The sequence below is a fragment of the Paramesorhizobium endophyticum genome, assembly GCF_014640615.1.
GTDB lineage: Bacteria > Pseudomonadota > Alphaproteobacteria > Rhizobiales > Rhizobiaceae > Paramesorhizobium > Paramesorhizobium endophyticum.
The window spans coordinates 1-57,671 of the sequence record NZ_BMHH01000012.1 but is presented as its reverse complement, the minus strand read 5'-3'; the positions used below and the strand labels follow the sequence as shown (position 1 = coordinate 57,671).

The following is a 57,671-nucleotide window of genomic DNA, read 5'->3' as shown; positions in this document are numbered from 1 at the left end:
GGATAGCCACTCAGCGCGCGGCTGACCGTCGTCGTGGAAAGTCCAAGCTGCTTTGCGAATTCACGAAGTTTCATGAGGCGTCTTCTTTCTACGGTCAATGAATGAACGATGAGATGGGAATGCGCAACGGGGAGAGCACCAACTCCGATCAGAATTTTAAAACGATTACAAATTTGGCGACACGTGCGACGGAAGGCAAGTTCTATCCATCCAGAAGCACGGCGAAATGGCATTCGAAAAATCGACTTGACGATTATTTTAGCAGCTGACATGGTTTGGATAGCCAAAACGATTTCAATTCTGGGAGGAGTTTATGAAAAAGTTTGCCTTGGCTCTATCAGCAATCGGCATGAGCCTCTCGGCCATGGGTGCCCACGCCGCCGAACTCTCATTCGCCGCCAACACCACCGGCGCCAGCATGGCGTTCTTCCGCAAGCAAATCGCCATTTTCGAGGAGCGGACCGGGAACAAGGTCACGATTGTGACCATTGCCCGCGTCTAGCGGCAGCCGGAGGAGCCAAGCTTCGACCACGCCGCCAAGCTCCAATATGTTCTCGATCATGCGCTTAAGACCACGGGGGGCTTGGCTGAGCTGTAAACAGAGGGCGTGGGCCCACCAGATACCTCGGATAAATTTTACTTACTGTCGTAGGATTTTATACAGTAATAATTGTCAGTATTCTCTTCCAGATCATGAGAACAAGTAACTATTTTTGAGTAGCAACAAGGAACATCCCGTGGAAAACCTGCGAAACATTCTGGCGGCGGCTGGCGTTTTCCTTGCAGTCACATCTCCGGATGTCGGGCGAACACAGAGCTTTGCTTGCAGCAAGGCTGTATCCAGGACAGAGCTTGCCATTTGCGCATCGAGTCAATTGAGCTATTTCGACACTCTGGTGGTTCAGGCTTACCGGTTTGCCCTGAAAGACCCGAAGGGTAACGCGAAGGAGGTAAACCGGACCCAGAAGCTCTGGCTTGAGCAACGCAACAGATGCGGCGGTAATTATGCCTGTTTGCTTGCAGCCTATCAAAACCGACTGCAGAGAATCGAAACGCTCCATTTCGCGGACACGAGGGTAAAAAGCACCTCTGCGGCCCGCGCTGTCCCAGCTTGCAAGCCATCCGACGTCAGAATCGTGGGAAGCGTGGTCGGGGACGGTGGAGGCACCATATCCAATGTTTACTATTTCACCTACAGGGGCAAAGCGTGCCGCGTTGTCGGCTATCCTGCCCTTTCTGCCTATACCGAGACGGGAAAGCCCAAACCGAACGGCGTGGATTATGAAAACTCCGCCAGATACACCACTCAGCCGCCGCCTGAAATCGAACCGATCATTCTTTCCGCGAGCAATCCGTCCGCATGGTTTCTTGTCGAAGCGGCAGGCGGATGCGACACCGGCGTCAGGGTTAAGGTGGCGTTGCCCCGCTCCAGGAAGTGGCTAACCACAATGGACTTTCCTGGCGGCGGATGCACGTCGGTGGATGTCTCCCCGGTTCGGCCAATGTCCACTTTGCTGCCGCCTCCCTGACCGTGAGAAAGGCAGCCAGGCGCCCTCGATGACGTCGAGACCAAACTGCCCCTCACATCTGCCAGCGACATCGAGAAGAGCCGCTCCTGCAATGTGGTGAGGAATGCCCCCATGAACACGACCGCCACCGTCAAGACCGGGCTCGGCGCACGTGCCGGTCGCAGGACGCGGCCGACCGGCAGGGATTCAATGCCCGGCATTGGCGTAAGTCTCTTTCGCCGTGCCCAACTGCTGGCGCGAATAGGCGGCTACTTTCGCGCCATCCGTATCGATCCGGGTCTCTGCGAACATGCCGGGCCGCAACAGACTGAGATCCGCTTGTCCCGGATCAAGCTCGATACGCACCGGAATACGCTGAACCACCTTGGTGAAATTGCCGGTCGCGTTATCGGTGGGGATGAGGGAGGACTCATTGCCGCTCATCGGCGCGATCTGCTCAACGCGTCCCCGGAAATGAAACTCAGGAAGCGCATCGACCGTGACATCCACCGGCTGGCCGGCGCGCACGTTCTTGAGCTGCGTTTCCTTGTAATTGGCAATGACATAAGGGTGAGCGAGCGGCACGATCGTGACGATCTGAGTTCCCGGCGCCACGAGGCTGCCGATTTGAACGCTGCGCCGACCGAGCACGCCGTCGAAGGGAGCGACGATCCGGGTGTAGCCCAGTTCAAGCTTGGCGGACGCCAGCGAAGCCGCCGTGGCGTCGCGATCCGCCATCCGCTGGGCGCGTTCACCGGCGAGCGTATCCAGTTGCCTTTGCGCCAGTGTCACGGCGGCGGTTGCTGCTTCGCGGGAGGCTGTCGCGGCGATGAGATCGGCCTTCGCATCATCGACTGACTTCTGCGAGACGATTCCATTTTTCACCAGCTGCGCCTTGCGGTCATAGTCCTGCCGGGACTGCGCAAGCCGCGCCTCAACGCTGTGAAGCGATGCCTCCGCCTGCGCGATGGTGGCGCGCTGCTGCACTTCCTCGTTGCGCAGATTGTCGAGGACCGCCTGCGCCTTGGCAAGCGACGCTTCCGCAGCCCTTACCTTGACCGCGTAATCATCGCTCCCGATTTCCGCGATGATATCTCCAGCCTTCACAGTCTGGTAGTCGGCGACCGGAAGACCGCGAACATAGCCGCTGACGCGCGCGCTCAGCACCGCGGGCTCGGATTTGACGAAGGCGTTCTGTGTCGACTGGATGGTCCGACTGCTCGTCCATGCATCCCAGCTTGAAACCGTGTAGGCAACCGCGCCTATGGCAATGGCGCAGGCCAGCCATGGCGCCAGTTTGAGCGGCCATGCGCGGCGGCTGGATGGCAGCGGCGATTGGGGGTGTTTGCTGCGGGCCTGACATAACTCAACAACTCGGATCTATTGTTTGCTGTGGCAGGTCTTTCCACGGCAGCCACGCCCCCGCGCGCGGGAAGGACAGAAAATCGTGCAAACCGGCCAAGTTAGCCGCCCCGAAAGAAAGACGTCAGGCATCCCCTGGTCACTGAACCATGGCCAGAGGTCTTTCCGTTCCAATCGGTGTCGTGCTTTTCAGCGAGCGGAAGCTCACACGCAATGGCACCCGCTTCGCCATCTTGTGCCGTACGACAATGCCAGATGGCACGATCTCAAACCGGCATTGCAATAATTCCGGGGTTGGCAGCCATCTTCGGCTATCCGCTCAGTCAAGTGGCCCGGGCGCCCCTTGTGAGGCGCCCGGAGCCTTTTTCCCATCAGAACTTCACGGCAAACCGCGCATCGACGCCGTTCTGCTTCACATCCGAGCCGAACTGGCCGGTGTAGCTGACGCCCAGCGTGGTGCGCTCGCTGAGCTTGACGTCGAACCCGGCTTCGACAAGGCCCATGTCCTCGGCCAGCGGCACGCCCGCCACCGAGAAGCCATTGCCGCCGTCGAAGGCCAGCGTCGAGACCGGCGTGGTGTCGCCATAGGCGTGCTGCCAGCCGACCGTGCCGCGCGCTTCAGCCTCAACAGTGCCGAGCGTGAACGGTGCCGAAGCCCGAAGGCCGAGCGTGGTGAAGGTCGTGGATGTCGTCTCTTCCGCCGCCGACAGCGCCGCCGCGCCGCCCGTCTCGGTGAAGCCGTCCGTCTTCACCCGCACATGGGCGAGGTTGGCGAAAGGCTCGAAGGCGACCTGCTTCATATCGATCCGGTAGCCGAGCTCGCCGAAGGCCTGGAAGGTGCCGGCATCGTAATCGGCTTTCAGACGGTCCTCAAAGCCGGCGAAGGCCACGACGCGCGACGTCTCGACCGAATGCCTGCTATAGCCAAGGCCGGAGCGAATGGAGAGCGCACCGAAATGACCGCCGCCATAGACGCCGACATGGTAATTGTCGCTTTCGCCCGAGCCTCTCGCATCGAAACTGGTGCGGCTGTAGCCGGCAAACGCGCCGAGGCGCCAGTCGGTGGCCACCATCGTATCGAAGCCGGTGACGAAGCCGCCGGTCGACTGGTCGAGATCGGCGGCATTGCCGTCGCCATCGGTCTTGCTCCACGCGCCGAAGGCCTGGCCCCATGCCGCCATCTGAGGCGTCTCGCCCTTGGCGAGCGGCTTGGCATCGGGGCCATAGCCCAGCACCGGCACATCGGCTGCGGCCACATCGTCGAAGGCGGCGCGCAGACGGTCGTTGACTGCATTGCGGATCAAGCGGCTGTCATTGATGAGCGCAGTGGTGGCCGAAGCGTGGATTTCGCCCGAGAGCTGATCGTAGCTGTCCTGGATCAGTTCGTCATCATTCGGAAGCTGTGCAACGGCGTCATAAACCGGGCTTTCCGCGTTGAAGCCGATGCTCTCGATACCGCCCGCGACGGCCGTCTGGTTGCGCGTTCGCGCCATGGAGGCGAACGTCCGGTCGTTGCGGTTGAGTTCCAGATCGACCGTGCCCTGTCCATAGTCGTAGGAGAGCTCCGGCGTCAGGAAGGCAAAGTTGGACGTCACGCCTTCGAACGCGCCGTTGAGCGTGCCTGCCGAAAGAATCGTATAGGTCGAGCGCAGACGATAATTGCCGTTGGCGCCGATATGCGCGACCGAGCCGCCTTCCAGGTTGGCCACGCCCGTTACATCGACCAGGTCGCTGGCAGCGCCTTCCGGGTCGACATCGACATTGTAGATCGAGCCCTTCTCGAAGGTCAGATCGCCCACTATGTCAAGCGTGCCGATACCACCGCCGCCCGGTGCCAGAACGCCGCCCGCCGAAACGGTCGTCGAGCCGATGGTGCCCGTGCCGCCCAGCGTGCCGCCGGCGACGTTGATGATCCCGCCGAGGCTGGCGCCGGAGTGATCCTCATCACCCACGAGCAGCGTGCCACCGTTAATCATCGTCGTGCCGGTAAAGCCGGAGCCGTTGCCCATGTAGAGCACGCTGCCGGTGCCGCGCTTCTCGAACGTGCCGGTGCCGGTCAGGTCGTTCGACATCGTATCGTTGAACGGCGTGTTCAGAACGAGCTGCCCGTCCTTGTCGACCTGGATGGAGTTCTTGCCGAAAGCATGGCCATTGGTGCCGACCAGCATGCCGCCGGACACTTGCGTGCCGCCGCTATAGCTGTTGTTGCCGGTCAGCATCAGCGTGCCGGTCCCCAGCTTGGTGAGGCGGCCATTGCCGCTGATATTGTTGCGCCAGGCGTCGAAGGCGTTGAAGCCGTCCTTCTGCTTGTCCATATCGACCGTCACGTCGCCGTCGAACCAGCCATAGCCGTCGGCAGCCTTGAACAGGTCGAGCCGCCCATAGCCCTCCGGATCGTCCAGAACCGGTATGCCGGATGGAAGCTCGGTGCTGGCCAGTACCGTTCGGCGTTGGTCAGCGTTCAGATAGGGGAAACGGGTTTCGAGCAGAACCTCGGCGCCCTTCGGCACGACGGGAGGCTTGCCTTTCGCGTCCTCCTTGGTGAATTGCTCGAAACCATAGCTCATACGGTCAGCGACATAGCGCGCATTCGCCTCACGATCCGCGAAGCGGTCGACCGCGAGATCGGCAGCGTGGGCGGCCACAAAGAGGTCCGCCGCTGTGGTCGAATCGGTCTCCTTCTTGAGCCATTCCTGCGTCTGTTCGAAAGCGGCCTGCTTGAGGTTCTGGTTCTCAGGCAGGTTGAGATTATAGACGACCGAGGCGATACCGAGCATTCGCCCACTCATGACGTCGAGCGGAGAGTGCATGCCGGCCACGATGCGGCTGTCTCCCATGACCACTGCCCGGGTAATCATTTCCTGGAAACGCTGCGGCACCAGATAGGCCATTGCCAGCGCATCGCGCCAGCCTTCGGCGGTGTGGCCGCTGGTGAACCCGCCATCCGTTGCCGGGGTGCTGCTTTTCGCCGGTTCGAGGGCCGGAACAACCACCACCTGATCGGACCAGCGATAGGGGCGCGCATATTTGAAATAGCGTTTCGCCGGCTCGGTGGAAGCGTCCTTGCCCATCGCGGCGATCAGGTCCACAGCCAGGCCCAGATTGGGATTGCTTGCCGAGCCGATGCCGATATTGTTGCCTTTATCGTCATATTTGACGGTGGTGGCATCGGCGGGCACGTCGACGATGGTGGTGAACTGCCCGGTGCCCCTCACCCAGGCATCACGCAGCGGCCCGAGCCCGTCGATCACGCTGTATCCCTTGCCGCGGCGGTCGTCGAGATAGGCCTGCACCGCCTCAGCGTCGGTGCGGTTCTGCGTGCTCTTCACGACGTAATCGATATTGTGGTCATGGATTGCCTGGTTCAAAATCCTGCCGTCGGTGGCGCTGCCGGGAATGCCGTCCCAGTCGGATATGGGAACAGCCGGAAACCCGTCCCTTGCCGGCGCGCCCTGACCCGCATCAACGAAAGGCGACCGTGGCTCCCAGATATCGAGGAAACCGCTCAACAGCCTGACGGCGGCATTGGTTTCCTTGGTGGCATAGCGCGCGTCCCCGCGCTGGTTGGTTGCTCCGGTGTCCACATAGGCCGGAACATCCTTGTTGAGATATGCTTCCTGCGCCACGGCAATTGCCGGGCAGGCGCTGAACAACAGACAAAGCGCTGTCGATACTCGAAGTTTCGCGACTAAAAACAAGGCATCCCCCTTTGTGAAACTATTCACATTCCAACGAGGCTGCCTCTTTAGTTGTTTGATTTATATCTTATGTGACAATGATCTGAATTTCGGGGCTGCGTAGTTTTCCCCTAAAGCCTAAAGCGCGTTGCATGGGTGCGATTAAACGCAACGCGCTTTAGCGCTTATGCCTCGATATAGGCCGCAAATTCGTCCGGCGTCCCCCGTGGAAAGGCCTCTCTCAGATAATCAAGGAACGCCGACACCCGGGCGCTTAGCAGCCGACGCGTGGGGTAGAGCGCCCAAAGGGCGGTTTCCTGTCCTCCCGCATCCCCCCAGCGCACAAGCGTGCCTGCACTCAGATCAGAGCTGACGAGCGATAGCGGCAGCCGTGCCGCTCCAGCGCCCATCCGGACGGCATCTCGCACCATCAGCAGAGACGACAAGCCGAGTATGGGTTGAACAGTAACTTTCGATACGCCCGACGGGGTCGTTATTTCCCACATTTCGACTTGGTTGACCGTTCCGCGCACCACAGCCGGGATCGGCCCGTCAGCCGGCCGAGGCAGATCCGGGTTCGCCACGACGACCAGCCGGTCGTTGAGGAAGACGCGCCCGACCAGGCTCGCGTCCGGCTGTGGATTGACGCGGATCACCAAATCATACGCCTCTTCGATCATGTCGACAGCCCGATCTTCCACCGTGACCTCGAGCCGAACCTCCGGGTATCTAAGCGCAAAGCCCGCCGCCAGCTTCCCCATCGCAGTCTGCGAAAAAAGCAAGGGCGCGCTGATCCGCAATCGTCCGCGCGGCCTGTCTCCTCCCGAAGCGATCGCTGTCGCCGTCTCTTCGAGTTCGCTCAGCAATTGGCCCGTCCGCTCAAACAGGGCTCGGCCCTCTTCCGTGAGCTTCAAGGTCCGCGCGCCCCGCTCGAACAGGCGCAGATTGAGGCTTGCCTCGAGCTCGGCCACGCGTCGGGACAGGGTTGCCTTCGGGCGGCCTGCTGCGCGGGCGGCTTTGCCGAACCCGCCATGGCGGGCGACCAGATTGAAATCGGAAAGAGCAAGGAGATCCATATGTTCCACCAATGAGACGATGCGTCCAGATATAGCGCCTATCGCAATGAATGTGGATCGCTAATTTCAAGGGCGTCAACACAACCCAACCCGGAGTGATCCCATGACTATTCTCGTTACTGGCGCTACTGGCCGTGTCGGCCGCCATGTCGTCGAACAACTCGTCCAGCGTGGCGCCAAAGTCCGCGTGCTTACCCGCGATGCCTCGAAGGCCAACGTTCCTGCCGGCGTGGAAATCGCGCAGGGCGATCTGCTGGACATCGACTCGCTGCGAACAGCCTTCACCGGTGTCAGTACGCTGTTCCTGCTCAATGCGGTCACCGGCGACGAATTCACCCAGGCGATCATCGCCCTCAACATCGCTCGCGAAGCGGGCGTCGAGCGCGTCGTCTATCTCTCGGTGATCCACGCCGACCGCTTCGTGAACGTGCCCCACTTCGCGGTGAAGTTCGGCGCCGAACGGATGCTTGAGCAAATGGGCTTCAGCGCCACTATCCTGCGCCCCACCTACTTCATCGACAATGAGCTGATGATCAGGGATGTCATCCTCGATCACGGTGTCTATCCAATGCCAATCGGCAGCAAGGGTTTGGCCATGGTGGACGCGCGCGACATTGCCGAAATTGCCGCGATCGAGCTGATCCGCCGCGACACTGCGCCGGGCAAGCTGCCGCTCGAAACCATCAATCTGGTGGGCCCCGACACACTGACCGGTCCGGACGTGGCCGCGATCTGGTCCGATATCCTGGGTCGTCCGGTTGTCTATGGCGGCGATGATCCCTCCGGGTTCGAGCAAAGCATGGCCGCCTTCATGCCGAAGTGGACCGCCTATGAGATGCGCCTCATGGCGGAGCGCTACGTCAGCGACGGCATGATCCCGGAAGCGGGCGACGTCGAACGCCTGACGCGGATACTGGGCCGCCCGCTGCATTCCTACCGCGCATTTGCCGCCGAGATCGCAGCGGCGGCCTGACAACCAGCTTGTGGCGCCAACCGTCCCGACAGAGCGCCTTACAATCCGCTTAAATCTGCGGGCAGCATCCGGGCCGGTGGGAATGCCATCGGCCCGCAGTCGACAGGCCTCGCGCTGCAGAATCGGCATCGGTGCTGCGGAGCAGGCCTTCGATGCCGCTTGCGATTTCGAGCATCTCGGTCCTCCTTCGCACGCAGATCCGAATTGGCGGGCCATTCTCCTTCCCGTGGTTTCGAGAAGGTTCGGCGCGGGCGACACCAGACGTCAGCATGGCTGCGCGGCGATTTTTTCCAACGTAGCCTGCGCGGCATCCGGGAAAATATCGGCATCCTGGCCATCAAGGCGCGCCGGACATAGTTTCGCGATTTTTCTTTTCGGCTGTCCTTTAACAGCGCGCCGGGCATGCGCCCAAATCCGTTTTTCGCACAGCCTATTCGCGGTTTGCATTGCGCCGCGAGCCCTTTTATGCCTACCCCTTTCGAAGGTCCTTCTTTCCCTCTCTTCCCGGATTTTTTATCATGACCGATATCTCCCCGCTTCCCGTGTTTGATGGCCATAACGATGTTCTTCTGCGGTTGCGGCGCGGTAGCGGCGCGCCGGTGGCATCCTTCATGGAGGGCGAAACCGCCGGTCACATCGATCTTCCCCGGGCGAGGAAGGGCGGCCTCGCGGGCGGCCTTTGCGCCATCTATGTGCCCTCGCCTTCAATGCAGATGGACGCGAACGGCGACTTCTCGACGCCCGCTCAGCCGGATGCGCTCAACGAGACGCTGGCAATGGCGCGAATTCTCTTTGAAATCGAGGCGCAGTCCGGCGGGGCGGTCAAAGTCTGCCGCACGGCTGAAGATATCAGGCATTCGATCGAGGCAGGACGATTCGCCGCCGTACTCCACATCGAAGGCGCGGAGGCGATTGGGGCTGACCTCGATGCGCTCTACATCCTCCATCAGGCCGGGTTGCGGACACTCGGGCCGGTCTGGAGCAGGCCGAATGTCTTCGCTTATGGCGTGCCTTTTCGCTTTCCCTCTTCGCCGGATATCGGCGGCGGGCTCAGCGAAGCGGGCAAGGATCTGATCCGCGCCTGCAACGAGCTCGGCATCATGATCGATCTTTCGCATATGAACGAACAGGGTTTCTGGGATATCGCCAGACTGTCAAAGGCGCCGCTCGTCGCCTCTCATTCCAATGCCCACGCGCTCTGCCCGCATAGCCGTAACCTCACGGACCGGCAGCTTGATGCGATCCGTGACACGGGCGGCCTCGTCGGCATCAATTTCGGCGTGCTCTTCCTGCGCGATGACGGCGTGAAGAACCCCGATACCAGCCTAGACCTGCTCGTCCGCCATATCGCCTATGTGGCGGAGCGGATCGGCATCGACCATGTGGCGCTCGGGTCGGATTTCGACGGCACCACCGTCCCGCAGGCGCTTGGCAATGCAGCCGGCCTGCCGAAGCTGATCGATGCCCTTCGCGCCCATGGCTTCAACGAGCAGGAGATCGCCAAAATAGCACATGAGAACTGGATCAGCCTCCTGGAACGCAGCTGGACTGCTTGAAAGGCAAAGCGGGACCACGCCATAAAAATTGACGGGCGGCATCCCACCCGTCAATCCAAAGCATTTGAGCTACGAAGCAGAACGCGTCAGTAGCCGCGCGCCGCGCCCGCAGCTGCACGGCTGTCGATCGCGCCGTAATAGCGGTTGCCGCCATCCGCGTTGCCGGTTTCCTCCATGTCGGCAAGGCTTTTCCCGCCGACCAGTATCCCGGCGGCTTTCCCCCATACCGGCCAGTTCGCGTCCACGCCGACGTCATGCCCCATCTGGGTCAGCAGGCGCTGCGTATCGGGCGACAAGGCGTAAGGCTCCATATAGACCCTGTCCGGCAGCCACTGATGATGGATGCGCGGCGCGTCGATGGCTTCCTGGATATTCATGCCGTGATCGATGACGTTGATGATCGCTTCGAGCGTGATGGTGATGATGCGTGAGCCGCCCGGGCTGCCGATCACCATGAAGGGCTTGCCATCCTTCGCCACGATAGTCGGGCTCATCGATGAGAGCGGCGTTTTCTTCGGCGCTATGGCGTTTGCCTCGCCCTGCACCAGGCCGTAGAGATTGGGAACGCCCGGCTTTGCGGTGAAATCATCCATCTCATTATTGAGAAGGATTCCGGTTCCGAGCGCGACGACGCCCGCACCATAGGAGCCGTTAAGGGTATAAGTCACCGCGACGGCATTTCCGTCTTTATCGATGATGGAATAATGGGTGGTTTCCGTACTCTCGCCGAACCCCTTCGGCATCAGATCCTGCGAGACGCCCGCCTTGAACGGGCTGATCTTTGTGCGGATCTGCGCGGCATAGGCCTTGTCGACGAGCTTTGCTGTCGGGTTCTGCACGAAATCCGGATCACCCAGCGCGGTGTTGCGGTCGACATAGGCATGGCGCATCGCCTCGACCATCAGATGGACCGTGTCGGCCGAGCCATAACCGAGATAGGAGATGGGATAGCCCTCAAGAATATTGAGGATCTCGCAGATGATCACGCCGCCCGAGCTTGGCGGCGGCGAGGAAAAGATATCATAGCCGCGATAATTGCATTTCACCGGCTCCATTTCCCGCACCCGGTATTGCTCGAAATCCTCCTTGGCGAGAATGCCCTTCTTCTCCTGGCTCGCCTTGACGATCGCATCCGCAATCGGCCCCTTGTAAAAGGCATCCGGCCCCTGTTCGGAGATGAGAGAGAGCGATTGGGCGAGATCGGCCTGAACCAGTTTATCGCCCGCCGCATAGGGCTTCCCATCGGATTTGAGGAAAATGGCCGCTGCGGCAGGATCTTTCGCCAGCGTCTCGGCATTTTCAGTGAGCGAAGCGACATCGCCATCGCTGAGGACGAAGCCGTCCCTGGCGAGCTTGATCGCCGGCTCTATCAGTTCCTGCCGCGGTTTGGTGCCGTAGCGGCTACGGGCGGTCTCGAGACCAAGCACCGAGCCCGGCACGCCGACGGCGAGATAGCCATCCGTGCTCAGCCCCTTCACCGGGTTGCCCTTGTCGTCCAGATACATCGTCTTTGTCGAAGCGAGCGGCGCGCGTTCGCGAAAATCGAGGAAGGTCGTCTTCCCGTCCTTGAAGCGGATGGTCATGAAGCCGCCGCCACCGATATTGCCCGCCTCTGGGTAGACAACCGCCAGCGCATAGCCGACGGCCACGGCGGCATCCACCGCATTGCCGCCATTCTTGAGAACCTCGGCGCCGACATCCGATGCCAGGTGCTGCGCCGTCACCACCATTCCGTGCCGAGCTTCGACCGGATCGGGTGCGAAAGCCCATGCCGGCCCGGACGCGCTAAAACTCAAGGCGACAAGAACGGAAACCACTTTTCTGCAAAGATTATCCATGTTCGTTCCCCATTAAATTCTATGCGCAGTAACATCGAGACTTGCGTTTGCCACGTCAAGCCCCGCCATGGCGAACTGCTTCATGCGCAAAGGGTGTATCGGACAATCCGTTCGTTACCCGCGCTTTCGCAATACGCGGGTACCGGTATCCACGAGATTTTGCGCAGCCTCGTTGAGGTTGGTCTGGCCGAAAGCGAGCGAGTCGGCGATGGGGCGCATCACGCCGCGGTCGAACTCGTTGGCGCCAATGGGGGCCGGCTCGGGATAGCTGTCCACCTTGCCTGCGAGGCTCGTGATATAGTCGACCGTCTTGCGCTCCGTTTCGTTGAGTGTCGGCAACACGGCCTCACGCACCTTCGAGGATGGCGGCACACCCCGTTCCACACCCAGAATGCGCCCGGCCTCCGGGTCGTTGACGAAAAAGCTGATGAACCGGGCCGCCGCCTTGCCATTCTGTGAAGTCCCGGCAATCGACCATATCAGGCCGGGACGATAATAATGGCCCGTCGACCCCTGCCCGAGCCCCGGAAGCATGCCGATCGACAGCGTCTTCTTGTTCAATTGCTGATAACCGACAAGCTGGTTGGAATAGGCGAAGCCGATGGCCGAGTTTCCGAGCGTAAGAGGGTTCGACTCGATGGTGTTGTCGTCGCGCGTCTGGATATCGGCGGCCACGCAATAACCCTTGGTGCGCAAATCCTCCCAATAGGCGAACCATTCCTTGGCGTCGTCGAGGTTGAAGCCGATCGTACCGTCCTTGAACAATAATTTGCCGCGCTGGCGTAGCCAGACATCGAAAACATAATGATACCGCGCGCCATAGGGCACGGCCCAGTAATTGCGGCGTGCCGGTCCGTTTTCCTTGAAGCCGCGCGCAAGCTCGGCCAGAGCCGTCCATGTGATCTGGTCGGCAGGTATCGAAAGTCCAGCTTCCTTCAATGTCTCGGCGTCATACATCATGCAGAATGAATTGAGCCCGAGGCCCACGCCGTAAAGCTTGCCGTCTATCCGGCACAGATCGACCTCGCCCTTGCCGAAGTTCGAAAGGTCGAGATCCGATCCGACGAACTGGTCGAGCTGCATGCAGGCGCCGCGTCCCGAATAATCGGCGATGGTGGATGGCTCCAGCTGGAAAATATCGGCGACGTTGCGGCCGGCCATCGATGTGGCGAGCTTGGTCCAGTAATCGGATCCCGCTATCATCTCGCCGCTGATCGCCGTTTGCGGATTGGCCTTCTGGTAGAGCGCGATCACCTCATTGGTGCGCCTGCTGCGGTCGGCGGATCCCCACCATACGCATCGCAGCCGTGTATCCTGTGCCCGCGCACCCGTGAGATTGCCGGCGGCAAGCCCGAGACCCGTCATGGCCGCCGTCATTAAAAACCTGCGCCTGTCGATGGATAGCATGCGTTTCCCTCCCATTTTGGAAAATTCCAACGAACATATATCGGTTGCAATTTTTTCTATTAATGCAATATTTGCATAAAATTGCAAATCATGCAAACAGAAGAGCCGACATGCCCGAGTCACCTCCCATCAGCAGGCCACGCCAGGCGGACATTGCCCGCCGCGCCGGCGTTTCCATCAGCACCGTCTCGCGCGTTCTTTCGGGCGAAAAGGGGATCAGCGCCCCCATCCAGAGCAAAGTCCTGGGCGTGGCGGCGGAGCTGGGATATCCGCTGCATCCGAACCACGGCGCTATGAGTACCGTGCCCCTCGATGGAAAGAAGATCGTGGCCTTCATGTCCGCCGAGAGGGCGACCGGCGATATCGGCGCCTTCTACCATGACATTCTCGATACGCTGCGCGGCCTCGCATCGTCCGAAGGCTTCGAACTGGATATCCGGCTGCTCCATCAGAAGCAGATCGACGAAAGCACCATGCAGCTTGCCTGCGACGCGGACGGTCTCCTCGCCATCGGGCTCGATCCCGATGACCATACGATCGACCGGATCGCCCAGGGCGTGGTCCCCTCGGTTCTCGTCAATGGCGCTGACCCGGCAATGAAGCTCGACTGCGTGTCGCCCTCCAATTTCTATGGCGGGCGACTGGCCGGCCGGCGACTGGTGGAACTCGGCCACCGCAAGCTCGCCTATATCGGCCTTTCCCACCGGCACACCGTGCGGGAGCGCTTGCGCGGCTTCCGGCACGAAATCCTCGATACGGCCGGCGCCCTCCACAAGGAAGTCTTCCTGACGACGGGAGAAAGCGGCTTCACGCAGGCCGGCGACGCCGTCCGCGCGCTGCTTACCGACGATCCTGATATCACCGGCCTGTTCTGCATGAATGACGCCATCGCCCTCGGTGCCCTGGGCGCGGTGCAGGAACTGGGGCTGCGCGTGCCTGATGACATCTCCATCATCGGCTTCGACGATCTTCCCTTCGCGGAATTATCGACTCCGCGCCTCTCCACCCTTCACGTGGATCGCCGCAACATCGCCCGCGAAGCGATAGAACTGCTGCGCCGCCGGCTGACCGAGCCTTCCGCTGGCGCGCGACAGGTGCAATTGGCAGTCCATCTCATCGAAGGCGAGACGGCGGGACCGGCACGGAAGGCGGCTCACGATGAATGATCCCATGAACCGCTTCAATCCGCTTTCCGGCAATCCCCTGAAAAGCCGCGCGGACATCAAAAGGGCGGTGGCCGACAGCTTCGCACCGCTCCTGCCCTATTTCTCTCCCGGTGGCGCGCGGGTAAGGCTCGGCGCGGCGGCGGCGCATTTCGACCGTACGGCGGCCGATCTGGAAGGCTTTGCACGACCGCTATGGGGCATTGCGCCGCTGGCGCTTAGCGGGGATGCTTTCGAGCACTGGCCTCTTTTCGCCAAGGGTCTCGCCAACGGCACCGACCAGCGGCATCCGGAATATTGGGGCGATGTGCGGGACAAGGACCAGAGGCTGGTAGAGCTTGCCGCCATCGGCTTTGCCTTGCGCCTTGCGCCGCAGCACCTTTGGGAGCCGCTTGACGACGCGCAGAAGGCCAATGTCGCCCGCTACCTGCTCGACGCGCGCGAGCGGACCTATGCGGACAACAATTGGAAATTCTTCCGCATCATGGTCGACATGGCGCTCGACCATCTTGGCATTCCGTTCAACCGCGCCCTGACCGATAGCTATCAGCGCGAACTAGAAGGGTTTTATCTCGGCGACGGCTGGTATCGCGACGGCAATTATCGCCGCGTCGATCACTATATCGCCTTTGCCATGCATTTTTACGGGCTCATCTACGCCAAGCTCTGCAAGCCCGGCGACGTCTATGGCGACCGATACAGGGAGCGCGCGCGTCTCTTTGCGAAAGACTTTCGGGCCTGGTTCGATGAGGACGGCGGCGTCCTCGCCTTTGGCCGCTCGATGACATATCGCTTCGCCTGCGGCAGCTTCTGGGGCGCTTTGGCGTTCGCCGATGAGGAGGCGCTGCCCTGGGGGGAGATCAAGGGGCTCTATCTGCGGCATTTGCGCTGGTGGGCGGACAAGCCGATTGCCGACTGCGACGGCATTCTTTCCATCGGCTACGGCTATCCGCAACTCACCATGTCCGAAAGCTACAATTCGGCCGGCTCGCCCTATTGGGCCTTCAAGGCGTTTTTGCCGCTGGCTCTGCCCGAGGAGCATCCCTTCTGGCAGGCCGAGGAACAGCCGCTCGGTACGGACGACACCCCGTTGCCGCTTGCCCATGCCGGCATGGTGGTCACAAGGCGGGAGGGAAATGTGGTCGCGCTTGCCTGCGGCCAGGAAAACCTCATGATGCGCGGCGGGCCGGAGAAATATGCGAAATTCGCTTATTCCTCCCGCTACGGCTTCGGCGTGGAGGTCGATGAGCGCGGCTTCAGGACGAACGGCTTCGACAACATGCTGGCCTTCTCCGAAGACGGGCTGCACTACCGCGTCCGCGAAACCAACGAAAGCGCGGTCATGGCAGGGACAAACCTGCGCGCGACGTGGAAACCCTATCCCGATGTCGAGGTCGAAACGACGCTTGTAGCTTCGGGGGACTGGCACATAAGGCTGCACCGGATCGTCACGCCGCACCCCTTATCCACCGCTGAAGCCGGCTTTCCGATCCTCCGCAATGACGGCGACCGCGACCGGATGACGGAGGAAGCGGAGCGGGCCATCGCCGATTGCGGCTCCGATATTTCGGCCATCGTCGATCTCGGCTCCAGCGTGGCGCGGCAGGGCGTTGCGCTGAAAGCCCTGCCCAATACCAACCTGATCCACGCCAAAACCACCGTGCCGCAATTGCGGGCCGATATCCCGGCGGGCGAAAGCTTCCTCGCCTGCGCGGTGTTCGTCGGCAACGCCAATGAGACCGCCCGGCAAGCTCTGCCGAATGTGCCTGATCAGCCCGATATGGATGAGCTCGACCGGCTTTTTCATGAAAGCGGGCAAACCGTGAGTCCGATGCAGGCTCCGGGAGATCGCGCATGAACACGGCCAAGCCGCGTCTCAGCCTCGCCATGCGGCCAGAGAAAACGGAGCACGTGCTGACGGCCGCCTTGATCGAACGGCTCTCTTCGACAGTCGAAATCCTCGACAGCCGGCCCGTCACCGATTTCCATGATCCCCGCCTCGAAACCCAGCTTCGGCAAACGGAAATCCTGCTCACGGGATGGGGCTGCCCCGCCATCAGCGAAAGGGAGCTGGCGCTCATGCCGCGCTTGTGGATGATCGCGCACGCCGCCGGATCGGTCAAACATTTCATTGCGCGGGAGGTTTTCGAGCAGGATATCGTTGTGTCCAGCGCAGCCGAAGCGAATGCGCAACCCGTCGCGGAATTCACCTTGGCGATGATCCTCCTTGCCGGAAAACGCGCCTTTCGCTTCCGCCATGTCTACACCCAAGAACGAAGCCGGCAAAAGATCGAGCGCCTGCAGTCCCTTCCCATCGGTAATCTCGGCCAGACAGTCGGCATCGTCGGCGCCTCGCGCATCGGCAGGCGGGTGCTGCAGCTGCTCCAGCCCTTCGACTTCGAGTGCCTGCTGTGCGACCCTTTCGCGGACGAGGCGGAGGCTCGCCGGCTCGGCGCAAGATCCATCCGGCTCGACGAATTGATGGCGCGAAGCGATGTGATTTCCCTGCATTCGCCGTCACTTCCCGAAACCCGGCACATGATCGATGCCGCCGCCCTGGCCCTGATGAAGGACGGTGCAACGCTCATCAACACGGCGCGGGGCGCGCTTGTCGATGAGGGCGCGCTGCTCGCCGAACTGGAAAGCGGGCGCATAGACGCCATTATCGACGTGACCGATCCCGAAACGCCGCCGCGCGCCTCGCCGTTCTATACCCTGCCGAATGTTTTCCTGACGCCTCATATTGCCGGCGCCATCGGCCTCGAACGCAGCCGGCTCGGCGAAATGGCCATTGCGGAGATCGAGCGCTATTGCCGCGACGAGCCCTTGCAGCAGCAAATACGCGTCGAACATCTGGAGCTCATCGCATGAGACATTTCGAGCCCGGACTTTGCTCGGTCACCTTCCGCGGCATGACACCGGATGCGATCATCGAACTCGCGGCATCATCCGGCTTGAAAGCGATCGAATGGGGGGCGGACATTCACGTCCCGCCCGGCGACCTCCACAACGCGCGGGCAATCGGCGTCCGGACCATCGCCGCCGGATTGACGGTCTCGTCCTACGGCTCCTACATTTTCGCGCCTGACGCTACTATGCCCGAAGTCACTGCCGCGCTCGATACGGCGGAAGCGCTGGGGACGAGCCACATACGCGTCTGGGCCGGAAGCCGGAAACGGCCATCTGCCGAATATCTGCCCGCTGAGCGCATGGACGCAACGAATGCGCTGGCAAGCATTGCGTCCAGGGCGGCGGAGCGCGAGATGACCATCGGGCTGGAATATCATCCGAACTCGCTGACCGACAGCCTCCAATCCTCACTGCAACTCGCAAGGGACCTGCCATTCCCGAACCTGTTCTTCTATTGGCAACCCGCGCCAGGCCTGCCGCTTGACGAAGCGCTTGCGGAAATTGCGGCTCTGGGCGACCGCATCGGCAATCTGCATGTCTTCGCCTGGAAAGCCGATTTCAGCCGCCTTCCGCTACGCGACCGCGTCGACTATTGGCGCGCATGCATCAAGGCCCTCCCCACGGGAGAGCGGGGCGGAAAAAACTATGCGCTGCTCGAATTCGTTAGGAATGACAGCCCCGAGCAGTTTCGGGCCGACGCGGCGGCACTACGAACCATGCTCAACACCGAATGATCCACATTGAGGCGGGGGATGGCGCATATCAGGCCAACCCGCCCTCAAGCTCAAGAAACGAGACGATCCTGTCCACCCCGTCGCCGCGCTTCATGTCGGTGAAGACGAAGGGCTGGCCGGCGCGCATCCGGGTTGCGTCTCGCTCCATCACGTCGAGGTCGGCGCCGACGAAGGGGGCTAAAGCGTGTTGCATTTTATCGCATTCATGGAACACGCTTTAAGTTTTTGTTTTTGCGCATGTCTTTACCCCAAAACCGGTTCCCACTTTTGGGAGACATGCTTTAGATCTTTCTTGTTGATGATCAGCAGGTCGGAGCGGGTGATGCCGGGGCCGCCCTTGCGCGGGATTTCCTCGCCCTGGCACACTGAGATGACATAGATCGTCAGGTCGGCAAGGTCGGGCGAGAAGGTCCGATCATGTCCGGCGCGCTGGAACTGGCGCTCGGCATCCCGCTCTGGATCGGCTACATCATCAGCGCCGTGGCCGTGGTTCCGCTCGTCACCTATGGCGTGCGGATGATCTCGAAATTCCAGCTCGTCACCCAGCCCTTCTGGATCGTGCTCAACATCCTTCCCTTCCTCTTCATCGCCTTCGCCAACCGCGACAGTTTCGGCCAATGGCTCGCCTTTGCCAGTACTCATCATGCCGGCGGCGGCGCTCTCGCGCCCTTCCGGCTGGTGGAATTCGGCGCAGCCTCCGCCGTCATCTTCGCGCTGATGGCGCAGATCGGCGAGCAGGTCGATTTCCTGCGCTTCCTACCGCCGGACGGGCAGCGCAAGCTTCGCCACCGGGTCGCCGTGTTCCTGGCGGGCTCGGGCTGGGTGATCGTCGGCGCGCCGAAGCTGCTGGCGGGCTCCTTCCTCGTGGTGCTGGCGCTGAACAGCGGCGTCCCGGCAATCCGCGCCGCCGATCCGGCGCAGATGTATTTCACCGCCTTCGGCTACATGCTGCCCTCGCAGACGGCGGCGCCCATGCTGATGGCGGCTTTCGTCGTGGTGTCGCAGCTGAAGATCAATGTGATGAACGCCTATGCCGGCTCGCTCGCATGGTCGAACTTCTTCTCGCGGCTGACCCATAGCCATCCGGGCCGCGTCGTCTGGCTGGTGTTCAACGTGGCGATTGCGCTGCTCCTGATGGAACTCGGCATCTACCGGCTGCTGCAGGAGACGCTCGGCATCTTCTCCATCATCGCTATGGCCTGGCTCTGCACCATCTCGGCGGATCTGTTCGTCAACAAGCCGCTCGGCCTGTCGCCGCCGGGCATCGAGTTCAAGCGCGCCCATCTTCACGACATCAATCCGGTCGGCGTCGACGCGATGCTGTTTTTTCCGCCGGGTTCGCCCTCGTCGCGCATTTCGGCGCGTTCGGGGACTCTCCATCGCCGGCATCGGCATCATCCTCGCCATGATCGCCCATCAGGCGGGCACGGCCTCGCCGGAAACGGCTGTTGTGGTGGAGCGCACAGTGACGATCGTCTTCTTCGTCTTCGCCGTCATGGCGGGCGTCGTCTCATGGTTCTATGTGCTCGCCCATGACAGCCGCGTCGTGGCGGAGGCGGCGAACCGCGCCAAGAGCCGCTATGTCACGGGATTGAGCCACGAATTGCGCACCCCGCTCAACGCCGTGCTCGGCTATGTGCAACTGCTCGAACGGGACGAGACCATCCCCGCCCCGCGCCATCAGGCGATCAAGGCGATCCGGCGCAGCGCCGAGCATCTTTCGGGCCTCATCGACGGGCTTCTCGATATTTCCAAGATCGAGGCCGGCAAGCTGCAGGTCTATTCCAACGAGATCAACATCCATGATTTCCTCGACCAAATCGTCGACATGTTTCGTCCGCAGGCGCTGGCGAAGGGCCTTGCCTTCGAGCATAGCCGGGCGCCATCGCTGCCGCGCCATGTGCGCACCGACGAGAAGCGGCTGCGGCAGATACTCATCAATCTTATCTCGAACGCGCTGAAATTCACCGATAGCGGCCGCATCCGCTTCGATGTCGCCTATCGCAGCCAAGTGGCGACCATCACCATCGCTGATACGGGCCGCGGCATTTCGCAGAAGGACCTGCCCCGGATATTCGACCCGTTCCAGCGCGGCGAAGCGGAGCATCAGGGGCGCATGCCCGGCCTGGGGCTCGGCCTCACCATCACCCGGCTGCTGACCCAGACGCTGGGCGGCGAAATCGCCGTCGCGAGCACGAAGGGAGAAGGCACCATTTTCACCGTGCGGCTGATGCTGTCGGAAGTCAGCCGCCCGCAGGGGCCGATGGAGCCGTCCCGCCGCATCCGGGGCTATGAGGGCCCGCGCCGTCGCATCATGGTAGTTGATGACAATGAGGATCACCGCAAGCTCATGCGCGAGACGCTCGCCCCGCTCGGCTTCGACGTAATCGCCATCGAGCGTGGCGGCGAATGCCTGTCGCAGATCGAAACCGCGCGGCCGGACCTGTTCCTCGTCGATATCTCCATGCCCGGCATGAGCGGATGGGAACTGGTGGAACAGCTGCGGCAGGCCAGGCAGACGGCCCCGATCGTCATGCTCTCGGCCAATGTCGGCGACGGCTCGCGGCAGCACACCGAAAGCGGCCATGACGACACGCTCGCCAAGCCATTCGACCTCGGCCAGCTCTATGACAAGCTGGCGTTTCATCTGGGCCTGCAATGGCGCGTTGCGGGGGACGCAGGGCAAGCGGAAAAGCCGGAAGCCACTCATCGCATCGCCCTCCCCGCCTCCGCCCATGTCGCGGAGCTGATCCGGCTCGGCGAAATCGGCTATATCAGGGGGATCGAGGCGAAGCTGACGGAGATCGACGCCGCAAGCCATCCGCCTCGTCAATGCCGCGACGGGAACGGATGACGGGTTGGAAGCGATTACCGCGCATATCGGCCGGTGGATGAAGGAGCGCGACCAGCGCGGCGGAACGGACACGAGCCTCGCCATCCGCCAGGGGGGCCAGTCCAGCCTGCAACTCTCCTTCCTCGGCGCCATCGGCACGGACGAATATCTGTTTCGCCTGGCGGCGGAAAACCGGCTGAGCGACGACGCCATCCTCCGCCAGCATTTCTCCCTGACGCAGCGAGAGTCCGAAGTGCTGCTGTGGATCGCCAAGGGCAAGGCCAACCGCGACATCGGCGAGATATTGGGCCTCAGCGCGGGCGTGTGCCCGCCCGAGCGTCCTGTCGCTGGTTTACACTGCAGCGCCCGCTTTTATCCCGCCATTTGTCAGGAAATATCGCCTGTCATCCGCCTGCTATGGTAAGCGCGGGGCAAGTGGCCTATATGTTGCCAGCCTTGGCCGGGCGCGCATCCGTGCGTTCCGTTCAAATGCGCTCCCATTCCTTCCCTTCCTTTCAGCCGCGGTCTCATGCCAAACGCCATATCCATTTCCAATCTTTCGAAGACCTATGAGGGTGGTTTCACTGCGCTCCACGGGGTCGATCTCGACATACGCGACGGCGAGATTCTCGCGCTGCTGGGGCCGAACGGCGCCGGCAAGACGACGCTTATCTCCATCGTCTGCGGGATCATCAATCCGAGCACCGGCACGGTCGCCGTGCAGGGCCACGACATCATAAAGGACTACCGCGCCGCCCGGCAGCTCATCGGCCTCGTGCCGCAGGAACTGCATGTGGAGACGTTCGAGACCGTGTGGGCTACGGTCAATTACAGCCGCGGTCTCTTCGGCAAGAAGCCGGACACGGCGCTCTGCGAGCGGATCCTGAAAGACCTGTCGCTCTGGGACAAGAAGGACAACAAGATCATGCAGCTCTCGGGCGGCATGAAGCGGCGCGTCATGATCGCAAAGGCGCTGGCGCATGAGCCCAGGATCCTGTTCCTGGACGAGCCCACCGCCGGGGTGGACGTGGAACTGCGCAAGGATATGTGGCAGCTCGTCCGCCGCCTGCGCGAAAACGGCACCACCATCATCCTGACGACGCATTACATCGAGGAAGCGGAGGAAATCGCCGATCGGGTGGGCGTCATCAACAAGGGCCGGCTGATCCTCGTCGAGGAAAAAGCCGAGCTCATGCGCAAGCTCGGCAAGAAGCAGCTTACGCTGGAGCTCGTCGAGAGCCTGACGACGCTGCCCGAGACCCTCTCGCATTACGATCTCGAGGTGGAGGACAGTGGCCGCCGCCTCATCTATCGCTATGACACGCAAGCCGCGCGCACCGGCATCGGCTCGTTGCTGGCCGATTTGAACCGCGCCGGCATCTCGATCAAGGATCTCGACACCAAACAAAGCTCGCTCGAAGACATCTTCGTCAGCCTTGTGGAGGAAGCCCGATGAATTTCGAAGCCATCAAGGCGATCTATCTTTTCGAGATGGCGCGCATGCGCCGCACGCTTCTGCAGAGCGTGGTCTCGCCGGTGCTCTCCACATCGCTCTATTTCGTGGTGTTCGGCTCGGCGATCGGCGGCCGCATCCAGGAAGTCGAGGGTGTGCAGTATGGCGCATTCATCGTGCCCGGCCTGATAATGCTGACGCTGCTCCAAACCTCGATCTCCAACGCTTCCTTCGGCATCTATTTCCCGAAATTCGTCGGCACGATCTATGAAGTGCTCTCTGCCCCGATCTCCTTCGTCGAGATCGTTATCGGCTATGTCGGTGCGGCGGCGACGAAATCGCTGATCCTTGGCGTGATCATCCTCGCCACGGCATGGCTCTTCGTTCCCATAGAAATCCGCCATCCGTTCTGGATGGTGTTCTTCCTCGTCGCGACGGCGGTCACCTTCAGCCTGTTCGGCTTCATCATCGGCATCTGGGCCGACAATTTCGAGAAGCTGCAGCTGATCCCGCTGCTGATCGTCACCCCGCTCGTCTTCCTGGGCGGCTCCTTCTATTCCGTCCACATGCTGCCGCCCTTCTGGCGTGATGTGACGTTCTTCAACCCCGTTCTCTATCTCATCAGCGGTTTCCGCTGGAGCTTCTACGAGACGGCGGATGTGAGCGTAGGCGTCAGCATCGCGATGATCATTTTCTTCCTCGCGCTTTGCCTTGGCCTTGTCTGGTGGATATTCCGGACAGGCTACCGGTTGAAGTCGTAGAGAGTAGGTTGATTGATTGGAGACGCTGGCGCCCTATGGCGCCCCCCTCTGCCCTGCCGGGCATCTCCCCCGCAAGGGGGGAGATTACGCCATCATCAACGCCCGGCACCAATCGCAGACGTTCCAGAATTGGTCGGTGAAAGCCGTGTCAGCCAATCTCCCCCCTTGCGGGGGAGATGTCCGGCAGGACAGAGGGGGGCGACGTAGAGCGCCAGCGTCCCCATTTATTAACGAAAACTACTGATTAGGATAACACGCCGTGGCCTTGAGGGCCGTTCCGCCTGCAAGCGCCTCGATCAGCTTCGGCACGACGGTTTGAAACTCATATGCGAGCGCCACCGACGAAAACCCGCCGATCCCCTGGCATTCAGCATCACGATCGAGCGCGATAGATGCCGGGTCGAGCGCGATGAACCAGCCCCGCGACGTGTTTTTCGCGAATTCACTTGCCAGCGCCGCGTCATACGTGCCGTTCCGGCTGCATTCGAGCTGCGGCAGCCCCATGCACCGCGCGGTAACTGTGGCCGTTTCCTGCAGGGCATGGCTTGCCCAGAACAGCCGCCCGAACTCGATGATCCCGAACAGCAGCAAGAGAAAGACAGGCAGGACGAGCGCCGCCTCGATGGCGGCCACCCCGGCTTCCGACTTCCAGAAGTGTCTCAAGCTCCGTTTCATTCGGTTCTCACCACGGTTGCGGACGAAATGGTATCATCGCGAATGAAGCCATAGCCCGAAAAGATCGGCTGATAAGGCTGCTGCACGGAAATGGCGACGAACTTGCCCGCGCGCGTTCCATCCGGGCAGGCCGCGCCGCATTGTTTGTCAGCGCCCCAGACGAGCGATTGCGCGTTCCCCGTCGGGCAATAGCATCTGTCCGCGCCCGTCGATTGCTTGCTGGCCTTGATGACGCCGTTTTCGAAATCGGCGTTGGGGCCGTTGTTGACGGTCACGCTCGCCTTGGCATTGCTCGCCCGCGCGGCGATCAGGGCTGCGATCTTGTTGGCGAGGTCGTTGCCTTGCGCTGACGTGACCATGTCCGCATTGGTCAGCGCATAGCTTGCCCCGCTGGAGGCGGCGGAATCGAGCTTGAAGCGCGAATAGATCACCATGCCGAGATCGAGGCTCCCGGCAAGGATCAGCACGAAGACCGGCGCAATGACCGCGAACTCGATGGCCGACGCGCCATCCTTCTCGCGAATGAAGAAGCGCCGAAACAGGAAGGCCGTCTGGAAAATATGCCTCATTGGACCAGCGCCACCTTGCCTTTGCTGTCGTTGCCCGTGCATTTCGACATCATCTTCGCGCCGCCTTCGAGCTTGATGCTCGTGCCGATAAGCTGCGTGCAATCGGTGGAACTGCCGAGGGTCGCGCCTCCCCCCATGCTGATCGGCCCGTTGGGAAAATAGAACGCGCCGGAAATCTTGCCGCTGCCGCCGGCGGTGACCGTCACGCCGGCCGTGATGTTCTTATCCTGGGGGCCGACGACCGCCAGTTGGGCATACGGCCCGGACTGCGGCGCGGACAGGCTGATGCCATTGCCGCCGTCGAGGCAGAGCACCTGCCCATTGCAGCGCGCTATGGTATTCCTGCCCGAGATGAACAGCGTCACATCCTCGCCGTAGATCGCCCCCTTCCCGTCACAGCTGGCGCCACCAGTGCCGGCCGCGAAATATCCGTCGATCACATAGAGGCCCGCCCCGAGTTTGACAGCACCTGCGAAATCAACGTCTCCCAGAATATCGTGACGCGCGGCAGCGGGAAAAACGATGCAGCTTCCACCGCCCCCGCCATTGATCCTGCCATTGGCACGGAAGACGCTGCCATTAGCGGTGGCATCGGCCAGCTCGATCCTCCCGCCGCCATCGATTCTGAGCGCATCGCCCTTGCCCGAGGCGTTGATGACATAGCTGTTGCCGTTGGAACGCGGCGAGCCGAGAGTGAGCGTCGCGCCGCCGCTCGCGGAGATCCCCCCATCCAGCGTGAACTTGCTGGAAATGGAGGAGTCCGGATCGCCGAATGTGATCTTGCCGGTGGTGCAAATGCTGTCGCCCTTATCGCACACACCTTTTCCGATCCGGAAATTACCGCCCCGGAAACTTATGCCATCGCCCTTCACGCCCTCGGCGATGTTGAAATCGGCGCGCCCAAAGATCAGGGTCATGCCGTTGTTTTTGGTCACTATGCCGCCGGAAACATTGAAAACAGGGACCTCGTCGGTGTCTGGATCGTCAACGATCTTGAACTCGACCTTCTGGCTCCCAGACAACTCGATGGAACCGATATTCGTCTTTTCCGGGCAGGTGATTTCCCATTGGCTGGTGTACCACTGGCTATAATAGGCCGGATTATAAGTGCAGCCGATCGCGGCCACTTTTTGTGCGATCATGGGGGGCGTATTATCCCTATCCTCTGCCCCAAACCTGAAATCCGGCCCCGCGCCGGAAAAGGCCAGGTTCGGCCAGGACTCTTTCCGCACCGCATCGAACGTGCCGTCAAAATCCTTCACGCCTTCATTATCCTTCAGCGGATCGTCCGTCTTTTGCTTCGAGACGGGCGCAGCCGTTTTTCCGTCCTGCTGCACCATATTCGGGGTCCATTGGCAGGGCTCGGGTTCCTTGTCCCCGTAATACGTAACGTTCTCGGCTTTGATCATCGTCCCGCACGGCGCCTTGATACTCGCATTCGATGCGACCCGTTCGCACTCGACGCTCGTACCGCCCGAAAGCTCGATCCCCGCTCCACCCTCTTTAAGCGCCACGATGCAGCCGCTGCCCGGCTTGCCGATCGAAGCAAACGCCTGCGCGCCGATGCTCAACGTCCGTTCCGCGCCGAGCACCGGGGCGAGAAAAAGCGGCTTGCGGGTTGTGACCGTTGCGCGCACGGCCTTGCTCCCGGGATCCTTCGGCGAGGCGACGAGCGCCACCGCCACATCACCGGGCGCGACGCCGTTGAGCGCAGCCGCGCTCCGCGCCGCGGCGACCATATCCGGTTCCGAATTGCCAGCGTTGTAGGCGAGCGCACCGGCGTAAGCCGCGACATCGGCCACGCGCTGGTTCTCGACCTTCTTCAACAGGCCGTGGCCATATTCAACAGAGAGCGCGACGAAGCCGATCACCACCGGGAGCGCCAGCGCCGCCAGGATCGCAATCGCGCCCGACCGGTCCCGAAGGAATGCCGCGCCGAGCTTCCGCGGCCCGCCTTTTTGTTCGTTATGCCCCATGTGCCCGCATGCCCCATAGCCCTTGTCTCTCCTTACCGGAGGACGTGTAAATGGCGCGTTGACAAGCGGGAGCTGATTTTAACGGTTCGCCGGATTGGCTCCCCGGGCGACGAAGAACGGATTGGCGAAGCCGCTTTTTCCGTAAGTGAGCAGGCAGTCGTCCAGCGTCCAGGTTCCGCCGCCCGCAGCGCGCAGGATGGCGTCGCCCGCCGCCGTGTCCCACTCCATCGTGGGACCGAAGCGCGGATAGACATCGGCTTCGCCGCGCGCGAGCAGGCAGAATTTGAGCGAGGAACCGACGGAAACCCGTTCCGCGATATCGAGGCACGCCAGATAATCGTCTGTTTCCGGTGTTGAGTGCGAACGGCTGGCGACGGCAATCATCCGCGCCGGGCAATCGCGGATCCCAATCGGACGACGAGCCGTTGCCAAACGATCGGCGATTATCGCCTCCCGCGCGCCGTCCGGGCCGCCGGAAAAGAGCAGCCCTCGCGCCGGTGCGTAAACCACGCCGATGACGGGGGCGCCATGCTCAATGAGGGCGATATTGACGGTGAAATCGCCATTCCGGCTGATGAACTCCCGCGTACCATCCAATGGATCGACGAGATAAAAGCGGTGCCCGGGATGCGTAGGCGCCCTCCCCTCCGAGGACTCCTCTTCGGCAACGATAGGGATATCAGGGGTCGCCGCGCGCAGTGCTGCCAGAATGATCGCCTCCGCCGTCTTGTCGGCCTGGGTCACCGGCGAGCCATCCTCCTTGAGGCAAACATCGAAGCCGGCGTCGTAAATCTTCATGATGGCCCAGCCAGCCTCGATGGCCGCCCGCTCCATCAGGAGAAGGAGCGCATTGGGAGAGCTTGCCGCGCGCCGGTCGTCATTCTCGGGCTTGTCCCGAGAATCTGCAACAGAATGATCGTTCACGACGGCAGTCACTCCCCTGTTCCCTTGGTAGACCCTCGGGACAAGCCCGAGGATGACGATGGAGACTATATCGACCAGGAATCGGCGGAATAATTGCCGATAATGCCCTGCTCCCCGAGATATTTCTCGATTTTTCCCACCAGTCCCTCAGTTGTTTGGCCTGATGTAGAAAGGTGAAGCTCGGGATTATCAGGCCTTTCATAGGGCGAATCCACCCCGGTGAAGTTTCTGATCTCGCCGGAAAGCGCCTTGGCATAGAGCCCCTTCGGATCGCGCTTGATGCATTCCTCGAGCGGCGTGTCGACGAAAATTTCGATGAACTCGCCCTCTTCGAAAAGCTCGCGCGCCAATTGGCGCTCGGCACGGAAAGGCGAGATGAAGGAGACGAGCACGATCAGCCCCGCATCCGCCATCAGCTTCGCCACCTCGCCGACGCGGCGGATATTTTCCACCCGGTCCTCGGCGATGAAGCCCAGATCGCGGTTCAGACCGTGGCGCACATTGTCGCCGTCGAGGATGTAGGTGTGCTTGCCCAGCGCATGGAGATGCTTTTCCAACACGTTCGCGACCGTCGATTTGCCTGACCCCGACAGACCGGTGAACCACAGCACCGCCGGGCGCTGATGCTTCTGCGCCGCGCGTGCCTTTTTGTCGACGTCGAGCGCCTGCCAATGCACGTTCGAGGCGCGGCGCAACGCGAAGTCGATCATACCGGCGCCGACCGTCGCATTGGTCATGCGGTCGATAATGATGAAGGAGCCGGTCGAGCGGTTCTTCGCATAGGGGTCAAAGGCAATCGGCTCGCCGGTGGAAAAATTGCAGACGCCGACCTCGTTCAGCGCAAGGTTTTTCGCGGCTTCCTCGGCGAAGCTGTTGATGTTGATGCGGTGCTTCAGCTCGGTAATGGTAACGCTCGCCCGATCGGTCTCGGTCCTCATCAGATAGGAGCGGCCCGGCATCATCGGTTCTTCGCCGAACCAGACCAAATGGGCAGCGAACTGGTCGGCGACATCAGGGCGGGCGTCGGGAGCCACCAGCATATTCCCGCGCGAGACCTCCACCTCATCATCCAGCACGAGGGTGACCGCCTGTCCTTCGACGGCCTCCTGAAGGTCTCCATCCATCGTCACGATGCGCTTGACCCGTGAGGCCTTGCCGGACTTGGCGACGACAACCGGGCTTCCTACCGCAACAGCGCCGGAAGCGACCGTTCCGGCAAAGCCGCGGAAGTTCTGGTCGGGCCGGTTCACATATTGCACGGGAAAACGGAACGGCGCTCCGTTTTTCTCACCGTCGAGCGCGACCGTTTCGAGATGGGTGAGCAGCGCCGGGCCGTCATACCCATCGAGCTTTGACGATTTCAGCGTGACATTATCGCCATGGCGGGCGGAAATGGGGATCGGCTGGATGGTGGCGAAGCCGAGATCGCGGGCGAAGGCCAGATAATCGGCGGAGATGCGGGCGAAGACGTCTTGCGAATAATCTACAAGGTCGATCTTGTTGACCGCCAGCACGATGTGCCGGATGCCGAGCAGCGAGGCGATGAAGCTGTGCCGCCGCGTCTGGGTGAGAATACCCTGCCGCGCATCGACCAGCACAATAGCAAGATCGGCGGTCGAAGCGCCCGTCGCCATGTTGCGGGTATATTGCTCATGCCCCGGCGTATCGGCGACGATGAACTTGCGCTTCGGCGTGGCGAAGAAGCGATAGGCGACGTCGATGGTAATGCCCTGCTCCCGCTCCGCCTCCAGCCCGTCGACCAACAGCGCGAAGTCGATCTCGTCGCCATTGGTGCCGTGCTTGCGGCTGTCGTTCTGGAGCGCCGCGAGTTGGTCCTCGAAGAGCAGCTTGGTGTCGTAGAGCAGCCGTCCGATGAGGGTCGATTTGCCATCGTCCACCGAGCCGCACGTCAGGAACCGTAGCAGCGGCTTTCGCTCCTGATCGGCCATGAAGGCAAGGACATCGTCCGTTCCGGCATCGAGAACGATCTGGTTCATCAAAAATATCCCTCGCGCTTCTTCTTTTCCATGGAGCCTGCCTCGTCCTTGTCGATGAGACGCCCCTGCCGCTCGGAGGTGCGGGCGACCAGCATTTCGCCGACGATTTCGGAGAGCGTCGCCGCATTCGATTCAATCGCCCCGGTCAACGGGTAGCAGCCGAGCGTGCGGAAGCGGACCATGCGCTCTTCCACCTTTTCGCCAGGCTGCAGTTCCATCCTGATATCATCGACCATGATCAGCATCCCGTCCCGCTCCACCACGGGACGGGGGGCCGCAAAGTAAAGCGGCACGATGGGGATGTTCTCTTTCAGGATGTATTGCCAGATGTCGAGTTCGGTCCAATTGGACAAAGGGAACACGCGGATGGATTCGCCCTTGGCGATGCGTGTGTTATAGATCTTCCACATTTCCGGGCGCTGGTTCTTTGGGTCCCAGCCGTGGCTAGCGTTGCGGAAGGAAAAGATGCGCTCCTTGGCGCGGGATTTCTCCTCGTCGCGCCGCGCCCCGCCGAAGGCCGCGTCGAAACCATATTTGTCGAGCGCCTGCCTGAGCGCCACGGTCTTCATGATGTGGGTATGGGTGTTGGAGCCGTGGATGAAGGGATTGACCCCCTGCTTGACGCCATCTTCGTTGATGTGGATGAGCAGTTCGAACCCCAATTCCCGCGCTTGGCGGTCGCGGAATTGAATCATGTCGCGGAATTTCCAGGTCGTATCGACATGGAGGAACGGAAAGGGCGGCTTTGCCGGATAGAATGCCTTCATCGCCAGATGCAGCATGACGGAGGAATCCTTGCCCACCGAATAGAGCATCACGGGATTTTCAAACGTTGCCGCGACCTCGCGAAAGATATGGATCGCCTCGGCTTCAAGACGCTCGAGATGCGTCAAATGCTGGTTCATGACGGCGGGGAGCCTTTGCGGTTTTGGAATTGTTGAAGAAGACCAACTTCAAGCATTATCCACAAATTGACCAATCGAATAAAAGAATAGATTCGCTGAATACATGTGTCCAGCGTGTAAAATATGCTATTTAAAAGGAGCCAGGCGGAAGAATTTCCCGCCCGCGCCATAATGCTAATTTACTGAAAATCCCACTATTTTAATGGGTTACAGCTCAAATATTAAACGCCGCGCCGATCAGTGCCTTGGTGTAGGCCGCTTGGGGTGCCGCGAAGATGGCGTCCGTCTCGCCCTCTTCGACGATGCGCCCACCCTTCATCACCACCACATAATCCGCCATGGCCTTCACTACCGAAAGGTCGTGGCTGATGAAGATGTAGGAGAGGCCGTGCGCTTGTTGCAGTTTGCGCAGAAGGTCGATCACCTGCCCCTGCACGGAGCGGTCGAGCGCCGAGGTCGGCTCGTCGAGGATCACCACCTTCGGCTTCAGGATCATCGCGCGGGCGATGGCGATGCGCTGGCGCTGGCCGCCGGAGAACTCATGCGGATAGCGATTGCGCGTCTCCGGATCGAGGCCGACTTCCTGCAGCGCCGTGGCCGCGCGCTTGTCCCGCTCCTGCCTGCTCAGATCAGGTTCGTGCACGAACAGGCCCTCGGTGATGATTTCGCCGACCGTCCGGCGCGGTGACAGCGAGCCGTAGGGGTCTTGGAACACCAGTTGCAATTCCCGGCGCAAGGGCCGCATCGCGGAGCGGTCGAAACCGGAAATGTCGGTCTCGCCGAAGCGGTAATAGCCGCTGCCCTTGATGAGCTTGAGCAAGGCGCGCCCGAGCGTCGATTTGCCCGAGCCGGACTCGCCGACAATGCCGATGGTCTGGCCCTGGCGCAGCCGGATGCTGACGCCATCGACCGCGCGGAAGGTGACGGTGGAGCCGCCCAGCAGCCCCGCGCCGAGTGAGAAATCGACCGTGACGTTCCGCCCTTCCAGCATGATCGGCGCATCGGCGGGGGCCGGCTCCTTGCGGCCACGCGGCTCCGCATCGAGGAGCATTCTGGTGTAATCCTCCTGCGGGCGTTCGAAGATATCGGCCGTCGCGCCCTGTTCCACCACCTCGCCGCGCCGCATCACCACCACCCGCTCCGCGAAATGCCTGACGATACCGAGATCATGGGTGATCAGCACAATGGCGAGCCGCAAGCGCTGTTGCAGCGAGCGCAGCAGGTCGAGAATCTGCGCCTGGATGGTGACGTCGAGCGCCGTCGTCGGCTCGTCCGCGATGAGCAGGTCCGGCTCGTTGGCGAGCGCCATGGCGATCATGACCCGCTGCCGCTGGCCGCCGGAGAGCTCGTGCGGATAGCTGTCGATCCGCCGCTCCGGCTCAGGAATGCCGACGAGTTGCAGGAGTTCCAGCACGCGTGTCCTGGCCTGTTTGAAGCTCATTCCGCGATGATGCACGATGGGCTCGGCGATTTGCCGTCCGATGGTGTAGAGCGGATCGAGCGAGGTCATCGGCTCCTGGAATATCATAGTAATCTTCGAGCCGCGGACCTTGTTGAGCGCCTTGGGCGGAAGGCCGATCAGCTCCTTGCCGCGATAGCGGGCGGAGCCGGTCACGCTGCCATTACGCGCGAGTAGCCCCATGATGCCCATCATGGTCTGGCTCTTGCCCGACCCGGACTCGCCGACGATGGCGAGCGTCTCGCCGGCCTTCACATTGAGATCGATGCCCTTGACCGCTTCGACCGTCCCATCCGGCGTGGAGAAATTGACCTTCAGGCCGCGAACCTCGAGAATGGTTTCATGCGCTTGCGTCATGTCAGCGGTCCTTCGGGTCGAATGCATCGCGCAGGCCGTCGCCCACGAAATTGAGCGAAAACAGCGTGACGACGAAGAAGATGGCCGGGAAAATCAGCAGCCAGGGCGCCGACTGGATATTGTTGGCGCCATCCGCGATCAGCACGCCCCAGCTGGTGAGCGGCGCCTGCACGCCAAGGCCAAGGAAGGACAGGAAGCTTTCGAGCAGGATCACCTTCGGCACCACGACAGTGACGAAAACGATGACCGGCCCGATGGTGTTGGGGATAATATGGCGACGGATGATCTGCCAGTCCGTCAGCCCCAGCGCTTCCGCCGCGCCGATGAACTCACGCCTTTTCAGCGCCAGCGTCTGCCCGCGCACGATGCGCGCCATGTCGAGCCATTCGACCGCGCCGATGACGAGGAAGATCAGGATGAAACTGCGCCCGAAAAACACGACCAGGACGACGACGAGAAAGACGAAGGGCAGCGAATAGAGGATTTCGACCAGCCGCATCATGACATTGTCGACGCGCCCGCCGATATAGCCTGACGTGGCGCCATAGACGACGCCGAGCCCCAGCGAGACGAGGCTTGCGAGGAGCCCGACCGCAATCGAAACCTGCCCGCCGAGCATGACGCGGGCGAGAAGGTCACGCCCATTGCTGTCGGTGCCGAAGGGGAAATATTCGCGGTTGACCTTGCCGGTGAGCGTCATCGATTTGCCGTCGTCCGCAGTGCCGGTCACGGTCGTATCGCGGAACTCGTTGGCGCGGTCGAAATAGCGCACGGTGCGCGGGTCGATGGGCCGGTCCGAGGTGACGGTCGCGGTGAAGCTCTGCCCGTCGAGCTCGAATTTCTCAAGCTTGACGCGCGCCCGCCCGGCGACGCTCTCCATCACATCCTGAAGCGTGGACGTATCCGGCAGCGGCTCCAGGCTCGGCGGCGTCAGCACATAGGACGGGAAGACCTGATCGTAGCTATGGCTGATGAAATGCGGGCCCAGGAACGAGAACAGCGCGATCAGCGCCAGCATGACGCAGCCCGACATGGCTGCACGATTGCGCCGGAAACGCATGAACGCCAATTGGAACAGGCTGCGGCTTCTGGTTTCCGGCAGCGACGAATGAGCTATATCAGTCATGGCGCACCCGCGGATCGAGAAGGCCGTAGAGAATGTCCACGATCAGGTTGAAGACAATGACGAAGATGGCGATCAGGATCACGGTCCCCATGACCAGCGTATAGTCGCGGTTGATCGCGCCCAGCACAAAGTAGCGCCCGACGCCGGGAATCGTGAAGATCGTCTCCACCACCGCCGATCCTGTCAGCAGCGCGGCGGCGCATGGCGCGAGATAGGAGACGACCGGCAGCATCGCCCCGCGCATCGCATGGGTGATGACGACGCTTTTTGCCGGCAAGCCATAGGCCTTGGCGGTGCGGATATGATCCGTATTGAGCCCCTCGATCATCGAGCCGCGCGTGAGCCGGGCGAACACTGCCAACTGCGGCAGCGCCAGCGCGATCATCGGCAGGATCAGGAAGCGCAGCGACCCGTCGCCCCAGCCGCCGGCGGGAAGCCAGGCGAGCATGATGGCGAAGATCAGGGTGAGCACCGGGCCGACGACGAAATTCGGCACGGTGACCCCGACGGTCGAGACGGTCATGACGATGAAATCGATGGCGCTGTTCTGCCGCAAGGCCGCAACCGTACCGGCCAGTACGCCGCCGACGAGGGCGAGCAGCAGCGCATAGAAGCCGAGCTCGACGGAGTATGGCAGGCCCTTGCCGATCAGTTCTGCGACGGAATTGTCCTTGTAGATGAAGCTCGGACCGAAATCGCCGCGAACCGCATTGCCCATATAGATAAGATATTGCCGCCAGAGCGGCTCATCCATGTGATAGGTCTTGATGAGGTTTTCCATCGTCTGCGGCGGAAGGGGCCGTTCGAGGTTGAACGGGCCGCCCGGGGCAAACCGCATGAGGAAGAAGGACAAGGTGACGACGATAAACAATGTCGGCACCGCGCTCGCCAATCGGCGTAAAATAAACATCAGCATGGCATGTTCCACCAGTTTTTCCCCTCCCCCTTGCGGGGGTCCGAAGGACGGGCGAGACCCGTGGCTCGCCCCGGCAAGTGGCCCGAAGGGCCGGGTGGGGGTGGTGACGTTTGCGCGAGGGTTTTCGAAGCAAGCGTGAACGTCACCACCCCCATCCGCCCGCTGACGCGGGCACCTTCCTCGCAAGGGGGAAGGAGGGTGCTAGACCTTATTCGCTGACGCTCAGATATTTGCTCAGATGCTGGTTGGCGGCATTATCCTTCCAGCCCATCACCCTGTCCGAGACAAGCCAGAGATCGGCCTGTGTCAGAAGCGGCGCTACCGGCTGCTCCTTCATAAGAAGCGCTTCGGCCTCATGGAGGATTTTTGAGCGTGCCGCCGGATCGCGTTCTTCATAAGAACGCTTCATCAGGGCATCGAATTCAGGATTGTTGAACTTGCCGTAATTGAAGGTCTTGTTGCTGCTGACATTTAGCGCGAGGAAGTTTTCCGCATCTGCGTAATCGGCGACCCAGCCAGCGCGGGCAACATTGAACTTACCGCCCTCCTGAAGATAGGCGTAGTGTGACGAAACGTCGAGATTCACCAGGGACACCTTGGCGCCGAACGTGTTCTTCCACATATCTGCAACCGCAGTCGCAACACGCTCGTGGTTCGGATTGGTGTTGTAACGGATCTCGATGTTGAGCGGCTTGCTGCCCTCGCCATAACCCGCCTCCTTCATCAGCTTGACCGCCTCATCCTCTCGGTCGATCTGCGATTTGTCCGCGAAATCGGCCTTGGACGGTTCGCCATAGGTTTCCATTCCGGGCGGAACCATTGAATAGGCAGGAATTTGCGAGCCGCTATAAATCTCGTTGGCCAGGAAATCCCGGTCTACGGCCATGGAGAGCGCCCGGCGAACACGCATGTCGTCGTAAGGCGCGTTCCGTGAATCGAAGGCGTAATAATAGGTCGCAAGCGTCGGCGAGACATGCACCGCATCGCCATAGGTCTTCCGCAGGCGGTCGATCTGATCGGCGGAGAAATTATAGACGAGGTCCATTTCCTTCGCTTCGAACCGGCGAACCGAAGCCGCCTGATCGTCGATGGGATAGAAGATCACCTTGTCGAGCTTCACATTGGGAGCATCCCAATATTCGGGATTTTTCGCCACCGTCAGATTATCGTTAGGCACATGGCCGGTGAGCCGGAATGCCCCGTTCGACACCATCACGCCCGGCTTTACGAAGTCTGCTCCGTTCTTCTCAACGCTCGCCTTGCTGACTGGCAACGCCGTCTGGTGCGCCAAGAGCTCAAGGAAGAACGGTGTCGGCTGTTCGAGCGTGATCTCCAGCGTCTTGTCGTCGAGCGCCTTGACGCCAAGCTGGTCAACCGGCAATTCACCCTTATTTACCTTCTGGGCGTTCTTGATCGGGTAAAGAATATTGGCGTAGCCCGCCGCCGTCTTCGGATCCTCGACACGGCGGTATGAGAAAACGAAGTCCTCAGCCGTGACGGGCGAGCCGTCAGACCATTTTGCATTCGGTCGGAGCTTGAACGTATAGACCGTACCGTCGTCGGAAACCGTCCAGCTTTCGGCGGCTCCCGGCACGATCTTGCCAGCGGCATCATAGATGGTGAGGCCCTCATAGAGGTCCTTGAGAATAAACTCCTCGATATTGATCGACGTATGCGCCTGGTCGAGCGTCTGCGGCTCGCCGGCATTACCGCGGTGCAGCACGGCTTCGGCGAGGACGGGGCTGGCGCCAAGGAGGAGCGAGCCGAGCAGGACGGCAGTTCGGAGATTGAGCCTTGAGTAGATCATTGTTGTTCCCCTTCTTTTCCAGAAGTCCCATTATTGGTTGTGTGGGCCAAAGAAATGCCAAATTTCGCCGAAACGCAAGCTTATTTAAGGGCTTTCAAAAGCAAGATTATTGCGCGTATCACACGAAATTGATTTGTGCATTTTGCCTTTGTCGCAGCGCAAAAAATTGGCTAAGCCCCAGCGGCGCCCGATTTGCAGCGCCCCATTGCCTCACGCCTTTCTCCTCACCGGAACCCCGTCATGATGTACGGTATCATCCTGGCCTTTGCCTCCTACGCGGCCTTCGCGTTCTCGGACGCCTGCGTCAAGCTGATCGACGGCACGCTTTCGCCCTATGAGATCGCCTTCTTCGGTGCCGTGTTCGGGCTGGCGGCGCTGCCCTTCGTGAAGAAGGCGGATGAGGAGTGGCGCGACATCTTCATCACCCGGAACAAGCCCTTGTGGCTGTTGCGCACCGTCACATCGGCCACGGGTGTGCTTGGCAGCGTCGTCGCCTTTACGCATCTCTCCATGGCGGAAGCCTTCGCGCTCATCTTTCTTTTACCTGCCTTTGTGACAATTCTCTCCGTGATGTTCCTCAAGGAGCAGGTTGGATGGAGAAGGTGGTCTGCGGTCGTCATCGGCTTCATCGGCGTCATGATCGTGCTGCGGCCCGGCTTCCGCGAGCTCTCGATCGGCCATCTGGGCGCGCTCTTCGGCGGGTTCAGCGGCGCGGTTGGCATCGTCATCTTCCGTGTGATGGGCAAATACGAGAAGCGTATCACGCTCTATTCGAGCGGTTTGTTCGGTCCAATCGTCATTTGCGGGCTGCTAATGTCGTTGGATTATGGCAATCCCTCGGTAACACAATGGCTATATCTTGCGGGATATGGCCTTCTCGCGGCGCTGGCGAATATCCTGCTGATGTTTGCCGCGCAGCACGCGCCGGCAAGCGCCATCGCCTCCCCGCAATACAGCCAGATGATCTGGGCCATTCTCTTCGGCTATTTCGTATTCCACGACACCATCGACCTGCCGATGCTGATCGGCATCGTCCTCATCATCATTTCGGGCCTCTTCACCTTCATCCGCGAGAAAAAACGCGGCGTCGCCCAGCCGCCCTCCGTCGCCCCATCCGAACCGGCGCCTATCCTGCTGGCCGAAGAGGCGGAAACCTCGGACAAAAACTAGCCTTATCGTGGAACCAACGGCCTGGCAGGCCGTTGCCCTCCGGTTCGTGAGGTTCCCATGGCTCGCCGCACCTACTGGAAAGGCTATCTGAAACTGTCGCTGGTGACCTGCCCGGTCGCGATGAGCCCCGCTACGTCTGAAAACGAGAAAGTCCGCTTCCATACGCTGAATCGCAAGACCGGCAACCGCGTCGTCAGCCAATATGTCGATGCGGTCACTGAGAAGCCGGTCGAGGAGGACAATGAGGTCAAGGCCTACCAGACCGGCGAGGACGACTATGTCATCTTGGAGGACGACGAGCTTGAATCGGTGGCGCTCGAAAGTACCCGGACCATCGATATCGACATGTTCGTCCCGCGCGACAGCATCGACTGGGTCTGGTACGACACGCCGCATTTCCTTACGCCGGACGATCCGGTCGGCGAAGAAGCCTTTTCCGTCATCCGCGATGCCATGGCGACAACCGGCACGGTCGGCATTTCCCGCCTCGTCCTTTACCGCCGCGAGCGCGCGGTGATGCTGGAGCCGCGAGGGCGCGGAATTATCCTCTGGACGCTGCGCTATGGCGACGAGGTGCGCGAACCGGAAGTCTATTTCCAGAAGGCCGGAGACGTCCCCGCCGACAAGGAATTGATGCCACTCGTCAAGCAACTGATCGAAGAGCGCGCACGGTCGTGGAACCCTTCGCTCGTCAAGGACCCCGTGCAAGACCGCCTCCTCGACATCATCTCGGCCAAGAAAAAGGGCCGGAAAAAGCCCGCCAAGGCGAAGGAAGAGCCGGAACCGCAACGGCCGGACAATGTCATCAATATCATGGATGCGCTGCGGAAAAGCGTTTCGAAGGAAGCGAAGGGGAAGCGGTAAGAGCTTAACCGCCCTTCCCCCGCTTCTTCTTCACCTCCAGCGGCACCGCCGCATCCCGGAAACCCTCCCACGGGTCCTCGCTGAGGCCCGCGAGCCGGGTTGGCATATTGAGGACGGTGAAATAGGCGGGGCCGATATCGGGGCTGAGTTCATCCCAGCTGAGCGGGGCGGAGACTGCCGCGCCGGGGCGGGCACGGGTGGAATAGGGAGCAACGGCGGTGGAGCCGCGCTGGTTGCGTAAGTAGTCGACCAATATTTTACCGCGCCGCTTGGATTTCGTGATCGTCGAGACGTAGCGCTCGGGGCTATCCGCAGCCATGGAATCGGCGAGCGCCTTGGTAAAAGCCTTCACCGCCGTCCAGTTGGCCTTCGGCGTGAGCGGCGCCACCACATGCAGCCCCTTGCCGCCCGAGGTCTTGAGGAAAGGGGTAAGCCCTGCCTGAATGAGCCGGTCCCGCACTTCCGCGGCAGCGTCGATCACCGCTTTCCACGGCACCCCCTCGCCCGGATCGAGATCCATCACGATCATGTCCGCATGCTCCCAATCCTCGACCGTGGAGCCCCAGGGGTGGATTTCCAGCGCCGCGCCCTGCACAAGGCCGATCAGCCCGTCGAGATCGTCGATGCTGATGAGCGCCTCGCCCGCTTTGTCCTTCGGATCCTTCACCAGCACAATGTTCGGATCGAGACCCTTCCATGCGTGTTTCTGGAAGAAGGAATGGCCATCGATCCCCTCCGGGCAGCGCAAGAGCGCAAGCGGGCGCTGGACGACGAAAGGCTCCATATGCGGCCACACCTGCGCGTAATAATCGGCAAGGCCCTGCTTGGTGACACCTTCGCCCGGCCAATAAATACGGTCTGGATGGGTAAGTCTGACCTTCGCTTCTTTCACCCCTGAGCGCAATTCAGCTGCCGGCCGGGGCATGGTTCCAAATGTTTCGCGCACAACGCTCTCCGCTGGTTTGTCTTCGCGCAAGCCGCGGAAAGAGGCGTGGCGAATATTGCCGGCGCCCGTCCAGCTGCGGAATTCCACCTCCGCGACATCAACCGGCTTGACATAACGAACGCCCCTTGCCTCTTCCGCCGTCAGCTTCTCGGCAAAGGGGCTCGAGGGAATGCGTATCCGCTCCAGCCGGCGATGGAGATCCTCGGCAACCGAGGCGGTGAAGCCAGTGCCCACCCGCCCGACATGGATGAGCTTGCCGTCCTCATAATAGCCCATCACCAGCGAGCCGATAGCCTTGCGCGAGGTGGTGGACGGCACATACCCGCCGATAACGAATTCCTGCCGATGGATGCATTTGGCCTTGGTCCAGTCCCGGCCACGCCCTGAGCGATAGGGCGCATCCCGCCGTTTGGAGACTATGCCCTCCAGCCCCAGCTGGCACGCGGACTTCAGCACCACATCACCTGCTTCCGTAAAATGCGAACTGTAGCGCACCTTGCCGGATGGCCCGGGCAACGGCTCCAACATTTTTTTGCGTTCGATGAGCGGCAGCGGCCGTAGATCATAGCCGTCGAGATAGAGGAGATCGAACACATAAAAGACGAAACGGTCGGTGCGCCCCTCGCTCAAATCGGCTTGCAGCGCGGAGAAATCGGAAGCGCCCGTGTTCGTCTCCACGACGAGCTCGCCATCGATCAGCGCCGTGCCTACCGGCAAATCGCCAAGCGCCTCGATGACTTCCTTGCCGAATTTCTTCGTCCAGTCGAGACCGCCGCGCGTGATGAGCTTGACCCGCCCCGCTTCGATGCGGGCCTGCAGCCGGTAGCCGTCGAATTTGATCTCGTGGATCCACCCTTCGCCCAAAGGCGGCTTCGGGACCAGCGTGGCAAGCGCCGGCTCGATGAATTTCGGTAGCGGCGCTTTCGTCGCGCCCTTGATCTTCGCTGGATCGGGAAGCGTCTCTTCCGGCTCCTTGCGCTCGATCTTACCCGTTTTCGAGGACCAGCCCGGAGCCTCCCCCTCTACTTCTTCAACGACGCGGCCCGTCTTCACCGATTCCGGACGCTCTTCCAGAATATCCGGCGCGCTTTCAGGCCGCGCCGCCTCGTCCTCGCCCTTGATAAGCAGCCAGTTGGTGCGTTTCTCGCCACGCCGATGCGCCATGCGGATCAGATGCCACCGTCCATGCAGCTTTTCGCCTTGGAGTTCGAATTCGAGATGCCCCTTGGCAAGGCCCCTCTCCGGGTCGCCAATCGGCGTCCAGGTGCCGCGATCCCAGACGATGACCGTTCCACCGCCATATTCGCCCTTGGGAATGGTGCCTTCGAAATCGCCATACTCGAGCGGATGGTCTTCCACCTCGACCGCCAGCCGCTTCTCGCCGGGCACAAGGCTGGGCCCTCGCGTCACCGCCCAGCTTTTGAGGACACCATCCAATTCCAGCCGCAGATCGTAATGCAGACGGCGCGCGTCATGCTTCTGGATGACATAGGCGTTGCCCGTCGCCTCCGCGTGCTGCCCTTTGGGCTCCGGCGTCAGGCCGAAATTGCGCTTCGCCCGATAGGTTGCAAGACCGGCCATGGATTATCCCGCCTTGCGCTTGGCCGCAGCCGCCTGCTTTTCCGGCTTGGCGCGTCGCGTACGCTTTTTCGCGGCGGGAGCTGCTTTTTTCTTCTCGTCCACGCCGGCACTTTCGCGCAAGGCCTGCATCAGATCGACCACCTTCGCGGCCGGCCGCGCCTTTTCCACCTCGACCGGCCTGCCCTCCATCTTGGCCTTCACCAGCTCGGAAAGCGCCGCCTCGTAGCGGTCCTCATATTCGGCTGGATTGAACTTGCCCATCTTGGTCTTGATGATGTGCTTGGCGAGGTCGAGCATCTCGCCCTTGATTTTCATGTCAGGCACTTCATCGAAGGCATCCTTGGCCGAGCGCACCTCGTAGTCGAAATTGAGCGTCGTGGCGATCAGCCCGTCGCCTTCCGCCCGGATCAACAGCGAGCGGACCCGGCGAAAGAGAACGGCCTCGGCCAGCGCCGCGACATTCTGCTCCCGCATTCCCTCACGGATCAGCACGAAGGCTTCTGCGGCCCGGTTGTCGGAAGGGGCGAGATAATACGGCTTGTCGAAATAGAGATCGTCGATTTCCTTGCAGGGAATGAAATTGGAAATGGCGAGCGTCTTGTCGCTTTCCGGCACGGCGGAGGCGATTTCCTCCGGTTCCAGCATGAGGTATTCGTCCTTGGCGACCTCGTAGCCCTTGGCCTGCTCTTCCCGCTCCACAGGCTTGCCGGTCTGGCTGTCGACGAATTGCCGTCTCAGCCGGTGGTGCGTTTCGCGGTTCAGCATATGCAGGCTGATGCGTTCCGATTTCGAGGCAGCCGTATAGAGCGCGACGGGACACACCAGTTCCCCGACCTTGAGATACCCCTTCCAGTTCGCCCTCGGCATCGGCTGCATCTTGGTTCTCCGCCCGGCATTTGCGTCCATATTCCGTAACGCGCCTGGATTTCGCTGGTTCCGTATACGGCCAACACAGCACCGTCGTTAACTATATATAAAGTAAAGTAAACAAATTACTTGACCATTAAAAGTTTAAGTAAACAGAGTTGCATCAGAAAGCTCTAACCGATAGAGTTACCTAGATTGCTTTCAGTCGCTAGCTAATAATCATTGCGCAGATACGCAAGAAGAGGGGGATAGCATATGGCAGACCTGAAGAAATCAAAGAGAAAGCGGGGGTGGCTTTCCAATCGGTTTTACGGGAAATTACGGCAATCAAAACTTCAATTGATCCGTTCGCGATCTACGCGGATCAGGCAGCGCAAACGCTCCTACCGCACCGTTCTTGTCGGACACGTCCCGGCTACCGTCTACCGCACCCCTCCAATCCTTAATCTACCTGACATCGCAAGAATACCCGCGCTTTCCCATCTGGAATGGGATTAAATCTACAACACCAAAGGTAAATCCAAGACTAACGACGCCGCGCTATTATTATTGAATAATAAAAGTCTCGGCATCGATTATGGAAGTTTTCAACTTTATCGACCTAAGCTTCATGCCGCATGGGTTGAGAGTTGAAAGGAACCGGGATGGCTCAAGGTATCTTTCCCAAATGCATCCAGTATATTTTTGCCGAGGAAGGCGGATTCGCCAACAACCCTGCTGATCCCGGCGGCGCCACCAATATGGGCATTACCCAGGCGACGCTTTCGGCGTGGGAAGGGCACCCTGCCACGCTCGAAGACGTAGAGGATCTGAACCGGCAGGAAGCACAGCAGATCTATAAGGCCGAATACTGGAACAGGATCAGCGGCGACAGCCTGCCTGCGGGTCTCGATTACGCGATGTTCGACTTCGCGGTCAATTCCGGGGTGCCGCGGGCGTCGATGACCCTGCAGGAAATCGTCGGGGCCGATGCGGACGGGCTTATCGGCATTCATACGATTCAGGCCGTCAACAACCAAAGCGTGGATTATCTCATCAACACGCTCTGCGACCGGCGGCTGGCCTGGCTGCAAACGCTATCCACCTTCAGCGTCTTCGGCAATGGCTGGACGAACCGGGTCGGACGCGTCAGGACGCGCGCCCTGGCGCTTGCCACCGGCAACAGTGGAGGACCCGCCATTGTCCCGGGAGAGCCGGCGCCCGGCAAGGCATGGCAGAGCAGCGCCTCCATCGGCTCGATTGTGGCAAAACCGGAAACCCTGGGCCTGATCGGCACCGTCGCCTCGGGCATCGCCGCCATCACCACCGGCCAATATTCGTTTATAGGCGCCATGCTCCTTTCGGCAGGAGTCAGCCTCTGGCATTTCATCCAGCGCGTCCGCAGCGAGCCGTAAACTCAACCGGCGTCAGCCCATGATCGGCTGTCGCCATGCGGCCGCCCCTTCCTTAATTTTCGCCAATAAAAAAGGCCGGACTTTTCAGCCCGGCCAATGCTGAAGGTTATGACCTCCAGAGGGGAACAGTCGACGTGAAGAGTGGGAGGAGCGACCCGTCGACTGCTGTAACTTAAAGGGTGATTCTTAAAATAATTCAAGGTTATTTTTCTGTATTACTGTAAAAATGTGAGAATATTTTAGCAATCAGATAATATAATGTTGCCTATATATGGCTATATTATCCCAATTTATTGGTAGTTTTGAGTAGAAATACAAAACATATGAGAGCGAGACGAACTATAATTGGCTTTCGTCCCCCGATTGCTCGAAACGCAGGGCATAGCCGTCGCCGAGAAAAGCGCGCCGCGCTGGCTGCTGCGGATGATTGCAACCGTGGGAGACAGCGCCGCGCGGTTGACCAGGCATTATCCGAGCGGATGCCGGGCATATTTTCGTGCAAGATAAACCTTCCGAAGGCCTTTTCGCCCTACACCTCTGTACGCGCGGCGGCATAGCGTCTACTTTATGCTGGGCTATCAGCACTCCCGTGATAGCCCGGCACCTGACCGATGCGGCCTTTGGCCAATGAACATATGAGGAAAACATGCCTAGCGGCGATGGCAGTAGTCTGCCTGATATTCTTGGAATAATAGCTGTCCTTTTCCTTGTGGCTGCAAATGGATTCTTCGTCGCAGCCGAGTTTTCACTGGTCGCCGTGCGCCGCAGCCGCGTGGCGGAGCTCGTCGCGGCCAAGCGGATGAACGCAGCCGTCCTGCAACGCGCCGTCGATCGTCTCGACGCCAATCTTGCCGCGACACAGCTCGGCATCACCATCTCGTCCCTGGCGCTGGGCTGGGTCGGCGAACCGGCACTTGCGCATCTGATCGAGCCGCTGACGCGCCTCATCCTGCCCGACACGCTCGCTGTGGCAAGCTCCCACGCTATCGCCGTGGCGATTTCATTCATCATCATCACGGCGCTGCATATCGTGCTGGGTGAGCTCGCCCCGAAAAGTCTCGCCCTGCAACGCAGTGAGGAAACGGCGCTCTGGATAGCCCGGCCGCTGCAATGGTTCCTTTTCCTGCTGCGTCCCGCAATCATTGCCTTGAACGGTCTCGGCAATCTCGTGCTGCGGCTGTGCGGCCTGCAACCGGGCACCGGCGAGGGCTCGCTTCATTCCCCGGAGGAATTGAAGCTTCTGGTCGCCGCCAGCCAGGAGGCAGGGCTGCTGCACCAGGCGCAGAAGGAAGTGGTCGAGCGCGTCTTCAACATTGGCGACCGCCGGATCAGCGACATCATGACCCCGCGCATGGAGGTGGATTGGGTCGATGCCGACGACAGCCAGGAGGAAATCCTGCGCGCCATCCGCGAATGCCATCATGAGCAGTTGCTGGTGGGCCGCGGCGACATCAACGAGCCGCTGGGTATGATCCTCAAGAAGGACCTGCTCGACCTGGTGCTGGACGGCAAGCCGCTGGACCCCATGGCCGTGATGCGCGAGCCCGTGATCGTGCATGAGTCGATGTCCGTCTTCCGGGTGCTCGAGCAGTTCAAGAGCGCACCGGTGCGCCTTGCCATCGTCATCGACGAATATGGCAGCCTCGAAGGCATCGTCACCCAGACCGACCTTCTCGAAGCCATCGCCGGCGACTTGCCGGATGTGGAAGGCGAAGAGCCTGACGTCGTCGAGCGTGAGGACGGCTCGCTGCTAATTGACGGCATGATGCCCGCCTATGACGCATTCCAGCGGCTGGGCATGGTTCCGCCCGAGGATGGCGACTATCACACGCTGGCAGGGTTCGCGCTGTTCCAGCTCGGACGCCTGCCCGAGGCGGGTGATTATTTCGAATATGGTGGGTGGCGCTTCGAGATCGTCGACATGGACGGACGCCGGATCGACAAGCTCCTGACCACACGGATCACCCCTCCGCCCTCCACGGAGGCATGATTTTTCCGTCACGGGCGCATATTGCCCGTGACGCCTCCTCTACGGGGGAGAAGAATTAATATGATTAAAAATCGAATAGAAATGCTCCACGCGAACACAATTGAGTGAATTTTCGGGCCGCGTATCATTATAGTACACAATAAGGCCAAAAAACCCTGCCTTCGGCCTAATTCTTTCCAAAATTTAATTTGTCTTTAGGCGCCCCCGCAGGCGAATTGCGTCCGCATCTCTCGCGATGCGCCAGTTATCTGTCGATAGCAGAAGAGAGTTGAGTATCTTGCAAGTTCCGTCGATTGACCAAACAAAGAGCCGAGCTTCGCGCCCATCCGGGAGCGAGGCCAGCAGCCTGAAGGCATTCCATAAAAGCACCGGCACGGCGGTTCTGGGCAGGCCCGCGATCTGATGGCCCCTGATTTATCGCATTTTCTAGCGGATTATTACCGCTGGCTGGGGTTTGCCACGGTCATCGTCGCGAGCCTTCTCCTCGTGTCGGGCATAGACGATCTTTTCGTCGATGCCTGTTTCTGGATGCGGACGATAAGGGCGAGGCTCGCCGCCAAGCGCCGTTATAAGCCGCTGAAGCCTGAACAATTGCGGGACCGGCCGGAGCAGCCCATCGCCATCATGGTTCCGGCCTGGCTCGAATATGACGTGACCGCGCCCATGCTGGAAAACATGCTGAAGGCGCTCGATTACCAGAGCTACAGGATTTTTGTCGGCACCTATCGCAACGATGCCTCGACCACCGAGGAAGTCGAGCGCCTGGCGGAGCGCTACGAGCGGATCACGCGCATAGAGGTGCCCCATGACGGCCCGACCTGCAAGGCAGACTGCCTCAACTGGATAGTCCAGGCCATTTTCGATTACGAAACCCGGCATGGAATGCACTTTGCCGGCGTCGTGCTTCACGACTGCCAGGATATTCTGCATCCGCTGGAATTGCAGCTCTTCAATTATCTTTTGCCGCGCAAGGACGTCATACAGCTTCCGGTCGCCTCATTGGCGCGTGATTGGCACGAGCTGGTGGCCGGCGTCTACATGGACGAGTTCGCGGAATGGCAGGGCAAAGACCTGCTTGTGCGCGAGGGGCTTACCAGGACGGTGCCTCTTCCGGGAACCGGCACCTGCTTTTCGCGCCGTGCGCTCACGACACTTTCGAAGGAGACAGGCAACCGGCCGTTCAACACAGAGACGCTGACGGCGGATTATGACATCGGCCTGCGCCTCGCCGATCACGGTATGCGGCCTGTCCTCGCGCGGCTTCCTGTTCAATACCGTATGCGGCGCTCCACCTGGTTCGGCTACGGCAAGGAGAAGACGGCGACCGCAACCATGCCGCTTCGCGTGCGGAAATATTTTCCGAACAGTTTTCGCGCCTCGTACCGGCACAAGGCACAATGGGCGCTCGGCATTTGCTTCCAGAGCTGGGCCACTTACGGCTGGCATGGCTCTCTCACTGAGCGTTATTTTCTCTTGCGCGACCGCAAGATCGCGGTGACGGTTTTCCTGGCGATCCTCGCCTATTTCGTCGGCGCGCAATATGCGCTGTTCGATTTGGGCGAAGCGAGCGGAATGCTGACCGACAATGAGCTGCCGCTCCTGATCTCGAAAAGATGGATCGAACTTCTCCTGCTGCTGAATGCGCTTCTGTTCGCCTTACGCATCATCCAGCGCGCCTATTTCACCGGCAGCACATTCGGCTGGCAGCACGGGCTATTATCGGCGCCGCGCGCCGTCATCGGCCACTTCGTGAGAGCCATGGCTTTGGCGCGGGCCTGGAGGCAATATCTGTCGCATCTCTGCTTGGGGACCCCACTCGTCTGGGACGGGGTACTCACCGACTCGTCCTACGCGAGCAGGGTGCCTATCGAGCGCGTCAAGCTCGGCGAACTTCTCCTGTCCTGGCGCGCGATCGATGAGGAGCATCTTCAGGCCGCCCTCGAAAAGCAAAGCGCGAGGCACATTCCTTTCGGACGCATCCTCGTGCAGGAAGGGTGGCTGGCCGAAGAGGTGCTGGCCGAGGCGATCGCCTTCCAGTCCGATCTCGATCTCACCTCCGTGACCGAAGCCGACGTGCTTGCGGCGAAGGCCCTCTTCCCGACCGAGCTCAGCGTGCGCTGGCGTATCCTGGCGCTGCCGGATGGAGAAGGCAAATTGCGCCTTGCAACAGCCATCCCCCTATCCGAAACCGCGCAGGAGCAGATTCGCGATGCGCTGGGGTACATGCCCCGCCAATTCATCGCACGCGACCGGGACATCATGGCGGGCCTGCGCCTTCTTACCAATGCAAATGTGAGGCGGCAGCAATCGCTTCTGGGCACCGATACGCCCCTTCTGGGCGACCTCATCGTCGAGCAGGGGTTCATCTCCAGGCAGGCATTCGACAAGGCGATGCTGAAATACTCGCCCGAGAGAGACGGGCTGATAGGCAGCTATCTCGTAGCCAAGAACATCATCAACCGGGACATGCTGCAATGCGCCCTGGATGAGCAGAGGCGTTTGGCCGAGCAATCCGAACCGTCCGGATTCGAGAGCGGCGCCGAAGAAGATTTCTCGTTCTTTCTTCGGGGAAATGCGTGAACGAATTGTATTATTTTACGGTCACGTGAAATTTACTTCGCCTGCCAAAGACGAACACAAACGGGTCATATCCTGTCCTTGTTCTACCATAAGGAGGTACGACCTATGAATAAGCTACTTATCGCCGCAACGGTCTCTTTGTTCGCCCTGAACGGCGTGGCATTTGCCGCCACCGAAACCGTCAGCGATTTTCAGGTGCAGGCCGACACCATCAAAGTTAAAGACCAGAAGACGCATGCGGCTGGGCACGTCGTGATTACCCAGGGAAACACGACCATCAAGATGAAACGGGCGATCATCTCCAAGGATGGCGACAAGATTCTGATCGAAGCGCCCGGAAACCACGCCCTGAAGAAAAAGAGCTGATCATTCAGTTTCTTTATTCGAACGCGGCGGAGCCTTGCGCTTCGCCGCGTTCGGCGTTTTTGGAGCGTTTCAATCAACAAGTGAATACTCTGAATATAGTATTCCGGCATATGTTGCCCTTCGGCCACGCCGCCGGATGAACGAGTCTTAAGGGGGCTTGGCAAAAGCATTCTCTTTATTTATCGAGTTTATTCCCTATTCCCTGTCCTCAAGGAGGCTACGAATGCCAGCATTCGGTTCTTCTCAGCGAGGCAGCGGCTTGAGGCATACGCGCGGCTAGGTCAAATCCGACCGCTCGCCGCGCAAAAGCGTCAAGACGGCTGCCGCCCGGGCGCCTCCAGACGAGGCGAGCCCGGTATTGTTGCGCGCCGTCGAGAACGGTTCCCCCTTCGCGGCGTTATCTCCCTGATTTTCTGATTTTTGGGACCGGGTGCGGCTGCATCCGGCAAGTATCATGGCTTCTCTTCGCAATGCCCTTACGGGCAACGCCTTCCGCAGCGTATTTCGATTCCTGCGCGTTCATTGGCAGCGCCAGCCGGGACGGCTCGCCCTCATCATCGGCACCGTGCTTGTAGCCACCGTCGCGGATGTCCTGACGCCGCTTTATTCCGGGCGCCTGGTTGACGCCGTGGCGCGCGGCGCGGCCACAGACGAAACCGCGTGGAACGCGGCGATCACTGCCTTCCTGGTGCTGCTCGGGCTTTCGGCGGGCGCCACGCTCATGCGCCATTTCGCCTTCATCGGCATCATCGACCTGACGCTGAAGATGATGTCGGAGATCGCAGCCGATGCGTTCCATCGCGTGCAGCGCTTCTCGAGCGACTGGCATGCCAACAGCTTTGCCGGCTCAACCGTGCGCAAGATCACGCGCGGCATATGGGCGCTCGACCTCTTGAACGACACCCTGCTGGTGGCGCTTCTGCCTTCGGCCGTCATGCTGGCCGGCACCACATTGCTGCTCGGCTGGTATTGGCCGATGATGGGTCTCATCATCGCCCTGGGCTCGATCCTCTATATCGGCCTCACCGTCGCGCTGTCATTGGGCTACGTCGCCCCCGCCGCAAGCCTGGCCAATGCATGGGATACCCGGCTCGGCGGCGCGCTGGCCGATGCCGTTTCGTGCAATGCGGTCGTCAAGGCCTTCGGCGCGGAAAAACGGGAGGATGCGCGCCTCGCCAGGGTGATGAAGAAATGGCGCGACCGTACGCGGCGCGGCTGGATGCGCGGCACCTATAACGGCACCTCGCAGGGCCTCGTCTTGCTTATGCTGCGCGCCGCGGTCATCGGCTTTGCCATCATTCTATGGGCGGGAGGCCGGGCGAGTGCGGGCGACATCACTTTCGTGCTGACCGCCTTCTTTATCCTGCAGGGCTATCTGCGCGATATAGGAATGCATGTGCGCAACCTGCAGCGGTCTGTCAACGAAATGGAAGAGCTCGTCGATATTCATGCGGAGCCCCTTGGCATCGCGGACCGCCCGGGAGCGCTCCCGATCGCCATCGAGGAAGGGCGCATCGATTTCGAGAACGTCACCTTCCTTTATGGCGGCCATTCCGAGCCGCTCTACCGGAACTTCTCGCTGTCGATCCCGGCAGGCCAGCGCGTCGGCCTTGTCGGCCATTCCGGCTCGGGCAAGACGACCTTCGTCAAGCTGATCCAGAGGCTCCACGACGTCATGGAGGGCCGGATCCTCATCGACGGGCAGGATGTGTCGCAGGTGCAGCAGGCTTCGCTGCGCGCGCAAATCGCTATCGTGCAGCAGGAACCGATCCTGTTCCACCGCTCGCTGGCGGAGAACATTGCCTATGCGAAGCCGGGCGCGTCCATGCGGGAAATCGAGCGGGCGGCGAGGCTTGCCAGCGCGCATGATTTCATCATGGGCCTGCCCAAGGGCTATGCGACGCTGGTCGGCGAGCGCGGCGTCAAGCTTTCCGGCGGCGAGCGCCAGCGCATCGCCATTGCCCGCGCCTTCCTGGCCGACGCGCCGATCCTGATCTTCGACGAGGCGACATCGAGCCTCGATTCGGAATCGGAGGTGCTCATCCAGGAAGCGATGGAACGGCTGATGGTGGGCCGCACGACGCTTGTCATCGCCCACCGGCTTTCCACCGTGCGCTCGCTCGACCGGCTGCTGGTCTTCGACCGCGGCAAGGTGATCGAGGAGGGCAACCATGCCGCGCTCATCCGGCGCAAGGACGGCGTCTACCGGCGGCTTTTCGAGCGGCAGGCGCTGGAACTCACCAAGGGCTTCGTATAAGCTTGAAAGGGCCGGGCGACCGGCCTTTATGCATTTATCGGAAAGGTCCGCCCGTGTTCGTCTATCTGCGCAAGCTGACAGGCAGGGAGCGGACGGATGCGGCTGACCAGCATCTCGCCCGCTATCTAATCTTCATCGCCGGCGCTGCCAATGCAGGCGGGTTTCTGGCTGTCCAGCAATATACTTCCCACATGTCCGGCATCGTCTCCACGATGGCGGATCATCTGGCGCTGGGCGACATGACGGTGTTCCTGGCGGGGCTGGGGGCGCTTTTCTCCTTCGTCGCCGGCGCGGCCATCTCGGCGATTCTCATCAACTGGGGCCGCCGGCACGACCTGGAAAGCCAATACGCCTTCCCGCTCGTCCTCGAAGCCGGCCTGTTGATCTGCTTCGGCCTCCTGGGCAGGCACCTCGCCCGCTACCAGGGATTGTTCGTCCCCATGACCGTGATGCTCCTCTGCTTCATCATGGGCTTGCAGAACGCCATCATCACCAAGCTCTCGGCGACGAGAATCCGCACCACCCATGTCACCGGCCTCGTGACGGACATGGGCATCGAGCTTGGCAAGCTTGTTTACTGGAACCGGTCGGCGAGCACCTCGAAGCCGCCGGTTAAGGCGGACCATGACAAGCTCTGGCTGCTGGTTTCGCTGGTCTTCCTCTTTTTCGCGGGCGGCGTGATGGGCGCTTTGGGCTTCAAGCAGATGGGCTTTTCGGCAACGTTGTTTCTTGCTGCCCTTCTCCTGGCCCTGGCCTTCATGCCGGTTCTGGACGATTTGGGCGCGAAATTGAAAGGCTTCAGCGGCGGCAGCGGATTTCGCTGACGACGATGACCGGGCGCTCCGCCTCGGCCTCGACGATGCGCACGGCTCCCGTGCAACGCCTGCGGTGCGGGGATGGAAGCGGCGCGGCAAGCATGATCAGCGGATTTTGTGTCGACAGCACCATCGGCTTCTGCAGCGATGGCGGCTGGGCTGCAGCCATGGCAAGCGGCAGGACGGCGATCAGCGAAAGCAACAATCGTAAACTCACGGCAACGCCTCTGATGCTAGAACTCGTTTTCCGGCATCAGAAAGTAGGGGCCTTGCCTATATTCCGCTTTAAAAAAGAGTATTAACAAGCAGTTATCTAGAATCATCGTGCAGTATCCGTGTTAATTCTCCATAAAATTCTATATTTCTTATAGTATTACAACAAGATTTTCTTACAAAGGACTTATGTATTTCCCAATTCATGCATCATGAACCCGGCGCCGGCATCGATGGCGGCAGCGGCAGCTGGCAATTCGCGGGCCATTTGAATGAAGCCATGAATGACGCCGGGATGAAAATCGAGCCGGTGGGCAACGCCGGTTTCGGCAAGCCGCCGGCTCAAGGTGAGCGTATCGTCGAGAAGAGGATCGAGACCGCCCGCGCAGAGATAGAGCGTCGGAAGGCCATCGAGGTCCGCCTGGAGCGGTGCCGCGAGGGGCCCGATACTGGCTTTGCCCAGATATTGCGCCCAGAACCAGCGCATCATTGGCAAGGATAGGCCGAACGAGCCATCGCCGAAATGAGTATAGCTGAAGCTGCCGAAATCCAGCCCATAGCAGCCGAAATATAGCGCTGCGGTGCTGACCGCGCGATTGCCGTTGTTTCGCTGGTCGAGCAGCGCGCCGAGCACAAGATTGGCCCCCGCCGACTCCCCGGCAAGCGCGATGCGCCGCGTATCGAAGCCGCCTCCGAGCCCGCCTTCCGCGACAAAACGCACAACTGCAAGAACATCGTCAAGCGGAGCGGGAAACGGATGCTCCGGCGCAAGGTGATAATCGAAGCCAAGCACGGCAGCGCCGCTCGCAATCGCCAGCCGGCGCAGAAGATCGTCATGCGTGTCGATCGAGCCCAGCACCCAGCCGCCGCCATGCACATAGACAATAATGGGCACCGGGCGGCTTTCGACATTGCAATAAAGGCGCGCGTCAAGCGAGCCGGCAGCGCCGGGGACAGTGAGGTTCTGAACCGTCCGGACGGGGATCGGCGGCGCGTTCCACTGCGCATTCATCCTGGCGAAACCATCGCGCGCTTCCCGAACGGAGATGTCCTCCATATTGGCCGCAGGCTCCGCCCTCATGCGGCGAAGGATGGGCGCCATGAAAGGGTCGGGCTTTGGGAGTGGTTCGGTCATCACATTTACCTCCTGCGGGAAAGCCAAACGATGCGATGGCCATTTCCCCGCCATAATCACGGAATGTAATCCGATGTAACGAACCAGGTTGAGGCAAAAATAAGGCGGACACTTCATATAATATTTAATACAAAACAGTATAAATTCTACGATAACTCAAATACAAATCTCATCACGCGGCAATAATACACAAGAGTTTTATTTTTATACTGAATACAATAAATCAAAGGTGCGGAGAATTTCCTTTGAACGACGCAATTCACGCTTTCTTCCTGACCTATGCAACGCTGTTCCCGATCGTCAACCCGCTCGGGACGGCGCTGATCTTTCTTGACATGACGGCCCGATGCTCCTCCCAGGTACGCCATCAAATTGCCTGGCGGGTTGCGGTGAGCGGTTTCGCGCTGCTGGGCGTATCGATTCTCGCGGGCTCCCATATCCTGGGATTCTTCGGCCTCAGCCTCCCATCCGTACGCATCGCCGGAGGCATCGTGATCTCGATCATGGGCTGGCGGCTCCTCGATAGCGGAGACGATTCAACGGACAGCGAAGTCGAGAGAAGCAAGACCGACCAGGGCGCGCTCGCCAAGGCCTTCTATCCCATCACCATGCCGATGACTTTCGGTCCCGGCTCTATTGCCGTCGCCATTGCCCTTGGCACCGATCGGCCCAATATTTTGAATGATTTCGACAGCGCTGCCATTCAGGACATCGCCACATGCCTCGGCCTGCTGGCCATCTGCGGCACGGTCTATCTGGCCTATGCCTATGCCGATGTCCTCAAGCGCGTTCTCGGCGAGAATGGAACCGAAGTCCTGCTGCGCCTTGCGGCCTTCATCATCCTCTGCATTGGAATTCAGATGATCTGGGTCGGCGTTTCCGATCTGCTTCATTCACGGTGACGATTCAGCCCGGGAGCTTGCACTGGCCGCTATAACGGCGCGCGAGATCCCAGCGCGATTCATAGAGCTTATGCCGCAGCAGGAGTTGATAGAACACCCCGCAGATGCCTTCCACCGGTCTTGGCGGCTGCCCGGCGATGGCAGGCCAATGAAGCACATCCCGGATGGCAAGCGCCTCCTGCTGCAACTCGCTCTCGATGCGCGCCGCGACATCCGTGCCCGGCGAGGCCGTGGAGGAAACAGCTACGCGGAACCCCGGCCCCAGCACGGATCGGAACAGGAAAAGCGCCCGGGGCGCATGAAAATCGGAGGTGACGAGCAGCATCTTGCCGCCGCGTATCCCCTTTTTCATCAGGGCGAGCCCGCTGAAGACCGCGTTTCCTATCGTATCGAGCGAATCCGGCTCCATGATCAGCCGGTCTTCGGCAACGCCGTGCCGGGCGAGATAATCATGCATGGTCTGCGCTTCCAGGGCGATGGTCCGCCCGCCGCCGGACAGAATGACCGGAACATCTTTGTAGCGCTGGATGATCGGCAAGGCATGGGCGAGCCTTTGGTCCAGCCTCGGCTGGTTGGCGCCCAGGATCACGATCCCATCGGGCGACCGGTAGGCGCTCTCGTCACCCAGCCAGGGCTGCCCGATGTAATCGGCGTAAAAGGCGCGAATGACGGACATGGTCCTGGCCAGATTATCGGACGCAGCCTTCACCCCTTCCTTGTCCTCGACCAGGGTCTGGAGGGCCTGCAACGATTGCCGCTCTTTCTCCAATTGCACATAAAGGGTCGAAACCGTGCCGTCTTCTATGCCCCGCCGGAAATCGCCGGTGCTGTAATCGAGGCTCGTCAAGCCCTCCAGCCAGCCGCGTGTGCTCAGCGCCTGTGCGGCGGCGGGCGCATCCGCAGATGTCCTTCCCTCGTCAAGGCTCGCGGCGCCCCCAGCAATGGCCAGGGAACCGGACAGTAAAATCCGCTGAATGCTGCGCAGGAACATGGGCTTCCACGGTCGCTTTCTAGAATGATTATATTCCATCAATGTCGACCCTAGGTGGATATCCTGATGTTCATTTCAAAGAGTCCGCGTGCAATATTATAAAGTCTAAGTTAAAGCGTACAAACTATATAAAATATATACTTCCTATAAGCGATAGATAAAACACGTCACAATGCAATTATGTCAAAAAAGAGATGGAATTCATATTCACGAAAGGAAAAATCTTAATCACAAAAAGGGGATACACCACAAGTTTTGTTGCACAAACAGCGCAACTCGGGAATCTTGACTTCCGGATACTGATATATGGGCAACAAAACAAATCGTCTGGAACACTCGTGAAAAAAACTCGCCATATGAAACGCGAAATCGGGCTGATCGGCTTGACATTCGTCGCCGTGAGCGGCGTCCTGGGGTCGGGCTGGCTGTTCGCGCCCCTTCTTGCAAGCCAGCAGGCGGGCCCCGCCTCGATCGTCGCATGGGCCTTGGGTGGCATAGCGATCCTGCTGATCGCCCTCACATTCGCGGAGATTTCCGCCATGCTGCCGGTGCCGGGCGGCATCGCCCGCGTTCCCCAGTTCAGCCATGGCAATGTGGTGGCGATGGCGATGGGCTGGAGCGCCTGGATCGGCTACAATTCCACGGTTTCGGTGGAAGTGGCGGCGATGCTGAAATATCTGGCGCCCCATGTGAACTGGATGAGCGGCGATCTCGCCGACTGGCGGACCATGGCCTTTGCCATAGCGCTCCTCGCTCTCTTTACAGTCATCAATGCCATCGGGGTACAGTTTTTCGCCAGGATCAACTCCACCCTGACCTGGGTAAAGATCGCCATCCCCCTCGTCATCATCGCCACGCTGTTGATATCGCGCTTCGACACGGCGAATTTCAGCCAGCAGGCGGGCGGCTTCTCACCCTACGGGCTGCACGGCATTTTCGCCGCGGTCTCCACGGGCGGTATCATCTTTTCCTATATCGGCTTCCGCCATGCCATCGACATGGCCGGCGAGGTCAAGAACCCCGGACGGATGATTCCGCTGGCGCTGATCCTGTCGGTCATCATCTGCTTCCTGGTCTATGCCGGATTGCAACTTGCCTTCGTTGGCGCGATGCCGGGCTCCATGCTGACCAATGGCTGGAACGGTTTGATGATCAACGCACGGCTCGGGCCGATCGACGCCATTGCCACTTCGCTCGGCCTGCTCTGGCTCGTCGCACTGCTCAATGTCGGCGCGGTCATCGGCCCGTTCGGCGGCGGCCTGGTGGCGGCAGGCTCCAATGCGCGCCTCGCCTATGCGCTCGCCCGCAACGGATTTTTTCCGAAATTCCTCGCCGGGCTTTCGAAGCGCGACGTGCCGCTGCCCGCGCTTATCCTCAATTTCGTGCTGGGCGCGGCAATTCTCATGATTTTCTCGTTCGATGAGATCGTGCGGCTCAACGGCGCTTCCATCGTCCTCTCCTTCATCGTCGGGCCGATTGCCGTGGTGGCGCTGCGGCAGCTTCTCCCCGACCAGCGCCGCCCCTTGCGCCTGCCCGCGGTGAGGCTCATCGGCACGATAGCCTTCATCGTCTCGACGCTGATCATCTACTGGAGCGGATGGGATACGCTCTGGCAGCTGGGCCTGGTGCTGCTCCTCGGCCTTGTCCTGTTCGTCATTCATGGACGCTGGCTCGACCCAGGGCCGCTCGACTTCCGGGAAGCGAGCTGGCTCATCCCCTATCTCGTGGGAATTGGCCTGTTCTCCTATTTCGGCACGTTCGGCGGAAAGGGCGATATTCCCTTCGGATGGGATATCGTGGGGATCACGGTCTTCTCTCTGGTCATCTACGCATGGGCGATTGCATGCCGCCTGCCAAAGGAGCGGTGCGTTGAACAGATCAACCATATCCAGAGCATCATTCCGGACTTGGAACCGAAGGACAGTTCGCTGATTTGAGGATGCTGCAATGCACTAGATACATTGCTGCCATGCACTATTGTGCATTCTCATTTCGCGTTAACCGCTCTATTGTGTTCACAACATAGAGCTTCGCAAGGGTTTACCTCCTCCCAAACCCGCGCGATTTAAGGCTGGCGCCTCCTCCTCCCAAGCCAGCCTTATCCTAACACACCCGCCGCACCTCCTCCCGCGGCGGGTGTTGTTTTTTGTGCCTATGCCATCTCATCCCCTCCCCATTATTCCCCTGCCGCGCGGACAAATAAAAAGGCCCGCTGCGGGAGGAGGATGCAGCGGGCCATATCTTTGAACATGGCAGGGAGGAGGCGCCACGTTCAGGTATTGAGTTCAGGGAGGAGCCAATGTTGAACTCAATGATTCGGATATAGCACAGCAGAGAATAATTTTCGAAGTGAATATGTAAGTCATGGTTATTAAATCGTTATTCTATAAATTTTACTGATATTTACTTTCAATATTCGCAGCGCAATCCAAAATTTGTATCCAATTTTAATTAGCTAATTATTAGATTAACATAACCCGGCAAATACCCGCCGGGTTATGTACTGAAGATCGGTTATCTTTCGATCTGCTTGTTCCAGCGGTTGTTCCATTCCGGCCGCTTGGCGTTGATCTTGTCGTAATCGAGCGTCACCGCCGTTTTCATATAGCCGTGGAAGGCTTCGAGCTTCTTTTCTGATTTCGGCGTGGACGCCTTGGCTCTGGGGTTCGAAGGCACGATGTTGCCGGCGGCGAGCGCCTTGGACTGCGCATCCGCCGAAAGCAGATATGCGGCGAGCTTCTGTGACAGCTCCGGTTCCGAATTGTTCGCGATGACGCATTCGGCCACCATCAGCAGCACCGACCCTTCCTTGGGCTGGACGTATTCCACCGGAATGCCCTTGTCCTGCAGGGTAGAGACGGCGGTCGGCGTCAGCGGGAAGATCGCCGCATCGCCGGTCTGTACCATTTCGGAAATCTTGGCGGAGTTCGGAATATATTCGAGCACGTTCTTGCCGATGGTTTCGGGGAATTTCTCGAAGCCCGGCTCGACATTCTCGTCATTGCCGCCCTCTATACGGTTGAACATCAGGAAGGCATGGAGCCCGAAGGAGGACGCCGCCGCGGACTGAAAGACGACCTTGTCCTTGAATTTTGGATCGGCCAGATCCATCCATGATGTCGGCGCCAGCCAGCCATTCTCCTTGAACATCTTCTTGTTATAGGCAAGCCCGGTCATGCCAAGGTCGATGCCTGCCGCCATATCGTCTTTCATGCGGGCGATGGCCGGGATTTGCTCCAGTTCGGGGCTTGGCTTCAGCTTTTCGCACAGGCCAGCGCCAATGGCGCGCGCCATGACGCCATCGTCGAGAAACATGAGATGCATCTGCGGCTTGTCCTTGGCCGCGGTCGCCTTGGCAAGGATGTCGGAGGACGTGCCGGGCACGACGACAATCTTCACGTCATTGGCCTTCTCGAAATCCGGAAAGACAGACTGGAGATAGGTGCGCTCGAAATTGCCGCCATTCATGCCGACATAAAGCGTCTTCGTCTCGGCCTGTGCGGGTCCGGATGCAGCGAGCGCCAGCGCGGCGACTCCCATTGCGGATATGCTTCGCTTGCTAATCATTATGATATACCCCGATTCCGTGACGACCCGAAAAAGGGGTTGGCAAATCTGCGGAATTGGATTTGTGTTAG

Annotated in this window: 41 protein-coding genes and 5 pseudogenes (1 of these 46 running past the window's edge); 22 read left to right on the top strand and 24 right to left on the bottom strand. The window is 60.4% G+C overall.

From position 1 onward, the window contains the following. On the bottom strand, window positions 1-74 hold the 5' end (the start) of the coding sequence (locus IEX53_RS14750) for a substrate-binding domain-containing protein (RefSeq protein WP_188824945.1). Its footprint begins 946 nt before the window's first position; only the first 74 of its 1,020 coding nucleotides appear in the window; its start codon is at window positions 72-74; its stop codon lies off the left edge, out of view. Window positions 75-313: 239 nt separating this feature from the next. Between IEX53_RS14750 and IEX53_RS14745 the strand changes: the two genes are divergently transcribed. Together IEX53_RS14745 and IEX53_RS14740 are read left to right on the top strand one after the other, a co-directional pair. Then, complete coding sequence (locus tag IEX53_RS14745; RefSeq protein ID WP_188824944.1) at window positions 314-502, top strand: hypothetical protein; 189 nt, start codon at window positions 314-316, stop codon at window positions 500-502. A 235-nt stretch (window positions 503-737) separates the two neighbouring features. Further along, window positions 738-1,529 carry a lysozyme inhibitor LprI family protein gene (locus IEX53_RS14740; RefSeq protein WP_188824943.1) on the top strand — a complete coding sequence of 264 codons (792 nt, stop codon included), beginning with the start codon at window positions 738-740 and terminating at the stop codon, window positions 1,527-1,529. A gap of 186 nt (window positions 1,530-1,715) precedes the next feature. Here IEX53_RS14740 and IEX53_RS14735 read toward each other — a convergent pair whose 3' ends face one another. The 3 genes from IEX53_RS14735 to IEX53_RS14725 form a co-directional block, all read right to left on the bottom strand. Continuing rightward, window positions 1,716-2,675 (bottom strand): HlyD family secretion protein, encoded by a 960-nt coding sequence (locus IEX53_RS14735; RefSeq protein ID WP_236016206.1) that lies wholly within the window; start codon window positions 2,673-2,675, stop codon window positions 1,716-1,718. A 566-nt stretch (window positions 2,676-3,241) separates the two neighbouring features. Continuing rightward, window positions 3,242-6,568 carry an autotransporter domain-containing protein gene (locus tag IEX53_RS24400; RefSeq protein WP_188824942.1) on the bottom strand — a complete coding sequence of 1,109 codons (3,327 nt, stop codon included), beginning with the start codon at window positions 6,566-6,568 and terminating at the stop codon, window positions 3,242-3,244. Between the two features lie 164 nt (window positions 6,569-6,732). Continuing rightward, window positions 6,733-7,623 carry a LysR family transcriptional regulator gene (locus IEX53_RS14725; protein ID WP_188824941.1) on the bottom strand — a complete coding sequence of 297 codons (891 nt, stop codon included), beginning with the start codon at window positions 7,621-7,623 and terminating at the stop codon, window positions 6,733-6,735. 103 nt (window positions 7,624-7,726) lie between these two features. Here IEX53_RS14725 and IEX53_RS14720 point away from each other — a divergent pair, with 103 nt between their 5' ends. Both IEX53_RS14720 and IEX53_RS14715 read left to right on the top strand, forming a co-directional pair. Further along, complete coding sequence (locus IEX53_RS14720) at window positions 7,727-8,596, top strand: SDR family oxidoreductase (protein ID WP_188824940.1); 870 nt, start codon at window positions 7,727-7,729, stop codon at window positions 8,594-8,596. 518 nt (window positions 8,597-9,114) lie between these two features. Next, a complete protein-coding gene (locus IEX53_RS14715) occupies window positions 9,115-10,152 on the top strand; it encodes a dipeptidase (RefSeq protein WP_188824939.1) in 1,038 nt (345 codons plus the stop codon). An 86-nt stretch (window positions 10,153-10,238) separates the two neighbouring features. On the opposite strand, the gene ggt is transcribed toward IEX53_RS14715, so the two are convergent. Beyond that, on the bottom strand, window positions 10,239-11,990 hold the full coding sequence (gene ggt, locus IEX53_RS14710; protein ID WP_188824938.1) for a gamma-glutamyltransferase: 1,752 nt from the start codon (window positions 11,988-11,990) through the stop codon (window positions 10,239-10,241). 114 nt (window positions 11,991-12,104) lie between these two features. Continuing rightward, window positions 12,105-13,397 carry an ABC transporter substrate-binding protein gene (locus IEX53_RS14705; protein ID WP_188824937.1) on the bottom strand — a complete coding sequence of 431 codons (1,293 nt, stop codon included), beginning with the start codon at window positions 13,395-13,397 and terminating at the stop codon, window positions 12,105-12,107. A gap of 110 nt (window positions 13,398-13,507) precedes the next feature. On the opposite strand from IEX53_RS14705, the gene IEX53_RS14700 reads away from it, so the two are divergent. From IEX53_RS14700 to IEX53_RS14685, 4 genes are read left to right on the top strand one after another with little or no spacing between them, the layout of a single operon-like run. Further along, window positions 13,508-14,563 carry a LacI family DNA-binding transcriptional regulator gene (locus tag IEX53_RS14700; RefSeq protein ID WP_188824936.1) on the top strand — a complete coding sequence of 352 codons (1,056 nt, stop codon included), beginning with the start codon at window positions 13,508-13,510 and terminating at the stop codon, window positions 14,561-14,563. Continuing rightward, a complete protein-coding gene (locus IEX53_RS14695) occupies window positions 14,556-16,418 on the top strand; it encodes a DUF2264 domain-containing protein (RefSeq protein ID WP_236016205.1) in 1,863 nt (620 codons plus the stop codon). Before IEX53_RS14700 ends, IEX53_RS14695 begins: the two co-directional genes overlap by 8 nt. Further along, a complete protein-coding gene (locus IEX53_RS14690; protein ID WP_188824935.1) occupies window positions 16,415-17,431 on the top strand; it encodes a hydroxyacid dehydrogenase in 1,017 nt (338 codons plus the stop codon). The genes IEX53_RS14695 and IEX53_RS14690 overlap by 4 nt, the downstream gene beginning before the upstream one ends. After that, window positions 17,428-18,204 (top strand): sugar phosphate isomerase/epimerase family protein, encoded by a 777-nt coding sequence (locus IEX53_RS14685; RefSeq protein WP_188824934.1) that lies wholly within the window; start codon window positions 17,428-17,430, stop codon window positions 18,202-18,204. Before IEX53_RS14690 ends, IEX53_RS14685 begins: the two co-directional genes overlap by 4 nt. Before the next feature lie 28 nt (window positions 18,205-18,232). On the opposite strand, the pseudogene IEX53_RS14680 reads toward IEX53_RS14685, so the two are convergent. Next, window positions 18,233-18,385: pseudogene (locus IEX53_RS14680) on the bottom strand (urease accessory protein UreG); the annotation flags it as partial. Between the two features lie 104 nt (window positions 18,386-18,489). Next, window positions 18,490-18,615: pseudogene (locus IEX53_RS24395) on the bottom strand (GTP-binding protein); the annotation flags it as partial. Here IEX53_RS24395 and IEX53_RS24270 point away from each other — a divergent pair. The 4 genes and pseudogenes from IEX53_RS24270 to IEX53_RS14655 form a co-directional block, all read left to right on the top strand. After that, a pseudogene (locus IEX53_RS24270) lies at window positions 18,610-21,010 on the top strand (hybrid sensor histidine kinase/response regulator); the annotation flags it as partial. The pseudogenes IEX53_RS24395 and IEX53_RS24270 overlap by 6 nt on opposite strands. Then, window positions 21,009-21,356: pseudogene (locus IEX53_RS14665) on the top strand (helix-turn-helix transcriptional regulator); the annotation flags it as partial. The pseudogenes IEX53_RS24270 and IEX53_RS14665, both read left to right, overlap by 2 nt. A gap of 210 nt (window positions 21,357-21,566) precedes the next feature. Continuing rightward, window positions 21,567-22,493: an ABC transporter ATP-binding protein gene (locus IEX53_RS14660; protein WP_188824932.1), complete on the top strand. Its 927-nt coding sequence runs from the start codon at window positions 21,567-21,569 to the stop codon at window positions 22,491-22,493. Further along, window positions 22,490-23,251 (top strand): ABC transporter permease, encoded by a 762-nt coding sequence (locus tag IEX53_RS14655; RefSeq protein ID WP_188824931.1) that lies wholly within the window; start codon window positions 22,490-22,492, stop codon window positions 23,249-23,251. The genes IEX53_RS14660 and IEX53_RS14655 overlap by 4 nt, the downstream gene beginning before the upstream one ends. Before the next feature lie 237 nt (window positions 23,252-23,488). Here the strand turns inward: IEX53_RS14655 and IEX53_RS14650 are convergent, their stop codons facing one another. From IEX53_RS14650 to IEX53_RS14605, 10 genes are all read right to left on the bottom strand, one after another. After that, window positions 23,489-23,926, bottom strand: a complete 438-nt coding sequence (locus IEX53_RS14650) for a TadE/TadG family type IV pilus assembly protein (protein ID WP_188824930.1) — start codon at window positions 23,924-23,926, stop codon at window positions 23,489-23,491. Continuing rightward, entirely contained in the window at window positions 23,923-24,495 is a 573-nt protein-coding gene (locus tag IEX53_RS14645) for a TadE/TadG family type IV pilus assembly protein (RefSeq protein WP_188824929.1), read from the bottom strand. Before IEX53_RS14645 ends, IEX53_RS14650 begins: the two co-directional genes overlap by 4 nt. Continuing rightward, entirely contained in the window at window positions 24,492-26,471 is a 1,980-nt protein-coding gene (locus IEX53_RS14640; RefSeq protein WP_188824928.1) for a pilus assembly protein TadG-related protein, read from the bottom strand. Before IEX53_RS14640 ends, IEX53_RS14645 begins: the two co-directional genes overlap by 4 nt. 78 nt (window positions 26,472-26,549) lie before the next feature. Further along, window positions 26,550-27,305, bottom strand: a complete 756-nt coding sequence (cysQ, locus tag IEX53_RS14635; protein ID WP_188824995.1) for a 3'(2'),5'-bisphosphate nucleotidase CysQ — start codon at window positions 27,303-27,305, stop codon at window positions 26,550-26,552. A gap of 155 nt (window positions 27,306-27,460) precedes the next feature. Then, window positions 27,461-29,392, bottom strand: a complete 1,932-nt coding sequence (nodQ, locus tag IEX53_RS14630) for a bifunctional sulfate adenylyltransferase/adenylyl-sulfate kinase NodQ (RefSeq protein WP_188824927.1) — start codon at window positions 29,390-29,392, stop codon at window positions 27,461-27,463. Continuing rightward, window positions 29,392-30,297, bottom strand: coding sequence for a sulfate adenylyltransferase subunit CysD (gene cysD, locus IEX53_RS14625; RefSeq protein WP_188824926.1), 906 nt, complete (start codon window positions 30,295-30,297; stop codon window positions 29,392-29,394). Before cysD ends, nodQ begins: the two co-directional genes overlap by 1 nt. A gap of 214 nt (window positions 30,298-30,511) precedes the next feature. Further along, window positions 30,512-32,113 carry an ABC transporter ATP-binding protein gene (locus IEX53_RS14620; RefSeq protein ID WP_188824925.1) on the bottom strand — a complete coding sequence of 534 codons (1,602 nt, stop codon included), beginning with the start codon at window positions 32,111-32,113 and terminating at the stop codon, window positions 30,512-30,514. A 1-nt stretch (window position 32,114) separates the two neighbouring features. Next, the gene (locus IEX53_RS14615; protein ID WP_188824924.1) at window positions 32,115-33,239 is read right to left on the bottom strand and encodes an ABC transporter permease; all 1,125 of its coding nucleotides are present in this window, start codon (window positions 33,237-33,239) and stop codon (window positions 32,115-32,117) included. Continuing rightward, on the bottom strand, window positions 33,232-34,155 hold the full coding sequence (gene oppB, locus IEX53_RS14610) for an oligopeptide ABC transporter permease OppB (RefSeq protein WP_188824923.1): 924 nt from the start codon (window positions 34,153-34,155) through the stop codon (window positions 33,232-33,234). Before oppB ends, IEX53_RS14615 begins: the two co-directional genes overlap by 8 nt. A gap of 208 nt (window positions 34,156-34,363) precedes the next feature. After that, window positions 34,364-35,962: a peptide ABC transporter substrate-binding protein gene (locus tag IEX53_RS14605; protein ID WP_188824922.1), complete on the bottom strand. Its 1,599-nt coding sequence runs from the start codon at window positions 35,960-35,962 to the stop codon at window positions 34,364-34,366. 240 nt (window positions 35,963-36,202) lie between these two features. On the opposite strand from IEX53_RS14605, the gene IEX53_RS14600 reads away from it, so the two are divergent. Together IEX53_RS14600 and ku (IEX53_RS14595) are read left to right on the top strand one after the other, a co-directional pair. Further along, window positions 36,203-37,132: a DMT family transporter gene (locus tag IEX53_RS14600; RefSeq protein WP_188824921.1), complete on the top strand. Its 930-nt coding sequence runs from the start codon at window positions 36,203-36,205 to the stop codon at window positions 37,130-37,132. 57 nt (window positions 37,133-37,189) lie between these two features. Further along, window positions 37,190-37,996, top strand: a complete 807-nt coding sequence (gene ku / locus IEX53_RS14595; RefSeq protein ID WP_188824920.1) for a non-homologous end joining protein Ku — start codon at window positions 37,190-37,192, stop codon at window positions 37,994-37,996. Window positions 37,997-38,000: 4 nt separating this feature from the next. On the opposite strand, the gene ligD is transcribed toward ku (IEX53_RS14595), so the two are convergent. Continuing rightward, entirely contained in the window at window positions 38,001-40,523 is a 2,523-nt protein-coding gene (gene ligD, locus IEX53_RS14590) for a DNA ligase D (protein ID WP_188824919.1), read from the bottom strand. Between the two features lie 3 nt (window positions 40,524-40,526). Continuing rightward, the gene (gene ku, locus IEX53_RS14585; protein ID WP_236016203.1) at window positions 40,527-41,399 is read right to left on the bottom strand and encodes a non-homologous end joining protein Ku; all 873 of its coding nucleotides are present in this window, start codon (window positions 41,397-41,399) and stop codon (window positions 40,527-40,529) included. Window positions 41,400-42,034: 635 nt separating this feature from the next. Between ku (IEX53_RS14585) and IEX53_RS14580 the strand changes: the two genes are divergently transcribed. From IEX53_RS14580 to IEX53_RS14555, 6 genes and pseudogenes are all read left to right on the top strand, one after another. Continuing rightward, on the top strand, window positions 42,035-42,784 hold the full coding sequence (locus IEX53_RS14580) for a glycoside hydrolase family 108 protein (protein ID WP_188824918.1): 750 nt from the start codon (window positions 42,035-42,037) through the stop codon (window positions 42,782-42,784). Between the two features lie 646 nt (window positions 42,785-43,430). Beyond that, window positions 43,431-44,774: a hemolysin family protein gene (locus IEX53_RS14575; protein ID WP_188824917.1), complete on the top strand. Its 1,344-nt coding sequence runs from the start codon at window positions 43,431-43,433 to the stop codon at window positions 44,772-44,774. Window positions 44,775-45,176: 402 nt separating this feature from the next. Beyond that, window positions 45,177-47,354 (top strand): glycosyl transferase family protein, encoded by a 2,178-nt coding sequence (locus IEX53_RS14570; protein WP_188824916.1) that lies wholly within the window; start codon window positions 45,177-45,179, stop codon window positions 47,352-47,354. A gap of 105 nt (window positions 47,355-47,459) precedes the next feature. After that, window positions 47,460-47,720 carry an LptA/OstA family protein gene (locus IEX53_RS14565; protein ID WP_188824915.1) on the top strand — a complete coding sequence of 87 codons (261 nt, stop codon included), beginning with the start codon at window positions 47,460-47,462 and terminating at the stop codon, window positions 47,718-47,720. A 454-nt stretch (window positions 47,721-48,174) separates the two neighbouring features. Beyond that, window positions 48,175-49,977, top strand: coding sequence for an ABC transporter ATP-binding protein (locus IEX53_RS14560; RefSeq protein WP_188824914.1), 1,803 nt, complete (start codon window positions 48,175-48,177; stop codon window positions 49,975-49,977). 53 nt (window positions 49,978-50,030) lie between these two features. Continuing rightward, a pseudogene (locus IEX53_RS14555) lies at window positions 50,031-50,768 on the top strand (YoaK family protein); the annotation flags it as partial. A gap of 7 nt (window positions 50,769-50,775) precedes the next feature. Here IEX53_RS14555 and IEX53_RS14550 read toward each other — a convergent pair. Both IEX53_RS14550 and IEX53_RS14545 read right to left on the bottom strand, forming a co-directional pair. Beyond that, window positions 50,776-51,009, bottom strand: coding sequence for a hypothetical protein (locus IEX53_RS14550; RefSeq protein WP_188824912.1), 234 nt, complete (start codon window positions 51,007-51,009; stop codon window positions 50,776-50,778). 183 nt (window positions 51,010-51,192) lie between these two features. Continuing rightward, window positions 51,193-52,140 (bottom strand): alpha/beta hydrolase, encoded by a 948-nt coding sequence (locus IEX53_RS14545; protein WP_188824911.1) that lies wholly within the window; start codon window positions 52,138-52,140, stop codon window positions 51,193-51,195. 245 nt (window positions 52,141-52,385) lie between these two features. On the opposite strand from IEX53_RS14545, the gene IEX53_RS14540 reads away from it, so the two are divergent. Beyond that, window positions 52,386-53,042 (top strand): MarC family protein, encoded by a 657-nt coding sequence (locus IEX53_RS14540; protein WP_188824910.1) that lies wholly within the window; start codon window positions 52,386-52,388, stop codon window positions 53,040-53,042. A gap of 4 nt (window positions 53,043-53,046) precedes the next feature. Here IEX53_RS14540 and IEX53_RS14535 read toward each other — a convergent pair whose 3' ends face one another. Beyond that, window positions 53,047-54,033, bottom strand: a complete 987-nt coding sequence (locus IEX53_RS14535) for a YdcF family protein (protein WP_188824909.1) — start codon at window positions 54,031-54,033, stop codon at window positions 53,047-53,049. 356 nt (window positions 54,034-54,389) lie between these two features. Here IEX53_RS14535 and IEX53_RS14530 point away from each other — a divergent pair, with 356 nt between their 5' ends. Then, a complete protein-coding gene (locus IEX53_RS14530; protein ID WP_188824908.1) occupies window positions 54,390-55,970 on the top strand; it encodes an APC family permease in 1,581 nt (526 codons plus the stop codon). Between the two features lie 577 nt (window positions 55,971-56,547). On the opposite strand, the gene IEX53_RS14525 is transcribed toward IEX53_RS14530, so the two are convergent. Further along, on the bottom strand, window positions 56,548-57,573 hold the full coding sequence (locus IEX53_RS14525; protein WP_373288661.1) for an ABC transporter substrate-binding protein: 1,026 nt from the start codon (window positions 57,571-57,573) through the stop codon (window positions 56,548-56,550). Window positions 57,574-57,671 lie beyond the last annotated feature (98 nt).

Excerpts from the sequence above, each read along its gene's own strand:
- IEX53_RS14570 (WP_188824916.1), top strand. The coding sequence starts at position 45,177 with ATGGCCCCTGATTTATCGCATTTTCTAGCGGATTATTACCGCTGGCTG.
- IEX53_RS14645 (WP_188824929.1), bottom strand. The coding sequence starts at position 24,495 with ATGAGGCATATTTTCCAGACGGCCTTCCTGTTTCGGCGCTTCTTCATT.
- nodQ (WP_188824927.1), bottom strand. The coding sequence starts at position 29,392 with ATGAACCAGATCGTTCTCGATGCCGGAACGGACGATGTCCTTGCCTTC.
- IEX53_RS14615 (WP_188824924.1), bottom strand. The coding sequence starts at position 33,239 with ATGACTGATATAGCTCATTCGTCGCTGCCGGAAACCAGAAGCCGCAGC.
- oppB (WP_188824923.1), bottom strand. The coding sequence starts at position 34,155 with ATGCTGATGTTTATTTTACGCCGATTGGCGAGCGCGGTGCCGACATTG.
- IEX53_RS14660 (WP_188824932.1), top strand. The coding sequence starts at position 21,567 with ATGCCAAACGCCATATCCATTTCCAATCTTTCGAAGACCTATGAGGGT.
- IEX53_RS14650 (WP_188824930.1), bottom strand. The coding sequence starts at position 23,926 with ATGAAACGGAGCTTGAGACACTTCTGGAAGTCGGAAGCCGGGGTGGCC.
- IEX53_RS14575 (WP_188824917.1), top strand. The coding sequence starts at position 43,431 with ATGCCTAGCGGCGATGGCAGTAGTCTGCCTGATATTCTTGGAATAATA.
- IEX53_RS14525 (WP_373288661.1), bottom strand. The coding sequence starts at position 57,573 with ATGGGAGTCGCCGCGCTGGCGCTCGCTGCATCCGGACCCGCACAGGCC.
- cysD (WP_188824926.1), bottom strand. The coding sequence starts at position 30,297 with ATGAACCAGCATTTGACGCATCTCGAGCGTCTTGAAGCCGAGGCGATC.
- IEX53_RS14720 (WP_188824940.1), top strand. The coding sequence starts at position 7,727 with ATGACTATTCTCGTTACTGGCGCTACTGGCCGTGTCGGCCGCCATGTC.
- IEX53_RS14565 (WP_188824915.1), top strand. The coding sequence starts at position 47,460 with ATGAATAAGCTACTTATCGCCGCAACGGTCTCTTTGTTCGCCCTGAAC.
- IEX53_RS14690 (WP_188824935.1), top strand. The coding sequence starts at position 16,415 with ATGAACACGGCCAAGCCGCGTCTCAGCCTCGCCATGCGGCCAGAGAAA.
- ku (WP_236016203.1), bottom strand. The coding sequence starts at position 41,399 with ATGCAGCCGATGCCGAGGGCGAACTGGAAGGGGTATCTCAAGGTCGGG.
- IEX53_RS14725 (WP_188824941.1), bottom strand. The coding sequence starts at position 7,623 with ATGGATCTCCTTGCTCTTTCCGATTTCAATCTGGTCGCCCGCCATGGC.
- IEX53_RS14545 (WP_188824911.1), bottom strand. The coding sequence starts at position 52,140 with ATGACCGAACCACTCCCAAAGCCCGACCCTTTCATGGCGCCCATCCTT.
- IEX53_RS14580 (WP_188824918.1), top strand. The coding sequence starts at position 42,035 with ATGGCTCAAGGTATCTTTCCCAAATGCATCCAGTATATTTTTGCCGAG.
- IEX53_RS14600 (WP_188824921.1), top strand. The coding sequence starts at position 36,203 with ATGATGTACGGTATCATCCTGGCCTTTGCCTCCTACGCGGCCTTCGCG.
- IEX53_RS14705 (WP_188824937.1), bottom strand. The coding sequence starts at position 13,397 with ATGCTATCCATCGACAGGCGCAGGTTTTTAATGACGGCGGCCATGACG.
- IEX53_RS14530 (WP_188824908.1), top strand. The coding sequence starts at position 54,390 with ATGAAACGCGAAATCGGGCTGATCGGCTTGACATTCGTCGCCGTGAGC.
- IEX53_RS14685 (WP_188824934.1), top strand. The coding sequence starts at position 17,428 with ATGAGACATTTCGAGCCCGGACTTTGCTCGGTCACCTTCCGCGGCATG.
- IEX53_RS14655 (WP_188824931.1), top strand. The coding sequence starts at position 22,490 with ATGAATTTCGAAGCCATCAAGGCGATCTATCTTTTCGAGATGGCGCGC.
- IEX53_RS14620 (WP_188824925.1), bottom strand. The coding sequence starts at position 32,113 with ATGACGCAAGCGCATGAAACCATTCTCGAGGTTCGCGGCCTGAAGGTC.
- ku (WP_188824920.1), top strand. The coding sequence starts at position 37,190 with ATGGCTCGCCGCACCTACTGGAAAGGCTATCTGAAACTGTCGCTGGTG.
- IEX53_RS14560 (WP_188824914.1), top strand. The coding sequence starts at position 48,175 with ATGGCTTCTCTTCGCAATGCCCTTACGGGCAACGCCTTCCGCAGCGTA.
- IEX53_RS14715 (WP_188824939.1), top strand. The coding sequence starts at position 9,115 with ATGACCGATATCTCCCCGCTTCCCGTGTTTGATGGCCATAACGATGTT.
- cysQ (WP_188824995.1), bottom strand. The coding sequence starts at position 27,305 with ATGGAGCGGGCGGCCATCGAGGCTGGCTGGGCCATCATGAAGATTTAC.
- ligD (WP_188824919.1), bottom strand. The coding sequence starts at position 40,523 with ATGGCCGGTCTTGCAACCTATCGGGCGAAGCGCAATTTCGGCCTGACG.
- IEX53_RS14745 (WP_188824944.1), top strand. The coding sequence starts at position 314 with ATGAAAAAGTTTGCCTTGGCTCTATCAGCAATCGGCATGAGCCTCTCG.
- IEX53_RS14695 (WP_236016205.1), top strand. The coding sequence starts at position 14,556 with ATGAATGATCCCATGAACCGCTTCAATCCGCTTTCCGGCAATCCCCTG.
- IEX53_RS14535 (WP_188824909.1), bottom strand. The coding sequence starts at position 54,033 with ATGTTCCTGCGCAGCATTCAGCGGATTTTACTGTCCGGTTCCCTGGCC.
- IEX53_RS14700 (WP_188824936.1), top strand. The coding sequence starts at position 13,508 with ATGCCCGAGTCACCTCCCATCAGCAGGCCACGCCAGGCGGACATTGCC.
- ggt (WP_188824938.1), bottom strand. The coding sequence starts at position 11,990 with ATGGATAATCTTTGCAGAAAAGTGGTTTCCGTTCTTGTCGCCTTGAGT.
- IEX53_RS14605 (WP_188824922.1), bottom strand. The coding sequence starts at position 35,962 with ATGATCTACTCAAGGCTCAATCTCCGAACTGCCGTCCTGCTCGGCTCG.
- IEX53_RS14640 (WP_188824928.1), bottom strand. The coding sequence starts at position 26,471 with ATGGGGCATAACGAACAAAAAGGCGGGCCGCGGAAGCTCGGCGCGGCA.